Source organism: Reyranella sp. CPCC 100927, assembly GCF_007859315.1.
In the GTDB taxonomy this organism is placed as follows: Bacteria; Pseudomonadota; Alphaproteobacteria; order Reyranellales; family Reyranellaceae; genus Vineibacter.
Window position 1 is genome coordinate 454,017 of record NZ_VOHA01000002.1, and the last position, 57,671, is coordinate 511,687.

The 57,671-nt window shown below is 66.4% G+C and carries 49 protein-coding genes (1 of these 49 only partly in view); 34 read left to right on the plus strand and 15 right to left on the minus strand.

Annotation, left to right across the window (positions count from 1 at the left end):
* Positions 1 to 285: 285 nt before the first annotated feature.
* Positions 286 to 1,608 carry an aspartate aminotransferase family protein gene (locus FQU96_RS08225; protein ID WP_146540381.1) on the minus strand — a complete coding sequence of 441 codons (1,323 nt, stop codon included), beginning with the start codon at positions 1,606 to 1,608 and terminating at the stop codon, positions 286 to 288.
* 142 nt (positions 1,609 to 1,750) lie between these two features.
* On the opposite strand from FQU96_RS08225, the gene FQU96_RS08230 reads away from it, so the two are divergent.
* A complete protein-coding gene (locus FQU96_RS08230) occupies positions 1,751 to 2,254 on the plus strand; it encodes an Lrp/AsnC family transcriptional regulator (protein WP_146540382.1) in 504 nt (167 codons plus the stop codon).
* A 197-nt stretch (positions 2,255 to 2,451) separates the two neighbouring features.
* Here FQU96_RS08230 and mdtI read toward each other — a convergent pair whose 3' ends face one another.
* Positions 2,452 to 2,784, minus strand: coding sequence for a multidrug/spermidine efflux SMR transporter subunit MdtI (gene mdtI / locus FQU96_RS08235; RefSeq protein WP_146540383.1), 333 nt, complete (start codon positions 2,782 to 2,784; stop codon positions 2,452 to 2,454).
* A 10-nt stretch (positions 2,785 to 2,794) separates the two neighbouring features.
* Entirely contained in the window at positions 2,795 to 3,127 is a 333-nt protein-coding gene (locus FQU96_RS08240; RefSeq protein WP_178130387.1) for a multidrug efflux SMR transporter, read from the minus strand.
* 492 nt (positions 3,128 to 3,619) lie between these two features.
* Between FQU96_RS08240 and FQU96_RS08245 the strand changes: the two genes are divergently transcribed.
* The gene (locus tag FQU96_RS08245) at positions 3,620 to 4,585 is read left to right on the plus strand and encodes an SAM-dependent methyltransferase (RefSeq protein WP_146540385.1); all 966 of its coding nucleotides are present in this window, start codon (positions 3,620 to 3,622) and stop codon (positions 4,583 to 4,585) included.
* On the opposite strand, the gene FQU96_RS08250 is transcribed toward FQU96_RS08245, so the two are convergent.
* The 3 genes from FQU96_RS08250 to FQU96_RS08260 all read right to left on the minus strand — a co-directional run bounded on the left by FQU96_RS08250 (position 4,550) and on the right by FQU96_RS08260 (position 6,661).
* Positions 4,550 to 4,813, minus strand: coding sequence for a hypothetical protein (locus FQU96_RS08250; RefSeq protein ID WP_146540386.1), 264 nt, complete (start codon positions 4,811 to 4,813; stop codon positions 4,550 to 4,552). The genes FQU96_RS08245 and FQU96_RS08250 overlap by 36 nt on opposite strands.
* Before the next feature lie 224 nt (positions 4,814 to 5,037).
* Entirely contained in the window at positions 5,038 to 5,286 is a 249-nt protein-coding gene (locus FQU96_RS08255; RefSeq protein WP_146540387.1) for a hypothetical protein, read from the minus strand.
* Positions 5,287 to 5,434: 148 nt separating this feature from the next.
* Positions 5,435 to 6,661, minus strand: coding sequence for an MFS transporter (locus tag FQU96_RS08260; RefSeq protein WP_255467929.1), 1,227 nt, complete (start codon positions 6,659 to 6,661; stop codon positions 5,435 to 5,437).
* A 138-nt stretch (positions 6,662 to 6,799) separates the two neighbouring features.
* On the opposite strand from FQU96_RS08260, the gene FQU96_RS08265 reads away from it, so the two are divergent.
* The 12 genes from FQU96_RS08265 to groL all read left to right on the plus strand — a co-directional run bounded on the left by FQU96_RS08265 (position 6,800) and on the right by groL (position 26,275).
* The gene (locus tag FQU96_RS08265) at positions 6,800 to 7,243 is read left to right on the plus strand and encodes a helix-turn-helix domain-containing protein (RefSeq protein WP_146540389.1); all 444 of its coding nucleotides are present in this window, start codon (positions 6,800 to 6,802) and stop codon (positions 7,241 to 7,243) included.
* Positions 7,244 to 7,321: 78 nt separating this feature from the next.
* The gene (locus tag FQU96_RS08270; protein WP_146540390.1) at positions 7,322 to 8,296 is read left to right on the plus strand and encodes a tripartite tricarboxylate transporter substrate binding protein; all 975 of its coding nucleotides are present in this window, start codon (positions 7,322 to 7,324) and stop codon (positions 8,294 to 8,296) included.
* A 16-nt stretch (positions 8,297 to 8,312) separates the two neighbouring features.
* A complete protein-coding gene (locus tag FQU96_RS08275) occupies positions 8,313 to 9,131 on the plus strand; it encodes an IclR family transcriptional regulator (protein ID WP_146540391.1) in 819 nt (272 codons plus the stop codon).
* Positions 9,132 to 9,194: 63 nt separating this feature from the next.
* On the plus strand, positions 9,195 to 10,175 hold the full coding sequence (locus FQU96_RS08280) for a tripartite tricarboxylate transporter substrate binding protein (RefSeq protein WP_218574649.1): 981 nt from the start codon (positions 9,195 to 9,197) through the stop codon (positions 10,173 to 10,175).
* Positions 10,176 to 10,183: 8 nt separating this feature from the next.
* On the plus strand, positions 10,184 to 11,233 hold the full coding sequence (locus FQU96_RS08285; protein WP_218574650.1) for an aromatic ring-hydroxylating dioxygenase subunit alpha: 1,050 nt from the start codon (positions 10,184 to 10,186) through the stop codon (positions 11,231 to 11,233).
* An 18-nt stretch (positions 11,234 to 11,251) separates the two neighbouring features.
* Complete coding sequence (locus FQU96_RS08290) at positions 11,252 to 12,319, plus strand: aromatic ring-hydroxylating dioxygenase subunit alpha (protein WP_146540392.1); 1,068 nt, start codon at positions 11,252 to 11,254, stop codon at positions 12,317 to 12,319.
* A gap of 82 nt (positions 12,320 to 12,401) precedes the next feature.
* A complete protein-coding gene (locus tag FQU96_RS08295) occupies positions 12,402 to 14,486 on the plus strand; it encodes a hydantoinase/oxoprolinase family protein (RefSeq protein ID WP_146540675.1) in 2,085 nt (694 codons plus the stop codon).
* 498 nt (positions 14,487 to 14,984) lie between these two features.
* On the plus strand, positions 14,985 to 20,768 hold the full coding sequence (locus tag FQU96_RS08300) for a DUF11 domain-containing protein (protein WP_146540393.1): 5,784 nt from the start codon (positions 14,985 to 14,987) through the stop codon (positions 20,766 to 20,768).
* Positions 20,769 to 20,896: 128 nt separating this feature from the next.
* Positions 20,897 to 22,663: a type I secretion system permease/ATPase gene (locus FQU96_RS08305; protein WP_146540394.1), complete on the plus strand. Its 1,767-nt coding sequence runs from the start codon at positions 20,897 to 20,899 to the stop codon at positions 22,661 to 22,663.
* On the plus strand, positions 22,660 to 23,979 hold the full coding sequence (locus FQU96_RS08310) for an HlyD family type I secretion periplasmic adaptor subunit (RefSeq protein WP_146540395.1): 1,320 nt from the start codon (positions 22,660 to 22,662) through the stop codon (positions 23,977 to 23,979). The genes FQU96_RS08305 and FQU96_RS08310 overlap by 4 nt, the downstream gene beginning before the upstream one ends.
* Before the next feature lie 108 nt (positions 23,980 to 24,087).
* Positions 24,088 to 24,501, plus strand: coding sequence for a DoxX family protein (locus FQU96_RS08315; RefSeq protein ID WP_146540396.1), 414 nt, complete (start codon positions 24,088 to 24,090; stop codon positions 24,499 to 24,501).
* Positions 24,502 to 24,649: 148 nt separating this feature from the next.
* A complete protein-coding gene (groL, locus tag FQU96_RS08320; RefSeq protein WP_146540397.1) occupies positions 24,650 to 26,275 on the plus strand; it encodes a chaperonin GroEL in 1,626 nt (541 codons plus the stop codon).
* A gap of 2 nt (positions 26,276 to 26,277) precedes the next feature.
* On the opposite strand, the gene FQU96_RS08325 is transcribed toward groL, so the two are convergent.
* Both FQU96_RS08325 and FQU96_RS08330 read right to left on the minus strand, forming a co-directional pair.
* The gene (locus tag FQU96_RS08325) at positions 26,278 to 26,814 is read right to left on the minus strand and encodes a hypothetical protein (RefSeq protein WP_146540398.1); all 537 of its coding nucleotides are present in this window, start codon (positions 26,812 to 26,814) and stop codon (positions 26,278 to 26,280) included.
* 349 nt (positions 26,815 to 27,163) lie between these two features.
* Positions 27,164 to 27,817: a helix-turn-helix transcriptional regulator gene (locus tag FQU96_RS08330; protein ID WP_146540399.1), complete on the minus strand. Its 654-nt coding sequence runs from the start codon at positions 27,815 to 27,817 to the stop codon at positions 27,164 to 27,166.
* A 184-nt stretch (positions 27,818 to 28,001) separates the two neighbouring features.
* Between FQU96_RS08330 and FQU96_RS08335 the strand changes: the two genes are divergently transcribed.
* From FQU96_RS08335 to FQU96_RS08395, 13 genes are all read left to right on the plus strand, one after another.
* Positions 28,002 to 29,048, plus strand: a complete 1,047-nt coding sequence (locus FQU96_RS08335) for a LysR family transcriptional regulator (protein ID WP_146540400.1) — start codon at positions 28,002 to 28,004, stop codon at positions 29,046 to 29,048.
* Positions 29,049 to 29,149: 101 nt separating this feature from the next.
* The gene (locus FQU96_RS08340) at positions 29,150 to 29,914 is read left to right on the plus strand and encodes a DeoR/GlpR family DNA-binding transcription regulator (RefSeq protein ID WP_146540401.1); all 765 of its coding nucleotides are present in this window, start codon (positions 29,150 to 29,152) and stop codon (positions 29,912 to 29,914) included.
* A 95-nt stretch (positions 29,915 to 30,009) separates the two neighbouring features.
* Positions 30,010 to 30,264, plus strand: coding sequence for a hypothetical protein (locus FQU96_RS08345; RefSeq protein WP_146540402.1), 255 nt, complete (start codon positions 30,010 to 30,012; stop codon positions 30,262 to 30,264).
* A gap of 23 nt (positions 30,265 to 30,287) precedes the next feature.
* Positions 30,288 to 30,851 carry a hypothetical protein gene (locus FQU96_RS08350; protein WP_146540403.1) on the plus strand — a complete coding sequence of 188 codons (564 nt, stop codon included), beginning with the start codon at positions 30,288 to 30,290 and terminating at the stop codon, positions 30,849 to 30,851.
* Positions 30,852 to 30,968: 117 nt separating this feature from the next.
* Entirely contained in the window at positions 30,969 to 32,633 is a 1,665-nt protein-coding gene (locus tag FQU96_RS08355; protein WP_146540404.1) for a hydantoinase B/oxoprolinase family protein, read from the plus strand.
* A gap of 127 nt (positions 32,634 to 32,760) precedes the next feature.
* A complete protein-coding gene (locus FQU96_RS08360) occupies positions 32,761 to 33,762 on the plus strand; it encodes a TRAP transporter substrate-binding protein (protein ID WP_146540405.1) in 1,002 nt (333 codons plus the stop codon).
* Positions 33,762 to 34,343 (plus strand): TRAP transporter small permease subunit, encoded by a 582-nt coding sequence (locus tag FQU96_RS08365; RefSeq protein WP_146540406.1) that lies wholly within the window; start codon positions 33,762 to 33,764, stop codon positions 34,341 to 34,343. The genes FQU96_RS08360 and FQU96_RS08365 overlap by 1 nt, the downstream gene beginning before the upstream one ends.
* Positions 34,344 to 34,416: 73 nt before the next feature.
* A complete protein-coding gene (locus tag FQU96_RS08370; RefSeq protein WP_146540407.1) occupies positions 34,417 to 35,727 on the plus strand; it encodes a TRAP transporter large permease in 1,311 nt (436 codons plus the stop codon).
* A gap of 9 nt (positions 35,728 to 35,736) precedes the next feature.
* Entirely contained in the window at positions 35,737 to 36,918 is a 1,182-nt protein-coding gene (locus FQU96_RS08375; RefSeq protein ID WP_146540408.1) for an FAD-binding oxidoreductase, read from the plus strand.
* 179 nt (positions 36,919 to 37,097) lie between these two features.
* A complete protein-coding gene (speB, locus tag FQU96_RS08380) occupies positions 37,098 to 38,114 on the plus strand; it encodes an agmatinase (RefSeq protein ID WP_146540409.1) in 1,017 nt (338 codons plus the stop codon).
* Positions 38,115 to 38,192: 78 nt separating this feature from the next.
* On the plus strand, positions 38,193 to 39,170 hold the full coding sequence (locus tag FQU96_RS08385; protein WP_146540410.1) for a tripartite tricarboxylate transporter substrate binding protein: 978 nt from the start codon (positions 38,193 to 38,195) through the stop codon (positions 39,168 to 39,170).
* A 251-nt stretch (positions 39,171 to 39,421) separates the two neighbouring features.
* A complete protein-coding gene (gene pxpA, locus FQU96_RS08390) occupies positions 39,422 to 40,177 on the plus strand; it encodes a 5-oxoprolinase subunit PxpA (RefSeq protein WP_146540411.1) in 756 nt (251 codons plus the stop codon).
* Positions 40,178 to 40,235: 58 nt separating this feature from the next.
* Positions 40,236 to 41,630: a M20 family metallopeptidase gene (locus tag FQU96_RS08395; RefSeq protein ID WP_146540412.1), complete on the plus strand. Its 1,395-nt coding sequence runs from the start codon at positions 40,236 to 40,238 to the stop codon at positions 41,628 to 41,630.
* Between the two features lie 52 nt (positions 41,631 to 41,682).
* Here the strand turns inward: FQU96_RS08395 and FQU96_RS08400 are convergent, their stop codons facing one another.
* The gene (locus tag FQU96_RS08400) at positions 41,683 to 43,551 is read right to left on the minus strand and encodes an NAD(P)/FAD-dependent oxidoreductase (protein WP_178130389.1); all 1,869 of its coding nucleotides are present in this window, start codon (positions 43,549 to 43,551) and stop codon (positions 41,683 to 41,685) included.
* Positions 43,552 to 43,723: 172 nt separating this feature from the next.
* Complete coding sequence (locus FQU96_RS08405; RefSeq protein WP_146540414.1) at positions 43,724 to 45,049, minus strand: adenylate/guanylate cyclase domain-containing protein; 1,326 nt, start codon at positions 45,047 to 45,049, stop codon at positions 43,724 to 43,726.
* A 108-nt stretch (positions 45,050 to 45,157) separates the two neighbouring features.
* Here FQU96_RS08405 and FQU96_RS08410 point away from each other — a divergent pair, with 108 nt between their 5' ends.
* Positions 45,158 to 46,654, plus strand: coding sequence for a M81 family metallopeptidase (locus tag FQU96_RS08410; protein WP_146540415.1), 1,497 nt, complete (start codon positions 45,158 to 45,160; stop codon positions 46,652 to 46,654).
* Positions 46,655 to 46,675: 21 nt separating this feature from the next.
* Here the strand turns inward: FQU96_RS08410 and FQU96_RS08415 are convergent, their stop codons facing one another.
* Both FQU96_RS08415 and FQU96_RS08420 read right to left on the minus strand, forming a co-directional pair.
* Positions 46,676 to 47,353, minus strand: coding sequence for a hypothetical protein (locus FQU96_RS08415; RefSeq protein ID WP_146540416.1), 678 nt, complete (start codon positions 47,351 to 47,353; stop codon positions 46,676 to 46,678).
* Positions 47,353 to 48,246: an alpha/beta fold hydrolase gene (locus FQU96_RS08420; RefSeq protein ID WP_146540417.1), complete on the minus strand. Its 894-nt coding sequence runs from the start codon at positions 48,244 to 48,246 to the stop codon at positions 47,353 to 47,355. The genes FQU96_RS08415 and FQU96_RS08420 overlap by 1 nt, the downstream gene beginning before the upstream one ends.
* A gap of 99 nt (positions 48,247 to 48,345) precedes the next feature.
* On the opposite strand from FQU96_RS08420, the gene FQU96_RS08425 reads away from it, so the two are divergent.
* Complete coding sequence (locus FQU96_RS08425; protein ID WP_146540418.1) at positions 48,346 to 49,125, plus strand: IclR family transcriptional regulator C-terminal domain-containing protein; 780 nt, start codon at positions 48,346 to 48,348, stop codon at positions 49,123 to 49,125.
* Between the two features lie 9 nt (positions 49,126 to 49,134).
* Here FQU96_RS08425 and FQU96_RS08430 read toward each other — a convergent pair whose 3' ends face one another.
* Genes FQU96_RS08430 through FQU96_RS08440 form a run of 3 tightly spaced genes read right to left on the minus strand, consistent with a single transcriptional unit; the run spans position 49,135 to position 52,444 of the window.
* Positions 49,135 to 49,932, minus strand: coding sequence for an alpha/beta fold hydrolase (locus FQU96_RS08430; RefSeq protein ID WP_255467902.1), 798 nt, complete (start codon positions 49,930 to 49,932; stop codon positions 49,135 to 49,137).
* A gap of 23 nt (positions 49,933 to 49,955) precedes the next feature.
* Complete coding sequence (locus FQU96_RS08435) at positions 49,956 to 51,611, minus strand: FAD-dependent oxidoreductase (protein WP_218574651.1); 1,656 nt, start codon at positions 51,609 to 51,611, stop codon at positions 49,956 to 49,958.
* A 20-nt stretch (positions 51,612 to 51,631) separates the two neighbouring features.
* Positions 51,632 to 52,444, minus strand: a complete 813-nt coding sequence (locus tag FQU96_RS08440) for a sugar phosphate isomerase/epimerase (protein ID WP_146540419.1) — start codon at positions 52,442 to 52,444, stop codon at positions 51,632 to 51,634.
* A gap of 192 nt (positions 52,445 to 52,636) precedes the next feature.
* On the opposite strand from FQU96_RS08440, the gene FQU96_RS08445 reads away from it, so the two are divergent.
* The 5 genes from FQU96_RS08445 to FQU96_RS08465 form a co-directional block, all read left to right on the plus strand.
* Positions 52,637 to 53,524, plus strand: a complete 888-nt coding sequence (locus FQU96_RS08445; protein WP_146540420.1) for a shikimate dehydrogenase — start codon at positions 52,637 to 52,639, stop codon at positions 53,522 to 53,524.
* Positions 53,524 to 54,504 carry a tripartite tricarboxylate transporter substrate binding protein gene (locus FQU96_RS08450; RefSeq protein ID WP_146540421.1) on the plus strand — a complete coding sequence of 327 codons (981 nt, stop codon included), beginning with the start codon at positions 53,524 to 53,526 and terminating at the stop codon, positions 54,502 to 54,504. The genes FQU96_RS08445 and FQU96_RS08450 overlap by 1 nt, the downstream gene beginning before the upstream one ends.
* Before the next feature lie 207 nt (positions 54,505 to 54,711).
* Positions 54,712 to 56,319: an ABC transporter substrate-binding protein gene (locus tag FQU96_RS08455; RefSeq protein ID WP_218574652.1), complete on the plus strand. Its 1,608-nt coding sequence runs from the start codon at positions 54,712 to 54,714 to the stop codon at positions 56,317 to 56,319.
* Between the two features lie 142 nt (positions 56,320 to 56,461).
* Complete coding sequence (locus FQU96_RS08460) at positions 56,462 to 57,403, plus strand: ABC transporter permease (protein ID WP_146540422.1); 942 nt, start codon at positions 56,462 to 56,464, stop codon at positions 57,401 to 57,403.
* A gap of 12 nt (positions 57,404 to 57,415) precedes the next feature.
* On the plus strand, positions 57,416 to 57,671 hold the 5' end (the start) of the coding sequence (locus FQU96_RS08465; protein ID WP_370461357.1) for an ABC transporter permease. It continues 617 nt past the right edge of the window; 256 of the gene's 873 nt are visible here — the first part of the coding sequence; its start codon is at positions 57,416 to 57,418; its stop codon lies beyond the right edge, outside the window.

A 57,671-nucleotide genomic window follows, 5' to 3' on the forward strand; every position in this document is an offset into this window, starting at 1 on the left:
CTCGTGCAAGATGCGCGCCGCCCGACAGGTCGTGTCGGCTGCGTTGGCAATGATCAGCATGACGGGAATGACGTGTCGGGCCGCAGGGCGCATGGTTGCGCCCCGGCGCCGTCGGCTGTTCTGGCATTTCCCCCGTGCCCGTTTGATGGCCTTGCATCAATAGTGGGCTAAACCGGGCGAGGTCGTCCAGTTCGTTGCAGAACAATAATGGCGATCAAAGGAAGCAGCGCTGGATGCTCATTGGCGTCCAGGGAACGCGGGCGGTCCGCGCTCCGGGACGAAGGCCTACTCCGCAGCGGCGCGGGTGCCTTGGGCCACCACATCGGTGATGGCCTGGTCAAGGATGGCGATGCCGCGGTCGATTTCCGCGGCGCTCACCGTGAGCGGCGGTGCGATGCGCCAGATCGAGGCCATGGAACCCACCGACACGATATTCATCGACAGCCCCAGTTCCATGCAGCGGCTGGTGATGGCGCGCCCGCGCGCCACGTCGGGATTGCGCGCGTGGCGGTCCTTGACCAGTTCGACGCCCTGCAGCAGGCCGAAGCCACGCACGTCGCCGATGATCTCGTGACGGTCCTGCAGGTAGCGCAGGCCGACGGCCAGCCGCTCGCCCATCGCCAGCGCGCGGGCATTGAGCTTGTCTTCGTCCAGCACGTCGAGCACGGCCAGCGCTACCTGCGCCGGCAAGGGATCGGAAACATGCGAGGTCGCATGCATGAAGCCTTTGGCGTGGCAGTCGGCTTCGATCGCATCCGACGTGACCGTGGCGGCCATCGGCAAGCCGCCGCCCAGGGTCTTGGACAGCGTCAGGATATCGGGCTCGACGCCGAAATGCTGGAAGGCGAAGTCGCGGCCGAGGCGGCCGAAAGCCGTCTGCGCCTCGTCGAAGATCAGGAGCATGCCGCGCTTCTCGCAGTGCGCCTTCACGCGCTGCCAGTAGCCGTCGGGCGGCACGATCACGCCGCCCGAGCTCTCCACCGGTTCGGCGATCACGGCGGCGAGCGACCCGGTCGACTGCGCATCGATCATGTCGAAGCCGACATCCAGGCACGTGCCATCGCACGCCTTGCGGCAATGCCGTACCGGGCAGTGGTAGGCGTTGGGCGCCGGCAGCGCCAGCGAACCCGGCATCATCGGGCCGTAGCCCTGGCGCCCGGCGACATAGTTCACCGACTGCGCGCCCGATGTCATGCCGTGCCACGAGCCGGTGAAGCCCACGACCTCGAACCTGCCGCTGTGCAGCTTCGCCATCTTCAGCGCCGCTTCGTTCGACTCGGCGCCGGTGCTGAGGAAGAGCGCCCGCGACAGATGCGGCGGCAGCAGGCTGGCCAGCCGCTGCGAGAGCGCCACGACCGGCGGGCTCAGCATGCCGCTGAACAGATGCAGTGCGCCCTCGCAAGCCTGATGGATCGCTTCGACGATGCGCGGGTGGTTGTGGCCCAAGGTGGCGCACATCTGGCCCGAGGTGAAATCGAGGATCTCTCTGCCCTCGGTATCCCAGATCACGCTGCCGCGTGCCTTGGCGATGAGGCGGGGCACGAACGGCAGGCCGTAGCGGACGAGATGCTCTTCCGGCGGCTCGTTACTGAGGCGCGGTGTCGACATCGGTGGCTCCCTTGCTTCAGTCCGATGCCAAGGCTACAACGATATGAATTGATAGAGATTTCTTTCTTGACGCCAATCCTGACGTTTGGCGTTTCATGATCTCCCTTTTGAGAAATTTTCTTCATAGAAAGCAGGAGATAAATTGCTAAAGCGAAAGCCTGCGGAAATCGTCACTGACGCGCCGCTCGATGCCCTCGACCGCAAGATCCTGCGGTTGCTGCAACGCGACAGCGTGATCGCCAACCAGGCGCTGGCGGATGCCGTCGGGCTGTCGCCGCCGGCCTGCCTCAAGCGCGTTCGCCGCTTGCGCGCCGACGGAGTCATTGCGCGCACGGCGGCCCAGCTGGCGCCGGCGGCGCTGGGCTATCCGCTGCTCACGGTGGTGCGCATCAAGCTCGACCGGCCGCGCGAGAAGGTGATGCGCGACTTCGAGCAGCGCATGCGCGCCCTGCCGCGCGTCGTGCACTGCCTGACAGTGGCCGGCGACATCGACTATGTCATGCTGGTACGCAGCAAGGACGTGGCGCACTATCAGGACTTTGCGCGCCACGTGCTGGCGACCGCGCCGGGCATCCGCGCCTACACCAGCGAGATCGTGCTGAATGTGCCGAAATGGACGACCGAAGTCCCTGTCGACGAGACGTGAGACAAGGTCAATGCCAAGGCGTGAATGGCGCTGGTGACGGGTCGGACCGCGTCGCTCCAGCGACGCCCCACAGGCGAAAGCGAATGCTTTCGCCTGTGCGCGCAGCGCCGCATCATGAGCGCCGCTGGAGCGGCGCGGTCCCAGCCGTCGCCAGCGCCGCCTTCACTGACCGGCCCAACGCCATGGTGAGGCCCGATTCAGCTCAGGTTGAGCACGGTGGCGCCGGCAACGATCAGGGCCACGCCGCACCAGCCCACCAGGCGGATACGCTGGTCGAACAGCAGCCAGCCCAGGGCCGCGGTGGCGAGGATGCCGACGCCACCCCACAACGCGTAGGCCACCGACAGATCCATGCCCTGGATGGCCTGCGCCAGGGTTGCGAACGAGGCCAGTACGCAGGCAAGGCCCAGCAGCCCGATGCGCCGCCGGCGGAAACCGTCCGAGCGCTTCAGCAGCATCGTGCCGGTGAGTTCCAGCACGATCGACGCCGCCAGCCACAGCAGCGCCACGATATCGGGACCCAGCGACATGACATCACCATCATGCCGCGCGCGCTTCGGTGCCGCGCAGCAGCAGGCAGATACCGGCCAGGATCGTGGCCAGGCCCAGCAGCCGCAGCGGCCCGAGCGGCTCGCCGAACGCGAAGTAGCCGATCGCCGCCAGGCCGACGATGCCCAGCCCCTCCCACAGCGCGTAGGCGGCGGCTACCGGAATGGCGCGCAGCGCGACGCTGAACAGCACCAGCGACAGGCTGAGCAATCCCAGGGCGACCAGATAGCCCGTGACGGGATCGTCGGCGGCCATCTTCAGGCTCGAGGTTCCTGTGACCTCGGTCGCAATGGCCGCCAGCAGAACAAGACGATGATAATTCATGGGACACGCGCGTATCCGCACCTGACCGCACAGGGCGGTCACGGCGGCACGTCGACAACAAAGACAAACAGGAGCCGGCGCGACCCGGCAGCACATCGCGGAAGGGCGACCCGCTAACGCTGCGCCGTGACGTCGCGCGCCAGATCGCAGGGATGGCGCTGCAACATTGTGCTGCGGAGAATCCAGATATGAAGGGTCATAGCCAAATGAAGCTATGGATATGGGCCTTGAGTGTCAAGTCGAGGCGGCGTTGTGAAAACGCCTCGGCAGACACAAAACTGACATACGATTTCGCTAGGGCCACCATGCACTTAGCCGCATGATTCTCTATATTTTTCGTCGTCTCCATTTGTTCCGTCGATGGGAACCATACGACAGGTCATTTCTTGTTTCTTTCTGTCGTTACTTCACCACCAGCCATACATCACTTTTCCCGGTTGAACCGCGGCCGATCCTTGCGCATGACACCTGCCCCGTTGCCGCGTGAGGACCATGCCGACCGCCTACCTTGCCGCCGAGGATTTCACGGCACAGCTCCACGAAGAGCTGCGGCGCGCCGGCGCACGGGTAACGGCAACCCATGATCGCCTGCTGCTGGCCGACGGCGAGGCCGTGGCCAGCGCCTGGGCGGCGAATGTCTGGCATGATGTGCGCGAGGTCGCGATCGGATCGATCGGCGATGCCGCCGAGAAGCTGCGCGCCGTGCAGCGCAATTGGGCGATGTATGCGCCCCGGCATCATCGCCGCGCATCGCTGATCCAGGAGCGCCTGCCGCATGTATCGGCCAAGCCTCTGGTGTTCCCCTCTCCGGTACCGACGGCGCCGCTGGGATCATGGACGTTGCTGGCGCCCGACCGGCTGCTGTACGCGGCGCATTGCGCCTCGCCGTTCGCCAACGGCGAACTGGCCTTCGTCGAGGACCGCGACGGTCCGCCGAGCCGCGCCTATCTCAAGCTGTGGGAAGCCTTCACGCGGCTGGGCGCACGCCCACAACCGGATGCGCTGTGCCTTGACCTCGGCGCCACGCCGGGCGGCTGGACATGGGTGATGGCGTCGCTGGGCGCCCGCGTGATCGCTGTCGACAAGGCGCCGCTGGATCCAACGGTGGCCGAGATGCCGGGGGTCACGTGGCGCGGCGAGAGCGCCTTCGCGCTCGATCCGGCATCACTGCCGCGCCTGGACTGGCTGTGCTCCGACGTGATCTGCTATCCGGCGCGCCTGCTGACGCTGGTGCAGCGCTGGCTGGTGGCTGGCACGGTGCGCAACATCGTGTGCACCCTGAAGTTCCAGGGCGAGACCGACCACAATACGGCCGCGGCATTCGCCGCCATTCCCGGCAGCCGCTTGTTCCACGCCCATCACAACAAGCACGAACTCACCTGGGCGCTGCTGAGAAGCGGCGCCGCGCGCGAGCACGAGCCCTCAACGGCGGCTGGGCCTCACCACGGGTCGCAGTAAAGGCAGCTGGCGCACCCGGGGAGGTCGGTAGCTGGTGTCCTGGTAGCGGTAGCTGTCTTTGACGCGATAGCGGCCGCCACCGTAATCACCGCCGCGGTAATAACCGTCGCCGGCATAGCCACCGCCGTAGTAGCCATCGCGGTAGTAGGAGGAGCCTGGACCATGGTCGGATACGCAGGCCGACAGCACAACGGCGGCAGCCATCAAGAGCAGTGCAAGACGGGACATCGTGGCCCCTTCTTAACGGGCCGCCGTCTCCGACAGGAAACGAGGACAACGCGGCATGTGCTATTCAGCGCAGCCGTGTGTCAGTTCTAAGGTCGAATCGGGGAATCTCGGCGGCCGACAGACCCCGGCCGGCTGGTCAAGTGTAAACCGAGCGAAATGCCGCATGGCGCTCCGCTGGGCGCCGCCACCTGTCGGCGCCGGTTAGCCACCGTCGCGACGCCGACCTACGGTCCCGGCGGATTGAGCTGTTGCTGCTCCTGCACGCGGCGCCAGTACCGATCGCCGCGGTCACGGTCGTAGTAACCGCTGCGATAGCGATCCTTCGACCGGTAGCCGTCGCGGTAGCGATAGCCATCACTATAGCCACTGCCGCCGTAGTAGCCATCGCGGTAGTAGGATGAGCGTGGCCGGTCGTTCTGTACGCAGGCGGCGAGTGCCAAGGCTGTGACTGCAAGCAGTGCAAGGCGGGACATCGCGGCCCCCTTCCCACATGCCGGCGCCTGCACCTGCAGGCGCGAAAGACGGCTCCTTTGATGTGGGGGCTTGCCATGGCGCAACCAGGGTCAAATTGGGGAATCTCGGCGGCCCGATGTGGCGATCGTGCGACGGCCGCGGGAAACCTCAGGGGCCGCCGGCCGGCCGCTCCGGCGTGAGATGCCGGGTCAGTGCCCAATACACCAACGCTAGCGCACTGACTGCCGCGCCCAGCACGCACACGCCCGTCCACCCGGCCTCGGCATAAACCATCGTGGCGCCGATCGAGCCGGTGGCGGAGCCGATCGAGTAGAACACCATGTAGCCTGCGGTCAGGCGGCTCTGTGCCTCCGGCCGCACGCGATAGATCAGGCTCTGGTTGGCGACATGCACCGATTGAAGCCCGAAGTCGATCACGATCACGCCGACCGCCAGCACCCACAGCGAATACGGCAGCAGCGCAATGGGCAGCCACGCGACCAGCATGAGCGCCAACCCGATACCTGTCGTGCGCTGTGCCAGTCCCCTGTCCGACTGGCTGCCCGCCCGCGACGCGCCCAGAGCGCCGGCGGCGCCGGCAAGCCCGAACAGCCCGACCTCGGTGTGCGACAGCGACAGCGGCGGCGCGCTCAGCGGCAACACCAGCGGCGTCAGCAGCACCGTGATCGCGGTGAAGATCAGCATCGCCAGGATGGCGCGGATGCGCAGGACCGGCTCCTCGATGAACAGTGTGAACACCGAACCGATCAGGCGCGGATAGGAAATGCGCACGCCGGACCGCGGCTGGCGCGGCAACACCTTCAGCATCAGCGCGACGATCACCAGCGTCGCGATCGCCGAAACGATGTAGACCGAACGCCAGCCGAACAGATCTGACAGCGTACCCGACACGGTCCGCGCCAGCAGGATGCCGATGATGATGCCGCTGGTGACGATGCCGACCGCGCGGCCGCGCTCGCCGGGCCGGGCGAGGATCGCGGCGTAGGCGACCAGTACCTGCGTCACCACGGCAAGCAGGCCGACGGCGGCCATCGCAGCCAGCAACACCGGCGCCGTCGGCGCGAGCGCCACCGCCACCAGGGCCAAGGCCGAAAGCAGCGACTGGCCGACGATCAGGCGGCGGCGATCCCAGAGATCGCCCAGCGGCACGACCAGCAGCAGGCCCACGCCGTAGCCGATCTGGGTGATCGTCATCACGATGCCCACCGTGGCGTGGCTGATGGCGAATTCGTCGGCCATCGTGTCGAGCAGCGGCTGGGCAAAGTAGACATTGGCCACCGCCAGCCCGCAGGCCGCGGAAAACAACAGCGCCACGGCGCGTGACAACGACGACGCGGTCACGCCCGCCTCGGCGGCCGGCCGCGACGCCGACATGGCGCCGGGCGCCGTGCAGCTCTCCACACTCATTCCGCTCTCCTGGTAAAGGGCATGTGGTTTTAATTTGAAACCACATGCCCTTTACCAGGAGAGGTTTTAATTTGCAACCACTCACTGACCGGTGTAGACATCGGCATGGTCAAGAGAACCAGCCATCGCAAAGCGCAGTGCCCGGTGGCGCGTCCGCTGGATGCGATCGGCGACTGGTGGTCGCTGCTGATCGTGCGCGATGCCTTCGACGGCCTGCGCCGGTTCGGCGAATTCCAGAAGAACCTCGGGCTGGCCAAGAACATCCTGGCAGCGCGGCTGCGCAACCTGGTCGCGCACGGCATCCTGCAGACCGTGCCGGCGTCGGACGGCAGCGCCTATCAGGAGTACGTGCTGACCGAGAAAGGACGCGGGCTGTTTCCCCTGCTCGTCGCGTTGCGCCAATGGGGCGAGGATTTCTTCTTCACATCAGACGAGACCCACGTGCAGCTGATCGACCGCAAACGCGGCCAGCCCGTGCGACGGCTGGAATTGCGCGCACAGGACGGTCGGCTGCTGGGCCCCGACGACACCATCGTGAAGACGTCGTAGGGCCGACGGCAGTTCGGCCCGTCTTGTGCCGACGATCGCGGCTTTCTACTCTCGCCGCCTCACGGAGCGGGGGGTGATATGTCCGGGATGTTGCGCGGCGTGCTGTTGGCTTTTCTGATGCTGTTCGCTTCGGCGGCATCGGTGTCCGCGGCGGACTACCCGTCGAAGCCCGTACGCTGGATCGTCGCCTTTCCGCCCGGCGGCGGCACGGACTTCCTCGCCCGAACGGTCGCCGTCAGCCTCAGCAAGAAGCTGGGCCAGCCGGTCGTCATCGAGAACCGCCCCGGCGCCGCGGGCATCATCGGCGCCCAGCAGGCGGCTGTCGCCGCCGCTGACGGCTACACGATCTTCAGCGGCGACAACGGCTCCCTGGTCCTCAACCCGGCGCTGTACGCGAAGCTTCCATACAAGGCCGCGGACTTCGCGCCGGTCGGCATGATGGCGCGGTTCCCGCTGATTCTTGTGACCGCCGCATCCGGCACCTATGCCACCGTGGACGCCGTGGTCGCGGCGGCCAAGGCGGATCCGACGAAAGTCGCCTTCGCATCGCCGGGCGCCGGCAGCCCGCATCACCTGGCGATGGAACTGCTGAAGGTGCGCGCCGGTTTCGAGGCCCAGCACATCGCCTACAAGGGCGGCCCTCCCGCCGTGCAGGATGTGCTCACAGGCCAGGTCCCGATCATGATGGTCGACACCGTGTCGGCGCTGCCGCACCTCCAGAGCGGCAAGCTCAAGGCGCTCGCCGTCGCCGCCGTCGACCGGCTGCCCTATCTGCCGGACGCCCCCACGTTCAAGGAACTGGGCTACGACGGGGTCGATGTCTACGGATGGCAGGGCCTGGTCGTCCCGGCGGCAACGCCGCAAACCATTCGCGACCGGCTGACCCGCGATCTGCAGGCCAGCCTGGCGGACCCGGATGTGCAGCGGGCTTTGACGACGTTGGGCCTGGAGGTCACGCCCAGCGACGGCGCGCACATGTCGGCGGTGCTTGAAGCGGAAACAACGCGCTGGCACGCCTTGATCCGCGAGCGCGGCCTGAAGCTCGAGCAGTAGCGGCATCACGTTCACGATGGCCGCCGGCGACGATCGAGACCGTAGCCGCGCGGCGCGTGGACCACAGCGCGGCGTGGCCGCCGTCGAGGTCGCCGCCACGATCCTCGACGCGTTGCGCACCGCGCCGGCGCCGTTGGGCGTCACGGCCATCGCGCACGCCAGCGGTCTCGCCCCGTCCCGCGTCCACCACTATCTGGTCAGCCTGCTGCGCACCGGCCTGGTCCGCAAGGACGAGACCCGTTACAGCCTCGGACCGTTCGCCATCCGCATGGGCCTCACGGCGGTCGACCGGCTGGACATCCAGCACTTCAGCGCGCCCTTCCTGCACGACCTGAGCGCCCGCACCGAGGAGGCGTCATTCTTCAGCATCTGGTCGTCGCAGGGACCCGTGATCGTGCGATGGCAGCAGGGCAGCCGTCCGCTCACCGTCTACGCCCGCCTCGGCGTCGCCATGCCGCTCATCCGCTCGGCCACCGGGCAGGTCTTCACCGCCTGGGGCCCGCCCTCGCCAGTGGCCGACATCGTCGCGGCGGAACTGCGGCGCTACCCGCCGGATCAACGCCGCACCGAACGCAAGGCCGTGCAACGCCGGACGGAAGAGGCGCGACGCCACGGCTGCGGCATCACCCGCGGCGGCATGCTGCCGGAGGTCAGCGCTGTCGCAGCGCCGGTCTTCGACCACAAGGCCCGGCTGGCGGGTGCCTTGACCGTGCTGGGCCTGCGCCGCAGCTTTGACGCCGCGCCGGATGGTGCCGCCGCACGTGCCGTGCGCACGGTGGCGCGCCAGTTGTCGGCCAAGCTCGGCCACAAGATGAGCCTGATTTACGATCGGTAAATGCACGGTTGTACCGGCTGGCCGCGCCTTCCTAGTGTCGCCTGCTCGCGATGAGGAGGCGACATGGCGGATATCCGGATGCTGCGCGGCGCGCTGGTCGCCGTGCTGGCGCTGCTGGCGTCGATGACCCAGGCACCCGCGGCCGATTACCCCGACAGGTCCCTTCGCTGGGTGGTGGCGTACCCGGCCGGCGGCGGTTCGGATTTCCTGGCGCGCACCGTGGCCGTGCGCCTGAGCGCGCAGCTCGGCCAGCCGATCGTGATCGACAACCGGCCCGGCGCCGCCACCATCATCGGGGCGCAGCAGGCCGCGGTGGCGGCGGGTGACGGCTACACGATCTTCACGGCCGACAACGGTTCGCTGGTCTTCAATCCCGCGCTCTATGCCAAGCTGCCGTACAAGGTGGCGGATTTCGCCCCGATCGGCCTGATGGCGCGCTTCCCGCTGATCCTGGTCAGCACACCGGGGAGCGGTTTCGCGACCGTCCAGGCCATGATCGCGGCGGCCACGGCGGATCCAACGAAAGTCGCCTTCGCATCACCCGGTGCCGGCGGCCCGCACCACCTGGCGATGGAGCTGCTGAAAGCCCGCGCCGGCTTCGAGGCACAACATATCGCCTACAAGGGCGCCGCACCCGCCGTGCAGGACGTGCTCAGCGGGCAGGTGCCCGTGATGATGCTCGATACGGCGACGGCGCTGCCGCATCTCGCCGCCGGCAAGCTGAAGGCGCTCGCGGTGGCCTCCCATGCCCGCCTCCCGCGCCTGCCCGACGTACCGACCTTCAAGGAATTGGGCTACGACAGTGTCGAAGTTCACGCCTGGCAGGGACTGGTCGTTCCCGTCGCCACGCCGCGATCCATCCGCGACCGCCTGACGCGCGAACTCCAGGCGGCGCTGGCCGATGCCGATGTCCGCAAGGCGCTGACGGACTTCGGTCTCGAGATCACACCCGGCGACGGCGAACGCATGGCAGCGTACATCGATGCCGAGACGACGCTGTGGCACGCGCTCATCCGCCAGCGCGGCCTGAAACTCGATCAGTAGGCGCGGCCATGCTCAACATGTTCGTGCGCGACTGCTGGTATGTCGCGGCGTGGAGCCATGAAGTGGCCGGCGACTCATTGCTCGCCCGCACTGTGCTGGGCGAGCCGATCTGCCTCTTTCGCCGGGCCGACGGTACCATCGCCGCGATGGCCGACCGCTGCGCGCATCGGGGCGCCCCGCTCTCGCGCGGCCGGCGCGAAGGCGATGCCATCCGCTGCCTCTATCACGGCATGAAATTCGACGCCGACGGCGTATGCATCGAGGTGCCGGGACAGGATCGCATACCGCCGCGCGCCTGCGTGCGGCGTTACGCGGCGGTCGAGCGCAACAACTGGATCTGGATCTGGATGGGCGATGCTGCCACGGCCGATCCCGCCGCGATTCCCGATACATGGTCCCTGGGCCGGGCCGATTGGCCTTACAGGCCGGGCTATCATCTCTTCGCCGCGCCACACATGCTGATCTGTGACAACCTGCTCGACTTCTCGCACATCGGTTATGTGCACGCGAGCACGCTCGGCGGCACGGAGAGCATCGCCCTGAGCAAGCCCAAGGTGAGTCGCGAAGAGTCGTGGGTGCGCGTTGAGCGCTGGTTGATCGACGACGTGCCCGCCCCGTTCCACACGCGGGTCGCCTCATTCCCGGGGCGGGTCGACCGCTGGCACTTCTACGATTTTCACGTGCCGGGTGTCCTGGTCATGCATTCCGGTGTCCAGGCGACCGGCACCGGCGCGCCGCGTGGCGTGATCAAGGATGCGCTGGAGTTCAGAAGCTGCCAGGCGGTCACGCCGGAAACCGGCACCAGCGCCCACTACTTCTACGCGGTGCCGCGCAATTTCGCCGTCGACGATCAAACGATCACCGACAGCGTCTTCAACGATATCGTCGTGGCTTTCGAGGAGGACCGGGCCATGATCGAGGCACAGGCGCGCAACCTGCGAATGACCCCGGACTGGCCCATGGTTCCCATCGCCGCGGATGCCGCCCTGGCGCAGTTCCGCCGCCTGATGAGCGAGCGCCTGGCGGCGGACAACGCGGTGCAGACGGTGCTCGAGTGACCCTCCGATGAGGACGTCATGACCTATCTTCGCAATACCTGGTATGTCGCCGCATGGGGCGAACAGATCCGCGCCGGGGAACTGGTCACGCGCCGTATCCTCGGCGAGCCGATCGTCATGTTCCGCACCGAGGACGGCGGCATCGCGGCGATGGCGGATGTGTGCGCCCACCGCTTCGCACCGCTGCACGCGGGCAAGCTGCTGCCCGGCGATCGGCTGCAATGTCCCTATCATGGCCTGCAGTACGGACCCGACGGGATCTGCGTGCATAACCCGCACGGTCAGGGCCGCATTCCGGCATCGGCCCGCGTGCGATCATACCCGGCGCTGGAGAAGCACACCCTGGTCTGGATCTGGATGGGCGAAGACGCGCCCGATCCGTCGCGCATCCCGGACTTTTCGGTCCTCGACACGGCAAGCCCCCAGCTGACGTCCAAACGTGACTGGCTGAGGATGGATGTCGATTACCTGCTGATCACGGAGAACCTGCTCGACCTGAGCCACGTGAGCTTTCTGCACGAAGGGATTCTGGGCAACGAGGACACGGTCCCCGCCGCCATCTCGGTCGAGGAGCGCGGCGCCACGCTGTGGGTCAGCCGCGTCATGTCGAACGTCCGTCCGCCGGGTCTGTTCGACCTGATGTTCAAGCGCGACGGTGGTCGCGTCGATCACTGGGCCACGATGCGGTGGGATAGCCCCGGCTGCTTCCTCAACGATGCCGGCGTGACCCCGGTGAACCGCCCCCGCGAAGAAGGGACAGGGATTCTGGGCACGCACTTCCTGACGCCGGAAACCGCGGAGACGACACTCTATCATTTCGCGGCGGTGCGCCAGAACCCGGTCTCCTGGGGCGAGGCGATCGACACCGACATACGGGCACAGATGTCCGAACTGCGACGGCATGCGTTCGAGGACCAGGACAAGGTGATCATCGAGGCGCAGCAGCGGGCGCTTCTCGATCCCGCCGCCCGAACGGACCGTCCGGTCCTGCTGGAGATCGACGCAGGGCCTGTACGGTTCCGGCGCATTCTCGAGAGGATGCTCGCTCAAGAAGCAGCGATGCGAATTGCATCCGCGACCGCGTGAAACTAGGGTGCATCGCTTGTGATGGCGATGCGGCGCGGCGCGTAGTCGAGCCCTGGTGCGGAGGTCTTGCGTGAGTGACGGGATGCGTCTGGCCGTCGATATCGGCGGCACGTTCACCGATGTCGTGCTGGAAATTGGCGATCCCCTTCGTGGCGGCAGGCGATTGACACGCAAGGTGCTGACGACACCGCGAGCGCCGGAAGAAGCCGTGATGGAAGGCACGCGCGCCATTCTGGCTGACGCCGGGCGCGCCTTTGCCGACATCGACGTCTTCGTGCACGGCACGACCCTGGCCACCAACGCGATCATCGAACGCAAGGGCGCCCGGACGGCGCTGATCGCCACCGAGGGCTTCCGCGACACGCTGGAGATCGCCTACGAAAGCCGCTACGACCAGTACGACGTCTTCATCGAGAAGCCCAAGCAGCTGGTACCGCGGGCGCTGCGCTTCACCGTGCCGGAACGCATGGACGTGCAAGGCAACGTGCGCCTGCCGCTGGACGAGGCTGCCGTGCGCGCGCTGGTGCCGATACTGCAGCAGCAGGATGTCGGCGCCGTCGCTGTGGCCTTCCTGCATGCCTATGCCAACTCGGCGCACGAGCGACGCACGCGCGAGATCCTGTTCGAGGCGCTGCCCGGTCTGTCCGTGACACTCTCGTGCGAGGCCTGCCCCGAGGTGCGCGAGTACGATCGCACCTCGACAGCGGTCGCCAACGCCTACATCCAGCCGCTCATGGCAGGCTACCTGGCGCGCCTGCGCGATGGCTTCGCCGCCGAAGGCTTCCGCGGCATGATCTACCTGATGACGTCGGGCGGCGGACTCACGGCGCTGGAGACGGCGCGCAAGTTCCCGATCCGCCTGGTCGAGTCGGGGCCGGCCGGCGGCGCCATCCTGGCCGCCAACACCGCCGCCGAGCGCGGCGAAGACAAGGTGCTGTCGTTCGACATGGGCGGCACCACGGCCAAGATCTGCCTGATCCAGCACTACACGCCCTTCAAGTCGCGCAGCTTCGAGGTCGATCGCGCCGCGCGCTTTCTGAAGGGCAGTGGCCTGCCGCTGCGCATTCCGGTGATCGAGATGGTCGAGATCGGCGCCGGCGGTGGCTCGATCGCGCGCATCGACGAACTCAAGCGCATCGTGGTGGGACCCGAAAGTGCCGGCGCCGAGCCGGGCCCCGCCGCCTATGGCCGCGGCGGCCAACGGCCGACCGTGACCGACGCCGACGTGGTGCTGGGCAAGATCGACCCGACACGCTTCGCCGGCGGCACCATCCACCTCGATGTCGAGCAAGCCCGGAGCGCGCTCGACGTCGCGATCGGCGGTGAGCTGGCGCTGGCCAGTGAAATGGCCGCCTACGGCGTGGGCGAGATCGTTGACGAGAACATGGCCAATGCCGCGCGCGTGCATGCCGTCGAGCGTGGCGCCATCATCGGTGAGCACACCATGATCGCCTTCGGCGGCGCCGCCCCCCTGCACGCCGCACGGCTGGCCGAGAAGCTGGGTCTCAATCGCATCGTGATCCCGCCCAACGCCGGCGTCGGCTCGGCTGTCGGATTTCTGCTGGCGCCGGTCGCCTATGAGCTGATCCACTCGCGCTACATGCGGCTGGATACGTTCGACCCGGCGGCGGCCAATGCGCTGATCGACGAGATGGCGCACGAGGCGCATGCGCTGGTGGCGCCCGGCGCACGCGGCCAGAAAGTGGTCGAAACCCGTGTCGCCTACATGCGCTATGTCGGCCAGGGCCACGAGATCACGGTGCCGCTGCCGTTGCGGCCGCTGCAGGCCGGAGACACCGCCACCTTGCGCAGCGAATTCGAGCGCGCCTACGCCCAGCTGTTCGAGCGCCATATTCCCGACGCCGCCATCGAGGCGCTGAGCTGGTCGGTCACCGTCTCCACCGAGGCGCGCCGGCCGACCGCGATAGCACCGCCGTCGCGGCAGAAGGCGCCGCCGCCCGTGGGTGCCCGCCGCTTCTTCGACGCGCGCCAGTCACATCACGTCGAAGTGCCGGTCTATTGGCGCAACGACCTGGTGCCGGGTGCCACGGTGCCAGGGCCTGCGATCATCGCCGAGGACGAGACATCGACCTTCGTGTCGCAGACCTTCGACGCCTGGCTCGACGCCGCCGGCGGCATCGTGCTGGAGCGCAAACGCGCGGCTTGAGCCGCGCTGTCACACAGGTTTCCGCAAGAGCTCGGGTCGTCTCGACAAATCATCGCTCGTGTTGCAGCGCCGTGTTCTTCCATTTCGTGCCCGAGACAAGACCGCGTGAGCGTGATGGAGCGGGCCTGCGATTTTTTTGCGTGAATGGTCAAACTGTTCAAACGGATAACAGATCTTCCTATTCTTCTAGATTAACCTAATTCATTGAAACGGTTATTCTTTTTTGCAGTGCACGTTGACTCGGCAAGTCTATTTGCATTAATGTGCTTCAATATTTAAATCGTGCCAGCGCGCCCATAACCAAAAACAGAAAACTCAAAAACTGAATACTAGGGGGACACTTTCCCTCCGCCGTAGTGGTCGCGTCAGTTCCCGTCAAATCCCGTAGCCAATGCTCGCCGGCATGCCGCCACGCGAGACAGGATTGCCGTGCCCTGTAGGGTACGTCATCCCGTCACGATCGCGCGCAGCGCCGGCGACGAGCCAAGGGCAGCCGCGATGAGCACACCGGACGAAACCAACCAGACGCAGTATGACTTCTTCTCCTCATCCGACGCTGGAGCCGGAGCAGATGAATCCAGCGCGGTGCCCACGGTCAGCACCGACCTGGCCGACTATTCACCCGGCGCGACCGCGATCATCACGGCCAGCGGCTACGATATCGGCGAGACCATCGACTTCCAGGTCGTGCATGTGGTCGATGCCGGCACCGACGGCGTCTGGGGCACGGGCGACGACATATTGGGCGACAATACCGGCAGCGGTCATGAATCGTGGTCCGTCACCGATGGCGTGCGCCAGGTCGACGCCGGCGCCGATGGCATCGAGGGGACACCTGACGACGTCGTCTCCGGCGATCTCGACGGCGTGGCCAACGGCACGGTCGTCACGACCTGGTACGTCAATCCGGACGACTCGCTGGGCGCGACGTTCAGGCTGACGGCCGACGGCGATGCCGGCAACAGCGCCAGCACCAGCTTCACCGACAATCTCAGCTTGAGCCTGAAGCAATGGGCCAACGGTCCCGCGCCCAGCGGCATGAGCGCCGACGACGGATGGCAGAACGGCAACCTGAACGATACCAAGGCGCACTTCAGCGAAGGCGATTCGGTTCCTTATCGCGCCGTGATCCAGGATCTCAGCGACAACGGGTTCTACACGTTCCGCATCGGCTACGACACGATCGTCAACGGCAAGCACGCGCTCGACTACCTGACGTCCTTCGACCGCTCCTATGGCGGCGCCGGCGAGACGGTGCCCGACCCGCTGCTCGCGGAAAATCAATTCAATCCCGCCACCGTATTCAACCAGGTCCAGACGCTGGCGATCCCGACGGATCCGAATGCAGTCAACCAGATCGCGGGCAATCTCACGTTCTATGGCGGCGTGAACTTCCTGGGATTCGTCACCTGGGGCAATGACGGCAACTGGAACACAGCGGCCGACAATCAACTGGTGACGGCGGGCTCGAACGGCATCTGGGGCGACGGCGAGGACGTGCATGTGGTCGCGGGCGCCGACGGCAAATTCGGTGCCGGCGATGTGACGTTCCAGGGGGCGGCCAACCCCTACATGGTCGAAGTCAAGAACCAGGGCGGCAACACCACCACCACGACCTATCTCGCGCCCTACTTCCAGTATGTCGGCGGCAACAGCGGTTCAATCGACTCACTGGTGGTCGCCTGGGGCGGCCATATCGCGACACAGACCGACTGGGGAGCCGGAAACTCGGCAACCGCCATCTCAGGCTCGCCCTACCACACGTTCAACGGCGGCATCGTCGGCTACACCGACGGGGCGGGCGTGCAGGGCTCGCAGGATGCCCAGCTCAGCGCCGGGGCAGTCTCCAATCCGAATCTGTCCATCACCAAGACAGCGACCGTGCCGGGCGGCACGGCCGACACGGTCGGTGAGCTGATCACCTACAGCATCACGGTGCAGAACACCGGTGACGTGGCGCTGACCAACGTCGCGCTGACGGACCAGGTCGAAGGCGGCACGATCGACACCCTCACGACCCATACCGGCGACACGACCAATCCCGGCGTTCTCGATGTCGGCGAGACGTGGGTCTACACGACGACCTATGCCGTCACGCCGATGGACATCAACAGCAACGGCGGCAGCGACGGCCAGATCCACAACGTCGCCACGGTCGACACGCTGCAGACCGACCCGAAGTCGGCGACGGCGGACGTGCCGGTGGCGCAGACAAAGTCGCTCAGCATCACCAAGACGGCGATGATCACGGGCGACGCCGACGGCAAGGTCGACAGCCCCAGCGACGACGTCACCTACACCATCGCCGTGACGAACACGGGCAACACGGCATTGACCGGCGTGACCCTGACCGACCAGGTTGAAGCGGGCAGCATTGATAGCCTGACCAGCCATACCGATACCGGTGCCGGCACCCACGGCGACAACGTGCTCGATCCGGGCGAAACCTGGACCTACACGACGACATTCGACGTGACCCAGGCGCTGATCGACAGCAACGGCAACGGTGATGGCAAGATTCACAACGTTGCCACGGTCGATACGGATCAGACCACTCCGCAGAGCGCTACCGCGGATGTCGATATCGTTCCGGCCCCGGCGATCGACCTCACCAAGACCAACGCTGGCGTCTCTGACGTCGACGGTAACGGCCAGGATGCCGGCGATCAGATCACCTACACCTACGCCGTCCAGAACACCGGCAACATTACGCTCCTCAACGTATCAGTCAGTGACGACAAGCTCGGCGCCATCACGCTGACCTCAGGCCTCACCGATGCCGACGGTGACGGCTCTGCCGACGATCTCGCCGTCGGCGCCATCGTCACAGGCACGGCCACGGCGACACTGACCCAGGCCCAGCTCGACGCCGGTTCCGTGACAAATCTCGCCACCGCGTCGGGCACCCCACCGACCGGCAGCAATGTCACCGATACCGATACCAACACGGTGCCCGTCACCCAGACGCCCGCGATCGACCTCACCAAGACCAACGGCGGCATCTCCGATCTCGATGCCAACGGCCAGGATGCCGGTGATCAGATCACCTACACCTACGCCGTCCAGAACACCGGCAATGTCACCCTGTTCAATATTGCCGTCAGCGACGATAAGCTCGGCACCATCACGCTGACCTCGGGCCTGACCGACGCCGATGGCGATGGCCAGGTCGACGATCTCGCCGTCGGCGCCACAGCTACGGGCATCGCGACCGCGACACTGGCCCAGGCCCAGATCGATGCCGGCTCCGTCACAAATCTCGCCACCGCGTCGGATACCCCTCCGACCGGCAGCAATGTCACCGATACCGACACCAACACGGTGCCCATCAGCCAGACGCCCGCGATCGATCTCACCAAGACCAACGGCGGCATCTCTGACCTCGACGGCAACGGCCAGGATGCTGGCGACCAGATCACCTACACCTACGCCGTCCAGAACATCGGCAACGTCACTCTGTTCAATGTCGCCGTCAGCGATGACAAGCTTGGTGCCATCACCCTGACCTCGGGTCTGATCGACGCCGACGGCGATGGTTCTGCCGACGACCTCGCCGTCGGCGCCATCGCTACAGGTACCGCAAGCGCGACGCTGACCCAAGGCCAGGTCGACGCTGGCTCGGTCGCAAACCTCGCTACCGCCACGGGTACGCCGCCGACCGGTGCCAACGTCACAGACACCGACACCAACACCGTGCCGGTTACACAGGCCCCGGCAATCGACCTCACCAAGACCAACGGCGGTGTCTCTGACATCGACGCCAACGGCCAGGATGCCGGTGACCAGATCACCTACACCTACGCCGTCCAGAACACCGGCAACGTCACCCTGTTCAATGTCGCCGTCAGCGATGACAAGCTCGGCGCCATCACTTTGACCTCGGGTCTGACCGATGCCGACGGTGATGGCTCTGCCGACGATCTCGCCGTCGGCGCTACCGCTACAGGCACCGCGACCGCGACACTGACCCAAGGCCAAGTCGACGCAGGCGCGGTCACAAACCTCGCCACCGCGTCGGGCACCCCACCGACCGGCAGTAACGTCGCCGACACTGACACCAACACGGTGCCCATCAGCCAGACGCCCGCGATCGATCTCACCAAGACCAACGGCGGCATCTCCGACCTCGACGGCAACGGCCAGGATGCCGGTGATCAGATCACCTACACCTACGCCGTCCAGAACACCGGCAATGTCACCCTGTTCAACGTTGCTGTCAGTGACGACAAGCTCGGCAGCATCACCCTGACCTCAGGCCTGACTGATGCTGATGGCGATGGCCAGGTCGACGACCTTGCCGTCGGCGCCGCGGCTACGGGCACCGCGACCGCCACGCTGACCCAGGCCCAGATCGATGCCGGCTCCGTGACCAATCTCGCCACCGCGTCAGGCACGCCACCGACCGGCAGCAACGTCACGGACACTGACACCAACACGGTGCCCGTCACCCAGACACCGGCAATCGACCTCACCAAGACCAACGGCGGGGTCTCTGATATCGACGCCAACGGCCAGGACGCCGGCGACCAGATCACCTACACCTATGCCGTCCAGAACACCGGCAACGTCACCCTGTTCAACGTTGCCGTCAGCGACGACAAGCTCGGCGCCATCACCCTGACCTCGGGCCTGACCGACGCCGATGGTGATGGCTCTGTTGATGATCTCGCCGTCGGCGCAACCGCCACAGGCACGGCCACTGCGACACTGTCCCAGGGCCAGATCGACGCCGGCTCCGTGACCAATCTCGCCACCGCGTCAGGCACGCCACCAGCCGGCAGCAACGTCACCGACACCGACACCAACACGGTGCCCATTATCCAGGATCCCAAACTCACCATCGAGAAATCCGTCATCAGCATCACCAACCCGAACAATACCGGCGGCGGATCGGTGGTCGATCAAGCCGGTGACGTGGTCGCCTACGCCATCGTGGTGACCAACACAGGCAATGTCACACTCACCAACGTGGCCCTGGCGGATGCGCTGCTGCAGGGCGCCAACGGCACCCTGGGCAGCCCCGCCGGTGATGACGGCAATGCCGTGCTCGATGTCGGCGAAATATGGACCTACACGGGCACGTACACGGTCCAGCAGTCCGACATCGACAATCAGGGTGCCATTGATGGCACGGCCGACAACAACATCCACAATGTCGCGACCGTGGATACTCAGCAGACCGATCCACTGAGCGATTCGGCGGATGTCCCGATTGATCGCACGGTCGACCTGTTCGGCCACAAGTTCGGCGATCTCAACGGCAACGGCACCTGGGACAAGGGCCAGGGCGAAGGCGGCCTCGGCGACTGGACCGTCCAGCTGCACGAGGACACCAACCACAGCGGCCAGCTCGACGCCGGCGACGCCCTGGTGGCGTCGACCACGACAGGTGCCGATGGCGCCTACCTCTTCGACGACGTCGCGGTGGCCGGTCACACCTACTTCCTCACCGAGGTGCTGCAGGATGGCTGGAAACAGACCGCGCCGTCAGGCGGCACCTTCACGGTGCCTGTCGATACGGGTTCGCAAATCTTCGACGCGTTCGATTTCGGCAACCAGATGATCACCGGCCCGGGCGTGCGCACGCCCGGCTTCTGGAGCAACAACGGTGCGCCGTTCTGGGACGCCAAGGCGGACAACGGCAAGCACGCCGGCGATCCGTGCTTCCCCGGTGGCGAGCTGGTCTATCAGGTCGACAGCAACAAGTCCGGCGCGATTGACGGCGCCGACAAGGCCGGCGTGCTGATCGGCGACTACAACAGGAACGGCCTGATCGACGCCGGCGAGGACACGTTCTTCATTGCGCTGGCTGACGCGCAGAAGATCATCAATGCATCCCAGAAGGACCAGCAGGACGGCCGTTGGATGCTCGCCCGTGACGCGGTCGCCAGCTGGCTGAACTACCTGGCCGGCAACCCGATCGGCACCGTCGATCCCAGCGACGGCGCCTATTCGCCGCGCGAAGGACTCAACGACGCCATCGACTGGCTGCAGGTCACGACTGGCGGCAACAACACCACGACCTTCGGCAACTGGCCGGGCGGTGGCGCATCGATCAAACAGAACAGCGCGGCCTGGAACACCGGCCTGGAGACCGAGGCGGCGCGCGCCGGCGTCGAGCCGGGCGGCAACTACATCCACCAGCAGCTCGACGAATACAATAACACCGGCTCGATCGACGGCACGTTCTACGCCTTCGACGGTGACAATTGCGGCGCTGATCAGCACTTCGTGCAGTACGCCACCATGCTGAAGAGCGCGGAGGACCTGCACCTGCTCTGACTCGGCGACGCGACGGCTTCAGAGCCGTCGCGCGCCTCGGCCTGTCGTTCCCGCAGCGGCAGGCCGATTTTTCAAGGTCGACCGGGCGCCTGCCCATTGTCAGGGAGCGCCCATCGGAAGGCGCTAACATGTCCGTACGCCCGCATCGCGATGAACCGACACCCACGATCCTGCAGGCGGCGTTGCGCCGTTGCCGACAGCAATTCGTCGGCGTCGGCCTCTTCAGCCTGGCCGTCAATCTGCTGACGCTGACAACGGCGCTCTACATGATGCAGCTGTTCGATCGCGTGCTGGCGTCGCGCAGCTTGGACACCCTGCTCTACCTCAGCCTGGTGGCGGCGCTGGCGGTTGGGTTCCAAGGGGCACTGGAGGCAGCCCGAACCCTGGTGCTCAGCCGCACCAGCGCCTGGATCGAGCATGTTGTCGGGCCGGAAGTGTTCGAGCGCGGCCTGGAGGCCCGCCTGCGCGGGGGACGCTACGGCATGGAGGGCCTGCGCGACCTCGCCACCTGCCGCGGCTTTCTCAGCAGCCCGGCGATGATGTCGCTTTACGACCTGCCCTGGGTACCGATCTATCTCGCCGTCGCCTTCCTCTTTCACCCGATCATCGGCTGGATCGCAGCGGGGGGCGTCGCCGTCCTCTTCACCCTGACCTTGCTGACCAACCGGCTGTCCGGCGCCCACCTGAAGCGCGCCAACAGCGACGCCATGCATCTCAATCGACATACCGAAGCGGTATCGCGCAATGCTGAGGTCATCGACAGCATGGGCATGGTGCCGGCGATCAAGCGGCATTGGCAGGCCCAGGTGGCGCTGATGGCTGCCGACCAGCAGCGCGCCGCCGACATCACCGGCATCCTGTTGGCCATCAGCAAGTTCATGCGCGTTCTGATCCAGATTGCCTGCCTGGGCGCTGGCGCCTACCTGGCGCTGCAGAACGAGATCACCGGCGGTGCCATGGTGGCCGCCTCGATCATCATGGGCCGGGCACTGGCGCCGGTGGAGCAGGTCATCGGCACCTGGAAACAGTTCACGGCAGCCCGCCAGGGCTACCGGCGGCTGACGCTGCACCTCGGTCTGGCCCGCCTGCGCCCGGCCGGCATCCCCCTGCCCGAACCCGACGGCCGTCTCGCGATCGATCGCGTCACCTATGCCTTCGCGGGCAGCCGCGTCTCCATGATCAAGGGCATCACGTTCACGCTGGAGCCGGGCGAGTCGCTGGCAGTGCTCGGTCCGTCGGCGGCCGGCAAGACGACCCTGGCCCGCCTTCTGGTCGGCGCGATGGAACCCTCCGTCGGCGCGGTGCGGCTTGACGGTGCCAATGTCTTCGCGTGGCCGCACGAGGATCTGGGACGGCACCTCGGCTATCTGCCGCAGGATGTCGAGCTGTTCGACGGGACGGTGCTTGCCAACATCGCCCGGTTCGACGACGCCGAACCGGCTGAAGTCATCGCCGCGGCGCAGCTCGCCGGCTGCCACGACATGATCCTGCGGCTGCCCAACGGCTACGAGACGGAGATCGGCGAGGGCGGTGCGATGCTGTCCGGCGGCCAGCGGCAGCTGGTCGGCCTGGCACGCGCCCTGTTCCGCAATCCCCGGCTGGTGGTCCTCGACGAGCCCAATGCCAACATGGATACCGAAGGCGAAATGGCGCTAATGCACGCCCTGGAAAACCTCAAGGCGCGGCAAGCCACGGTCATCATGATCACGCACCGGCCATCACTGGTGCAATCGGTCGACAAGGTCCTGGTCATGCGCGACGGCACTGCCGAGAGCTTCGGGCCGCGCGACGAGGTCATGAAGCGCCTGATCCAGCCGGTCGCCCGGCCGGCATCGGCGCCCGTCCCGTCGCGGGTCGCGCTGGCGGCGCATCGCGCCGGGCAGGGTGCATCATGAGACCGTCGAAGACCCGCATCATGATCGACGGCCGGCCGTCGACCCGCTTGCCGATGCTGATCGGCACGGGCGCCATCCTGTTGTTTGCCGCCACGTTCGGGGCTTGGAGCTCGGTGGCGCCGCTGGCGTCGGCTGCCCTCGCGCCCGGCGCCATCAAGGCCGAGGGCAGCCGGCGCACCGTGCAGCACCTGGAAGGCGGCATCGTGCGCGAGCTTCTGGTGCGCGACGGCGACCGGGTGGAAGCCGGCCAGGTGCTAGCGCGCCTGGATGACGTCGCCAGCGTTGCTCAGCATGCCGCCCTGAAATCGCAGCGCATCGCGATCAAGGCGCAGCAGGCGCGGCTGGCGGCCGAATTCGCGGGGCTGCGCGAGATCACCTGGCCCGACGAGATCGGGCGGGAGAAGCACGACCCGCGCGTGGCCGACGCCATCGCCGCCCAGACTGCGCTGTTCATCAGCCGCCGTACGGCGTTGGAAAGCCAGCTCAAGGTCCTCGCCGAGCGCATCGAACAGGCCAATGCCACCATCACCAGCGCGCAGGCGCAGATCAAGTCACAGAGCGAGCAGGTCGAACTGCTGCGCAGCGAGATCGCGATCGTGGCCGAGGTGGTGCGGATGGGCCTGGAAAAGAAGGCGCGCCTGCTCAGCCTCCAGCGCCAGGAGGCAGCGCTGGTCGGCAACCGCGGTGATCTGGAAGCGCAGATCGCCCGTGGCGAAGCGAGCATCGCGGAGAACCGCGCCCAGATGAGATCGCTGCGCGACCAGCAGATCAACGATGTCGCCAGCGAGCTGACCGACGTACGCCAGAAGCTGATCGAGGCCCAGGAGAAGGAAAAGCAGGCAGCCGACATCGCCGTGCGGCGCGACATCGTGGCCCCGGTCGGTGGCAGCGTACTCAACTCCCGCTTCTTCACTGTCGGCGGTGTCGTCAAGCCGGGCGACGCCGTGCTCGACATCGTGCCGGCCGACGACCGGCTGGTGGCCGAAGTGCAGGTCTCGCCCGGTGACATCGACGTCGTGCATAGCGGACTTTCCGCGCAAGTCCGCCTGCCCGCCTTCCAGCAGCGCCTGGTACCATTCCTGACTGGCAAGGTCGTCTTCGTGTCGGCTGATGCCGTCGTCGATGATAAGGCGCAAAAATCCTTCTATCGCGCGCATATCGTGCTCAACGACGGTGAGCTGGCGCGGCTGCGCGACGTTCAGCTCACGCCGGGCATGCCCGTGGAAGGCCTGATCCTGGTCGGCGAGCGGACGTTCCTGGAGTATCTCGTACAGCCGCTGCGCGACAGCTTCGCGCGAGCTTTCCGCGAGCAATAGCCCGATCACCCTCGACACGGTGCCGCCGCGCAAAATCGCCGGGCCCGTGTCGGCGCCGCGCCTGGCTGTTCGTCCTTGAGGCATTCCGAGCCTCAAGGAGCATCGACCATGACGACAGCAACGACGCCCCATCGCGGGCAACTCTGGACCGGCCGCGTTCTGAGCGGCCTCGTGGTCCTGTTCATGATCTTCGACGGCGGCATCAAGCTGGTGCCGCTGGGCATCGTGACGGAGACGATGGCGCAACTCGGATACCCGGCCACCGACGCGCTGGCCCGTGGCCTGGGCATCCTCCTGCTGCTGAGCACCTTGCTCTACGTCGTGCCACGGACTTCGGTCCTGGGCGCGATCCTGCTCACCGGCTATCTCGGCGGCGCCATCGCCACCCAGCTGCGGGTCGGCAATCCCGTGTTCAGCCACCTGCTGTTCGGGCTCTATCTGGGCCTGATGGCCTGGGGCGGCCTGTACCTGCGCGATGCCCGGTTGCGCGCTCTCATCCCGCTGCGCCAGGGGCGCGACTGACCGACCTTGCCAAGCCCCGCCATGCCACTAGAGTAACGGCTCGCTGTGTTCCGTCCGCCCGGTTGAGCGGGCGATCAATCTCCCGGCGCGACCTTTGGCGCCACGCTCGAAGCGACATGAACGGATGCTTCCGTAAGGAGAACGAGCCATGGCAGCCAAGGACGTCAAATTCTCCACCGAGGCGCGCGATAAGATGCTGAGAGGCGTCGACATCCTCGCCAACGCGGTGCGGGTCACGCTGGGCCCCAAGGGCCGCAACGTCGTGCTCGACAAGTCGTTCGGCGCGCCGCGCGTCACCAAGGACGGTGTCGCCGTCGCCAAGGAGGTCGAGCTCGAAGACAAGTTCGAGAACATGGGCGCCCAGATGGTGCGTGAGGTGGCGTCGAGGACCAGCGACGCCGCCGGTGACGGCACCACGACGGCGACCGTGCTGGCGCAGGCCATCGTCAGGGAAGGCGCCAAGGCGGTAGCCGCCGGCATGAACCCGATGGATCTCAAGCGCGGCATCGACATGGCGGTGGAGGTCGTGCTCGAGGACCTGAAGAAGAATGCGCGCAAGATCACCCGCAACGATGAGATCGCCCAGGTCGGCACGATCTCGGCCAATGGCGACAAGGAGATCGGCAAGTTCCTGGCCGCGGCCATGCAGAAGGTCGGCAACGAAGGCGTGATCACGGTCGAGGAGGCCAAGAGCCTGGAGACCGAGCTCGAGGTCGTCGAAGGCATGCAGTTCGACCGCGGCTATGTCTCGCCCTACTTCGTCACCAACGCCGACAAGATGCGGGCCGAACTGGAGGACGCCTACATCCTGGTGCACGAGAAGAAGCTGTCGAACCTGCAGGCCATGCTTCCGGTGCTGGAAGCCGTGGTGCAGTCGGGCCGGCCGCTGCTGATCATCGCCGAGGACGTCGAGGGCGAGGCGCTGGCCACCCTGGTGGTCAACAAGCTGCGCGGCGGGCTGAAAGTGGTCGCCGTCAAGGCGCCGGGCTTCGGCGATCGCCGCAAGGCGATGCTGGAGGACATCGCCATCCTGACCGGCGGCACGCACATCTCCGAGGATCTCGGCATCAAGCTGGAGAACGTGACGCTGGACATGCTGGGCCGCGCCAAGCGGCTGGTGGTCGAGAAGGAGAACACCACGATCGTCAACGGCGCCGGCTCCAAGAAGGAGATCGCCTCGCGCGTGCAGCAGATCAAGGCGCAGATCGAGGAAACCACCTCGGACTACGACAAGGAGAAGCTGCAGGAGCGCCTGGCCAAGCTGGCCGGCGGCGTCGCGGTGATCCGCGTCGGCGGCGCCACCGAGATCGAGGTCAAGGAGCGCAAGGACCGCGTCGACGATGCCATGCACGCCACCAAGGCCGCCGTCGAGGAAGGCGTCCTGCCCGGCGGCGGCGTGGCGTTGCTGCGCTCATCCAAGGCGCTCGACAAGCTGCGCGGGCGCAACGACGACCAGAAGACCGGCATCGACATCGTGCGCCGCGCCCTGCAGGCACCGGCGCGGCAGATCGCCGCCAATGCCGGCGAGGACAGCTCGGTCGTCGTCGGCCGCGTGCTCGACAAGAGCGACTATGCCTTCGGCTACAACGCGCAGACCGGCGACTACAGCGACATGTACAAGGAAGGCATCATCGATCCGGCCAAGGTCGTGCGCGCCGCCTTGCAGGGCGCTGCCTCGATCGCCGGTCTGCTGATCACGACGGAAGCCATGGTGGCCGAGCGGCCGGAGAAGAAGGCGCCGCCGATGCCGCCGGGCGCCGGCATGGATTTCTAGGTCTAGCGCCGCACACGCGCCTGCAGTTTCGCCAGCGTCATCCCCTCGTCCCAGGTGAAGACGAAGGGCGCGTCCCTGCGGCTTGCCAGTCCGAAGATGTCACCGGCGATGCTTTCGTGCGGATGGTTGATCGGGTCTCCGCCCAGGTAGAAGAAGGGTTCCCCGCAAGACCATTCATCGCCGCGCTTTTCCGATACCGGATGGGCGGCGGCACCGGGATAGCGGAAGCACAGCATCGAATGCAGGCCCCGGGCGCCAGGGCGCGGCACTTTTTCAAGCTTCCATTCGCCGATGAACAGACGCTTTTCACCGGCGTACCAAAGAAACGCGCGGCCATCAGCGGGCGTGTAGAAGACATACTTGCTGTAATACATCCAGGTCCGATCGACCATCAGCTGCCGCCATTCTTCCAGCGGTCTGTCGGGCGGCACGAACGGTTTCGTCGGTGACGTCCAGCCATGGCCTCGCGACGAGATCGGTGATGCATACCAGCAGCCGCCCAGCGCCAGCGTGGCGATGGCCCATACGACCCGGAACATGGCCTCTTCTCCCCCGCACCCAGCGGCATTACCGATTTTCAAGAGCCGACAGGCCGCTCAGTCTAGATGAACGTCGGAATGCGTGAAGCGGGTAATTGCTCCGTAGCCGGCTGCTTCCATAACGCCAGGGCCGAGCCTGACCAAGGCCACTCCCAAACGGTAGTTTCGTACGGCCGCGCGTCGCGCTACCGACGTAACCCGACGATCTACTGTTCGCGAGGCTTGGCAATGTCACGGCTTCTCAACATCGAAGATGCTGATGGCAGTGTGACGTGCGAAATCGGCAAAACAAAGGCTGCGGTCACGCCATCGGTGGCCGCGGCCTCTTTCAGGGCCTGATGCGCCTGTGTCAGCAGTGCGATACGGCGAAGCTGCGCAGCACCAGGCGGACCAGGTTCGCCTGGCGTCGCGTCCCGGTCTTGTCCAGTGCGCGCTTGAGATACTCGCGGGCGCTCGACACGCCGATCCCCAGCGCCCGCGCTGCCTGCACGAGATCGGCGCCGCGCGACAGCAGCGCCGCAATGGACGCCTCGCGCGGCGTGAGCCCGTAGGCGGCACCCAGGCCGTGCGTGTCGATGCGCACCGGCGCGGCCGGATCGACGACGAACAGCGCCGCGCGCGGCGACTGGTGCGCGCCGTCGTCATCCAGTCCCGCCAGCGGAATGACCGTGACGACCAGCGGCGTCAGGCCCGACGGGCGTTCGAGATACAGGCGGTTTGGCGCCGCATTCTCGGGTGGACGCTCGGCCACCGCCATCCCGGTGACCGGATGGGTCGTGGCGGCGATGGCGGCTTTCAGCGCCCGCGTTTCGGCCGACGACGATGCCGTCACGCCGGCACGGTCGGCCGCCAGTCCGTCATTGTCAGCCACGATCCGCGCCGCACGCCCGTTGATGTAGGTGGGCCGCCCCATCGCATCGAGCAGGATGACACCGACGTCGAGACGATCGAGTACGGCGCCGTAGACGGTGCCAACCGCATCGAAGGCAGTCACAGTCTGCATCATGCATCCCCAGTCCAAGCGCTGTCGGCCGCCCTGCGCGGGCGTGGCACCCCATCATTTCATATACACAGCGGCCTGCTCGCACTTCCACGGATAGCAACATTTTTGCTAAAATTGCCACGCTCGGCCGGTTGCCGGCACGACTCCAATTTTTGCTGATCACGTCGATAAGGAATTCTTTGAGATGCACGGTCTCAACCCGGATCGGCTGCGCGCCCTCATCGCGGTGGTCGAGCTCGGCAGCTTCTCGGCGGCCGCGCGCCAGCTGAACCTGACGCAGCCCGCCGTCAGCCTGCAGATCCGCGAACTCGAGCGGCGGCTGGGTGTTGCGCTGGTCGAGCGCATGGGCACCCGGATCCGCGTGACGGCACCGGGCCAGTCGCTGGTCGAGCATGCACGCCAGATCCTGCGGGAGTGCGATACGGCCGAGGCCGCCATGCGCCGCTACCGCGGTGGCTGGGTGGGCCGCGTCCACATCGGCACGACCGCCTCGGCCCTGATCTATGAGCTGCCGCCGATCCTGCGCCGATTGCGCCACGACCACCCCGACATCGAATTGCTGATCACCAACATGCCGACGCGCGATGCGGTCGAAGACATCATCCAGAACCGCATTGACCTGGGCCTGGTGACGCTGCCGGTCGACGATACCCACCTGCAGGTGACGCCACTGCGCTCCGGGGCATTGCACGCGATCATCCCGGCCGCCACAGCGGATATCCCCGACGTGGTCACGCCCGATTACGCGGCACGGCAGCCGCTGGTGCTGGAACACACGCGGGGTGCCGTCCACGGCCTGGTCATGCGCTGGCTGAGCAAGCAGCTGCCGCTGACGCGCACGCCCATGCACATGGGCACGATTGAAGCGATGAAGGCACTGGTCTCCCTGGGCATGGGCATGTCGATCGTGCCCGACGCCACGATCGCCGATCCCCTGCCCGACGTCGTCGTGCGACCGCTTGACCCGCCGGTCGCCTGCACGCTGGCGCTGATCGAGCATCGCCACAAGCCGGACCATGCGGCACTCGCGACCGTGCGCGACGCGTTGCTTCAGTTGCGCACGGCACCAGCCAGCCACGACACGAAGCGTCCGAACAGGAGCACGGCCGTGGCGCTGCCGCCGGCGACGCCAGGCGTGTCACCGCTGCGGCTGCCGCGAACGCGATCGTCGCCTCCCCCGCCCGGCATGCGGACGGTCACCGGCCTGCGCAAGCCCGGCGCGATGCGATAACCCCACCACCGTGCACCACATTTCTGCTAGAAATCGCAACTTCCGATATAGGGACAGGTGGATGGAGCCACTGGATCCCACCGTGAAAGGGACGGTCCCGCGTGTTGGCCGAACAGCGTCAGAGCGTCATCGTCGCGATGGTCAACCAGCGTGGCTCGCTGTCGATCACCGATCTGCAGCGCAAGCTCAAGGTGTCGCGCGAAACCATCCGGCGCGACCTGGTGCTGCTGGCCGACCGCAACGAGCTGCGCAAGACCCATGGCGGTGCCCTGGCATTGGTGCAGGGCGAGCCCGACCTTGCAGTACGCGAAGGCATCAACGCCGACGCCAAGCACACGATCGGCCATCTCGCCGCCAGCCTGGTGCCCGATGGCGCGTCCGTGATGCTGGGCGCCGGCAGCACGGTGCAGGCGGTGGCCGATGCACTGCTCGACCGGCACAGCCTGACCATCATCACCAACGGCATTGCCGCTTCCAGCCAGTTCGCCGGCCGCAACAAGAATCGCGTCTACGTGCTGGGCGGTGAAGTGCAGACCACCAACAATGCCGCACTGGGCCGCGATGCAACGGCGATGCTGGCGCACTATTTCGCCGATTTCGCCTTCATCGGCGCCGGCGCCATTTCGCCGACCGGCTGGCTGATGGACTACACCCGCGAGGAAGCCGAACTGTACGGCCAGATGCTGCAGTCGGCCCGCACCTCCGTGGTCGTGGCCGACCACAGCAAGTTCAACCGGCACGCACCGGTGCGCGTCACCACTTTCGACAAGATCACGCACCTGGTGACAGACCGGCGACCTGACGCACCGCTGGCCAAGGTTTTCGGCAAGCTGCCGCTGGAGGTGATGGTCGGGGGCAGCCGCTAGGACGCATACCGAGCAAGACTATTCCCAAATGGGAGTAGCGCCTCGGCGGCCGATCAGGATGAATCGCGGCGCCCCAACCGACACGGAAACACCCCATGCGCCGCATCCCCGCCGCCCTGCTGGCGTCCCTCGCGGTCCTGGCACCCGGCAGTGCCCTGGCGATGACCTATGTCTATTGCATCAACGACAAGATCGAAGTCGATCAGCGCACGCTCAACCAGATGAAGAGCGATCGTGGCCATTCGACCATCTGCATCATCGGGCCGAGTTTCGATTTCGGCCCCGATGCCGTGCGCTGGGTCGAGGCGAACCTGAAATCGAAGGTTGGCGGCGCCTGCTCCTGCCGCTGATGCACGCTTCCGAGGCCACGCCCTTGTCCCTGGCACACGTATTCGACGGCCCCTTCGCACCACCGTTCGACGTCGGAACGCTGCTCGATCCGGTGACGCTGGCGGACACCGGCTTTGCCACCATCGCGCCGGATCTGGCGCGCCTGCGAATTGCGCTCGGGATCTCGGTGTTCTCGACCGCGGTATCGCCCGTGATCGAGACGATGCACGATGCCCTGCTCCAGGCCGAGGGGCGCCACGAGACGCTGGCCGGCCTGTCGCTGGGCATCGTGCTGGCGGCCGACGGCCGGTCGCCGGTCTGGATCAAGCAGCACGGCTTCGTGAAGATGTGGCCGGTCCGTCGCCATCCCCGGCACGGCCGGCAACTGCAGGGCATCTACAACACCAGTCTCATGGCGGGCATCGCGTACGGACGGCAGTTCGGCAAACTTGCCGCACGGAATCTGTTTGCCTATCTGCTGGCGCGCATGGATCCCGCCACCCGGCGGATCCACGGCGCCGACTCCCAGGCCTGGAAGGCCCGGCAATGGGAGGACTACTACCGGGCCTGCGCCAGCACGCTGAGGCGCGAGATCGACGGCCGCTAGCCGACATTGCCGACAACCAGGGCTATCGACGCGCCGCTCCCCGCGGCATAGAGTTTGCGTGTCCCGCGGCCGGGTATGATGCGCCGGCGGGGCGCGTCGTCCGTGGGGATCCGTCATATGTCGTCCAACAGCCTGAGCCAGATCGACCTGCAGATCATGTGGAACCGCCTGATCGCGGTGGTCGAAGAGCAGGCGCAAACCCTGATGCGCACCGCCTTCAGCCCGATCGTACGCGAAGCCGGCGACCTGTCGGCCGGCGTCTTCGACCTGCACGGCCGCATGCTGGCACAAGCCGTCACCGGCACGCCGGGCCACGTGAACTCGATGGCCGAGTCGGTGAAGCACTTCATCCGCCATTTTCCGCCCACGACCATGAAGCCGGGCGACATCTACATCACCAACGATCCGTGGATGGGCACCGGCCACACCAACGACTTCGTGCTGACCACGCCCTGCTTCAAGAACGGCCGGCTGGTGGCGCTGTTCTCCTGCACCAGCCACCTGACCGACATCGGCGGCATCGGTTTCGGGCCCGACGCCACCGACGTGTTCATGGAAGGCCTCTACATCCCGATGCTGAAACTCGCCGACCAGGGCCGCATGAACGAGACCCTGATGGCGATGATCCGCGCCAACACCCGCCTACCGGTCGATACCGAGGGCGACGTCTACTCGCTGGCCGGCTGCAATGACATCGGCTGCCGCCGCCTGGTCGAGATGATGGAGGAGTTCGGGCTGGCCGATCTCGACACCCTGTCCGCCTTCATCCTGGAGCGCAGCCGCGAGGCCGTGCTGGGCGAGGTCGCCAAGCTGCCCAAGGGCACCTGGCGCAACGAGATGATGGTCGACGGCTACGACGCGCCCATCAAGCTGGTCGCCACCACGACCGTGAGCGATGCCGGCATCCATGTCGACTATACCGGCACCGATCCGCAGGTGCGGCGCGGCATCAACGTGCCGATCGCCTACACCACCGCCTACACCGTCTTCGGCCTGGGCTGCGTGGTGTCGGCGCGCATTCCCAACAACGCCGGTTCGCTGGCGCCGCTGACCGTATCGGCACCGCCGGGCACCATCCTCAATGCGCAGAAACCGGCGCCGGTGCTGCTGCGCCACGTCATCGGCCAGATGCTGCCCGACGTCGCGTTCGGCTGCCTGCGCCAGGCGATCCCCGATCGCGTGCCGGCCGAGGGCACGTCGTGCCTGTGGAACCTCAACATGCGCGGCGCCGTGGCGGAGGGCGACGGCAACTACGGATTCACGATCACGGTGACCAGCAACGGCGGCACGGGCGCACGCCCACAGGCCGATGGCCTGTCGGCGACGGCCTATCCCTCCGGCGTGCGCGGCACGCCGGTCGAGATCGCCGAATCGATCGCGCCGCTGATCTTCTGGAAGAAGGAGCTGCGCAGCGACAGCGGCGGCGCCGGCGCGCGGCGCGGCGGCCTGGGCCAGACCATCGAGATCAGCTCCAGCATCGATAAGCCCTTCGACCTGCTGGCGGCGTATGACCGCATCGACTACCCGCCGCGCGGCCGCGACGGCGGCCAGAACGGCACGCCGGGCTATGTCGGCCTGAAATCGGGCGCGCCGCTCAAGGGCAAGGGTACCCAGACGGTCCCGGCCGATGACCGCCTGGTGGTGATGACCCCGGGCGGCGGCGGCCTGGGCGATCCGCGCCAGCGCGACCCGCAGCAGGTGACGCACGACGTTGCCGAAGGCCTCGTTTCGGCCGACACGGCGCAACAGACCTACGGCGTGCCGCTGAAGGCGGCGGAGTGATTTTGGACCGCGCGCGTCCACGCGCGCATCGGTGGACACGCACCGGTGCTCGCTCTTCTCTTCGCTGCGAGCGAATGCGGGCGTGGACGCCCGCGGTCCAAAAGAAAGACAAACAGGGAGACGCTAGATGACGAAGACACGCCGTGCCTTTCTCGGCACGATGGGCGGTGCGGCGGCACTGGCCGCCGGCGCCGGCAGCGCACAGGCCCAGGTCAAGTGGGATCTGTCGACGGTATGGCCTGACGGCAACTTCCACACCCAGAACGCCAAGCGCTTTGTCGAGGCGGTGAAGGCCGCGACCGGCGGTGCGGTGGACATTACGGTGAAGGCCGGCGGCCAGCTCGGCTTCAAGGGTCCCGAGCATCTGCGCGCCGTGCGTGACGGACTGGTGCCGATGGCCGACGTGCTGAACATCCAGCAGATCGGCGACGAGCCGATGATGGGTACCGAATCGGTACCGTTCCTGGTCGGCTCGGCGGACGAACTGAAGGTGCTGCACAAGTACCTGCGGCCGGAATACGAAAAGATCGCGGCCAAGAACAACCAGAAGATCATCTACATGGTGCCGTGGCCGACCCAGTACCTGCACCTGAAGGTCAAGGTCGACACGCTCGACGGCTTGAAGAACATCAAGATCCGCGTTCCCGACAAGAATGCACAGGACATGGTGTCGGCGGTCGGCATGGCGCCGGTGCTGATCCCGTGGGGCGAGACCATCCCGGCACTGGCATCGGGCGCCGTTTCCGGCGTTTCGACGTCGTCGGTATCGGGCGTCGACGGCAAGTTCTGGGAATTCCTGAAATACGTCTACCCGACCAACCACACGTGGTCGTGCCAGATCGTGACCGTCAACCTCGACGCCTGGGGCAAGCTGAAGCCCGACCAGCAGAAGGCGATCGAGGAGCTGGGTAAAAAATTGGAACCCGAGTTCTGGGCGGCATCCCTGAAGGCCGACACCGACAGCCTCAAACGGCTGACCGATGGCGGCATGGAGGTCGTCGCAATCCCGGACGCGATGATGAAGGACTTCCGCGCCAGGACGGCGCCACTTCAGCAGGCGTTCATCAAGCGCGTGCCGGCGTCCGAGAAGGTGATCAAGGCCTATCTCGCCGAGATGAAGCGCACCTGATGGCGACAGGAACACGGTTGAACGCGGCGGCGCCGGCGCCGCTGCGGCTGCTGCTGGACGGCATCGACAAGCTGAGCCGGCTGGATGGCTGGCTGGGCGCCGGCTGCCTCATCGCGCTGACCCTGCTGATGCTGGCCGAGGTCATCGTGCGCGCGCTGTCGAATGTCTTCACCTGGGTGCCGGCCGACATCCCGGTGGCCTGGGAATACAGTTCCTACCTGATGGCCGCCTGCTTCACCTTCGGCGCCGCCATGACCTTGCGTGCCGGCGGCCATATCCGCGTGTCGCTGGTATTGGCCCGCCTGTCGCCGGGCGCGCGACGCGTGCTGGAGGGCACCGCCGCGCTGATCGCCACGATCTTTATCGGCTTCATGGCCTACGCCATGGTGCGCTTCACCTGGGGCTCCTACACGCGGGGCCAGACCTCGATCTCCAGCGACACGGCGCTGTGGATTCCACAGGCAGTGATCGCGTTCGGCTTTGTCCTGCTCGCCCTGCAGTTCCTCGCCCGCACCATCCAGGCGGCGCTCGGCCTGAAGCTGGAGGATGAGAGCATGAAAGTGGCATCGGTGGCGGAGTGAAGCACCGCCCGCACGGCACCTGGCCCCTTGGGCCAGTGCGCCACTGGAGTAGCGCGCTTCCAGCGAGGATCTGATGGGTTCTGTCGTCTCAACGATGTTCGCCGTGCTGTTTTCGGCCCTGGCCGGCGGTTTGTGGATTGGACTGGCACTGGGCGCGACGGGCGCGATCCTGCTATTCATCTTCCGTGACATCCCGCTCGACAAGCTGCTGTCGCAATACGCCTGGAACATCCTGACCACGCAGGAACTGCTGGCACTGCCGCTGTTCATCGTGATGGGCGAGATCCTGTTCCGCACACGGCTGTCGCGTTCGCTGTTCGACGGATTGGCGCCGTGGGCCGGTCTGCTGCCGGGCCGGCTGCTGCACGTCAATGTCGTAGGCTGCTCGATCTTTGCCGCAATCTCCGGTTCGTCTGCGGCCACGACCCAGGTCGTGGGCCGCATGGCGCTTACCGAACTGCTCAAGCGCGGCTATTCCAAGGACATCGCGATCGGCAGCCTGGCCGGTGCCGGCACGCTGGGCTTCCTGATCCCGCCCAGCAACATCATGATCATCTACGGCGTGCTAGGCGACGTCTCGATCTTGAAGCTGTTCACCGCCGGTTTCATCCCCGGCATGCTGCTGGCCGGCTGCTTCATGGTCTGGGTGATGATCCATACCGCGATCCGCCGTGACCTTGTGCCGGAGTCCGAGCGTGCCCTGCGCCACGTGTCGATGGCCCAGCGTCTGGCCGCGCTCAAGGATCTGGCGCCGGCGATCTTCCTGATCCTGGCCGTGCTGGGTTCGATGTATGGCGGCATCGCGACGCCATCGGAAGGCGCCGCCGTGGGCGTGCTGGGCGCGCTGATCGTGGCGGCGCTGCAGGGTGGCATGACCCTGCAGGCGCTGCGCGATATCGCCGTGGGTTCGGTGCTGACCTGCTCGATGATCGCCATGATCCTGCTGGGCGCCTCGATCCTGGGCAGCGCTGCCGCCTTCCTCGGCATCCCCAAGGCGATCGCCGACTTTGTCGCGAGCTTCGGGCTGTCGCCCTTCCTGCTGATCGTGGCACTGATCGCCTTCTACCTGGTGTTGGGCTGCTTCCTCGACGGCTTCTCGATGATCGTCATGACCCTGCCGATCGTGATGCCGATCGTGAAGGCGGCCGGCTTCGACGAGGTGTGGTTCGGCATCTTCCTGGTGCTGGTGGTCGAGATGGCGCAGATCACACCCCCGGTCGGCTTCAACCTGTTCGTCATCCAGGGTCTGACCGAGGAAGGGCTCGGCTACATTGCGCGCGTGACATTGCCCTATTTGATCATCATGGTGCTGTTCACCATGATGATCACCGTGTTTCCCGAGATCGCGCTGTGGCTGCCGCAGGCGCTGGCGGGCGGCAAATAGGCGCGAACGATGAGTGATACGTACGATGTTGCCATCGTCGGCGGTGGTGCCGTCGGCAGTTCGATTGCCTATTGGCTGACGCGTGATCCGGCCTGGCGCGGCCGCGTCACGGTGATCGAACGCGATCCGACCTATGCGCGCGCCTCCTCGGCGCTGTCGGCCAGTTCCATCCGCCAGCAGTTCTCGACGCCGCTCAACATCCATCTGTCGCGCTTCGGCATCGGCTTCCTGCGCCAGGTGCGTGACCTGTTGTCGGTCGAGGGCGAGCCGCCGGTCGCGCTGGGCTTGCGCGAACCGGGCTACCTGTTCCTGGCATCGGCCGCCGGTGAAGACATCCTGCGCGACAACCATGCCATCCAACGCCGCGAGGACTGTGCCGTCGAGTTGCTGGACACCGCTGCGCTCAAGGCGCGGTTTCCGTGGATCGATACCGACGGCGTGGTGCTGGCCTCGCATGGCGTCGCCAACGAGGGCTGGTTCGACGGGCCGGCCCTGATGCAGGCCTTCCGCCGCAAGGCCCGATCGCAGGGCGCCGTCTATCTGCACGATGAAGTCGTCGGACTGGACCGCACCGGTCGTCGCATCACGGCGCTGCAACTGGCGTCGGGCAAGACGCTGACGGCCGGCCACGTGGTCAACGCCGCCGGCTGCTGGTCGGCATCGGTGGCGGCGATGGCCGGCGTGTCCCTGCCCGTCGAAGCACGGCGACGCAGCGTCTTCGTCTTCGACTGCCGTGACAAGGTCGAGCCGATGCCGCTGGTGATCGACACGACGGGCGCCTGGTGCCGGCCCGAGGGTCAGTACTTCATCGGCGGCATCTCGCCGCCGGCGGACCAGGACCCGCCGGATCTGCCGCTGGAAGCGAACCATGCCGAATGGGACGAACTGGTCTGGCCGGCGCTGGCGGCGCGCGTGCCGGCGTTTGGCGCCGTCAAGGTGGTGAGCACCTGGGCCGGCTATTACGAGTACAACACCTTCGACCACAACGGCATCGTCGGCCCGCACCCGGAGATCGCCAACCTGCTGTTCGCCACCGGCTTCAGCGGGCATGGCATCCAGCAGTCGCCCGCCGTCGGCCGGGCCGTCGCCGAGTGGCTGACCCAGGGCCGCTACGTGTCGCTGGACCTGGCGCCGTTCGGCTTCGACCGTATCGCCGCCAATCGCCCGATCATCGAACGCAACGTGGTGTGAGGAATATCTCCTGGGAGCGCGGGCCTGCGGCCCGCATCAGGCGAAAACGTTGCTTTCGCCTGACATGAGCGGGCGGGACGCCCGCGCTCCCAGGGTGCTATGGGCAAGGGAAAACGTGCTTTGACGCCTGATTTGCGGCACACTGCCGTCAACGACAACCAACGGTGCGGAGCCCCCTCATGAGCGACCCCCGTTCCTTTCCCAAGCCGCAATCGGGCATGGTGGTGCCGCGCTTTGGCGGCATCGCCACCTTCATGCGTCTGCCCGCCTTCACCGATCCGGCCGAGGTCGACATCGGCCTGGTCGGCGTGCCGTGGGACGGCGGCACCACCAATCGGCCCGGCGCCCGCCACGGTCCCCGCCAGATGCGCGACATGTCGACCCTGATGCGCCGCGTCCACCATGTCAGCAACATCGAACCCTACACGCTGGCGCGCATCGGCGATCTGGGCGACACGCCCGTCAATCCGGCCAGTGTCGACGACAGCCTGACGCGCATCGAGGCGTTCTACGCCAAGCTGCACAAAGCAGGCGTCGTGCCGCTGTCGGCGGGCGGTGACCATCTCGTCACCCTGCCGATCCTGCGCGCCATCGCCCGCAAGCGGCCGCTGGGCATGGTGCATTTCGACGCCCACAGCGACACCTGGGATACCTATTTCGGCGGCTACAAATACACCCACGGCACGCCCTTCCGCCGCGCCATCGAGGAAGGCCTGCTCGATCCCAAGCGCATCGTGCAGATCGGCATCCGCGGCTCGCTCTACGGCAATGCCGACATGGCCTGGGCCTACGACCAGGGCATCCGGGTCATCACCATCGAGGAGTATTTCGACCTCGGCGTCGACAAGGTGATCGAAGAGGCGCGCCGTGTGGTGGGCGACGGCGCCACCTATGTCAGCTTCGACGTTGACGGCCTCGATCCCGTGTTCGCGCCCGGTACCGGCACGCCGGAGGTCGGCGGCTACTCCACGCACGAGGCGCAGCGCATGATCCGCGGCCTGCGCGGACTGGACCTGGTGGGTGCCGACGTGGTTGAGGTCTCGCCGCCGTTCGATCCCAGCGGCAATACCGCACTGGTCGGCGTCACCATGATGTGGGAGCTGATGTGCCTGCTGGCCGAGTGCGTCGCAAAACGGCGGACACAGCCGACAACGAAGCGGCGACGGTTCGCCCGCCGGAATAATCACAACGTTTAAGGTCACGCACCGAAGCGCCGACTGGACACCAGCGCGGCTGCGCTCGCCAATGGCGCCCGCCATGTTGGGGGGAGCGCAATGCGTCGTACGGTCTACGCTTCGATCAAGTTCACTCTTGCCGCCGCTGCGGCGGCCATCGGGTTTGTGGCAGCGAACACAGCGGCCATCGCACAGATCCAGTTCGTGTCGCCATACCCGCCCGGCGGCGTCACCGATATCGTGAGCCGCACTTTGGCTGATGGCATCGGCAAGAGCCTCAACGAGACCGTGATCGTGCTGAACAAGCCGGGCGCGAACGGCATGATCGGTTCGGACTTCGTCGCCAAGTCACGGCCGGACGGCAAGACCTTGCTGCTGGTGGCAGCCGCGCACGCCATCAATCCGAGCATGCATGCCAAGATGGCCTATGATCCCTTCAAGGATCTCGTGGGCGTCTCCCTGATCGGCAAGACCGGTCCGGTGATCTTCGCCTCGGCCAAGGCGCCATTCACGACCCTGCAGGAGCTGGTGGCCTACGCCAAGAAGCACCCCGGCAAGGTGACATATGCATCCTCCGGTGTGGGATCCGGCGCGCACCTCGTGGGTGAACTGTTGTGCCAGACGCTCGGCATCGACATGACCCATGTCGTCTACAAGGGGTCAGAGGCCGCCCTGATCGATCTGTTCAACGGCGACATCTCGCTGTTCATCAACACCATGCAGACCTGGGCACAGCACGGCAGCAGCGGCAAGCTGCGGGCATTGGCGATCGTCAGCGAAAAGCGCTGGCCGCGGGCACCGGACGTCCCCACCGTCCACGAGACCGTCGCGCCGGGCCTGATCGCCGACAGCTTCCTCGGCGTCCTGGCGCCGGCCGGCACGGCCGCTGCTACCGTGGATACCTATTCGAAGACCATCGCCGCGATCGTCGCGCGCCAGGACGTCAGCGAACGGCTGATGGACTTCGGCATCGAGCCGACCGGATCGACACCCGCCGCCTTCGATGCCTTCATCGCGTCCGAGGCCCGGAAATGGGGTGACCTGATCCGCGCCAGGAACATCAAGCCCGACCGCTAGAGCGACTTCCTGGGAGCGCGGGCGTCCCGCCCGCTCAAGCTGAAACCGAGGCTTCCGCCTGGCATGACATGAGCGGGCGAGACGCTCGCGCTCCCAGGATTTCCATCGTCGCTCTCACTGTCATCCCCGCGAAAGCGACGACACCAGCGGCTGATCCGCGCCCACGCCCCTGCCACTCCTGCAATTTACAACAGTCCGTGGACTCGTCAGGATTCGGGCTTCGGACAACCGCGGGCCCCACGAGGACCGACATGACGTTGCTGAATTGCGATATGGGCGAAAGCTACGGAATCTGGCGGCTGGGTGATGACCGCCGGATCATGCCGGCGATCCATGTCGCCAACGTCGCCTGCGGCTTCCACGCGTCCGACTTCAACCACATGCGCGCCACGGTGCGGCTCGCCAAGGCAAACGGCGTGGCGGTGGGTGCCCATCCGTCCTTGCCGGACCGGCAGGGGTTCGGCCGGCGCGAGATGCGGATCGGCCGCGAAGAGCTGGCCAACTGCCTGATCTACCAGATCGGCGCGTTGAAAGGATTTCTCGACGCCGAGGGCATGTCGCTGTTCCACATCAAGCCGCACGGGTCCCTGTACGGCATGGCGGCACGCAATCCCGAGATCGCGCATGCCATCTGCGATGCCGCCGACATCTTCAAGGTGGCGCTGCTGGGCATGATCAACACCGAGCATGAACGCGTCTATGTCGCGCGCGGCCATCGCTTCATCGCCGAATACTATGTCGACCTCGACTATGCCGATGACGGCAGCCTGATCATCACCCAGGAGCATGATCCCGTGGATCCGCAGGAGGCCGTCAACCGCGGCCGGCGGGCGATCCGGGAGGGCCTGACGCGCTCCACCGGTGGCAAGGATATCGCCGTGCGCGCCGACACCATCTGCGTTCATTCCGATACGCCCGGCGCGCACCGGATTGCCGAGACCTTGTACAACACCCTGCTCGCCGACGGGTTGATCGAGCCCCGCCGCGCCACGGCAACGGTATCCTGAACATCCCGGGCGATTTGAGGTAGGGTCGCGGCCAGTGACAGCAGTGGAGCGGACATCCATGACCGGTTCTCGTGACGGCGCCATCGGGCGCATCGAATCGTATTTCGATGACGGCGGGTTCCTCGTCGACTTGCAACGGCGCGTGGCGATTCCCACGACCAGCCAGGAGACCGACTCGATGCCGGCCTTGCGGGCCTATCTCGCCGACGAGATGTCGCCGAGCCTGGCGCGGCTGGGCTATGCCTGCGAGATCATCGACAATCCGCGCCCGGAGTACGGGCCCTTCCTGATCGCGCGCCGTACGGAGGATCCGGCGACGCCCACGGTGCTGACCTACGGGCACGGCGATGTCGTGCGCGGCCAGGACGAGCAGTGGCGCAGCGGCCTGTCGCCGTGGACCATCGTGGTCGAAGACGGGCGCATCTATGGCCGCGGCACGGCCGACAACAAGGGCCAGCACTCGATCAACATCGCGGCGCTGGATGCCGTGCTGCGCGAGCGCGGCAAGCTCGGCTTCAATTCGACGATCCTGATCGAGACCGGCGAGGAAACCGGTTCACCCGGCCTGGCGGAGTTCTGCCGGCAGCACAAGGACAAGCTGAAGGCCGATGCGCTGATCGGCTCGGACGGACCGCGGCTGGAGCCGACGCGCCCGGCGATCTTCGGCGGCACGCGCGGTGCCATGAACTTCACGCTGTCGCTGGACCTGCGCGCCGGCGGCCATCACTCGGGCAACTGGGGCGGCTTGCTGGCCAATCCCGGCCTGATCCTGGCGCACGCCATCGCCTGCATCGCTGATGTCCGCGGCCAGATCCAGGTGCCGGAATGGCGGCCCAAGACCCTGACCAATTCGGTGCGCATGGCGCTCGCCGGCCTCACGATCGACGGCGGCCCCGATGGCCCGCAGATCGACACCGACTGGGGCGAGGAATCGCTGACGCCGCCCGAGCGCGTGTTCGGCTGGAACAGCTTCGAGGTGCTGGCCTTCAAGACCGGCAATCCCGACAAGCCGGTGAACGCCATCCCACCCAGCGCCATCGCCCATTGCCAGCTGCGCTTCGTCGTCGGCACCGATCCCAACGACATCCTGCCGGCGTTGCGCCGTCATCTCGACAAGCACGGCTTCGGCAATGTCGTGGTGGCGCCGGCACGCGAAGTGATCATGAACGCCACGCGGCTGGATCCCGACGATCCGTGGGCCAAGTGGGCCGTGGCGTCGATCGAACGCACGACCGGCCGCAAGCCCGACGTCATCCCCAATCTCGGCGGCTCGCTGCCCAACGAGGTGTTCACCGACATCCTGGGCATGCCCACGGTGTGGGTGCCCCACTCCTACGCCTCATGCAGCCAGCACGCCCCCAACGAGCACCTGCTGGCGCCTGTCGCACGCGAAGCCTTGCGCCTGATGACGGGCCTGTTCTGGGACCTCGGCGAACAGGGACGGCCGCGGTAGGCGATGACCGGGACCGGTCATCGAGGCTGCCGGTAGAGCGGCCACCGCCGGTTCACGCACGGGGCGGCTCGAAGACATAGGGCTCCAGCGACTCCTGGGCGGCCTTGCGCAGCTTGTGCCACTGGTCAGGCCCACCATAGTAGGCGAGGCTGCCAGGCTCGGCCTTGCCCTCGCCGTTATAGTAGGAGAAGCAGTCGCGGAAGGCTGCCGTGCGGATATCGGCGTCACGGCAGTGGGCGGCGTAGGCCATTTCGCTGTCCTTGGTGATATCGACCACGGCCGCGTTGCGTTCGCGCATCGTCTTGAGCATCCACACCACATAGTCGGTGTGGGCCTCAAGACCGCGCGTGAAGTTGAACTGGCCACCGCCGCCCTGCGGCCCCGACATGATGAACAGATTGGGAAAACCCTGGCTGTGCAGGCCAAGGAATGTCCGCACGCCTTCGTCGTGCCACTTCTCGCGCAGAACCCGACCACCACGGCCACGGGTCATGTTGAAGGTCGACGTCGCCATCCATTGAAAGCCGGTGGCGTAGATCAACACGTCCAGCGGATACTCGACACCGTCGTGCACGACACCGCGTTCGTTGATCCGGCCCACACCGCCGGGCGCGGTATCGACCAGAGTGACATGCGGCAGGTTGAACGTCGGCAGGAACTCGTCGTGGAAGGTCGGTCGCTTGCAGCCGTAGGGGTAGTATGGCTTCAGCGCCGCGGCCGTCTTCGGATTCTTGACGATGGCGTCGACGCGCGCGCGGATCTGCTCCATGATACGGAAATTGGTGTTGAGCTGCTTGGCCATCAGCTCTTCCGATGAGAGCTGACGCTCGTGCTTCCTGGTCGGCTTGAAGACGTCGACCCGGCCGGACAGAAAATCATCGTTGGCCTGCAGCGCCGTGCGGCCTGATGAGATCACCGCCAGCCGTTCGCGACGCGCCGTGGCCCAGCCCGGTTCCTTCGACCATTGCGCGATCTCTTCCGGTGTCGTGGCGCGCTGGTCGCGCACGTCGATCGTCGATGGCGTGCGCTGGAACACATGCAGTGTCTTCACGACCTTGGCGATCTCGGGAATCACCTGGACCGCGGTGGCACCGGTGCCGATGATGCCTACGCGCTTTCCTGTCAGGTCGATGTGATAGTTCCAGCGCGAGGTGTGGAAGGACTCGCCTTTGAACGTCTCCATGCCATCGATGCGGGCCAGCTTTGGCGTCGTCAGAATCCCGTTGGCCAACACGACGCAGCGTGCCCGCATGGCATCGCCGCGATCGGTGTGCACCGTCCACCGTCTGGTTGCTTCATCCCATGCCGTCTGTGTCACCGTGGTATGGAACAGGCAGCGATCATAGAAGCCGGACCGCTGGGCCATCATCTGGCAGTATTCGAGGATCTCGAAGCCCGACGCGAACTTCATCGTCGGGTAGTAGTTCATGTCCTCCAGCAGGGGCAGGTAGCTGTAGGCTTCGACATCGCACGCGATGCCGGGATACCGGTTCCAGTACCAGGTGCCGCCGACGTCGCCTCCCTTCTCGCAGAAGCGGACATCATTGAAGCCGGCGTCGCGCAGTTTGTGCCAGAGCAGCAGCCCGCCGAAGCCGGCACCGACGACGAGGATCTCGCAGGAGTCGGTCAGGGCATCGCGCGGTACCGGTGGCGCCGAATAGACGTCATCGAGATAGCGGGCGAACGTGCCCTCCATCGCCATGTAGTCGGCCGCGTCGCGCCGCGCTTCCTTGTAGGCGCGATATTTCGCCTGCTCCTCGGCATCGAAGACGGCGCCGACCGGCGGCTGCGGCAACGACGTGAGCGCGGCGTCCGCGACGGGCGAATAGCCTTTGCCGACAATCCTGTCGGTCGCCTTTGCGGCGCGCGTATTGAAGATCTTCAGTCCCGTCGTCTCACATATCCTGATCGGCTGCGTCATCGCCGGTTCCCGCTGGCTGTGGCCCAAGAGAAAGCTCGCCATCATTTCCCCGCGGCCGCCGCCATGCGTCAATTGCGCCCGCACCCTTCTTTTTCAGACCACCCCCCAGCGCAGCGCACGGCTGTCCTCCCCCATTGCGTGGGGAGAAGGAGACGGATCGCTCGCGATCAGATCAGGCCGCCAGCGCCAGCGGCTCGGCTTGGTAGAGGTGGACGGGGTCTTCCAGGCCGTCAAAGGACGTCGCGCCGAGATCCCGGAACCGCAGGCCGGAGCCGGCGACAAGATCCTTCACGGTGTTGGACGTGAGGATCTGGTTGGCGGCAGCGCGATTGGCGATGCGCGCAGCGACATGCACGGCGATGCCGCCGACATCCCGCTCCATCAGTTCGACCTCGCCGGTATGCAGCCCCGCGCGCACGGTGAGGTCGAGCGACTTCATGCCGCCGACGATGGCCTGGGCACAGCGCACCGCGCGCGCCGGGCCGTCGAACATGGCGAGGAAACCGTCGCCCAGCGTCTTGACTTCCTGGCCGCGAAACCGGCGCAGCTGCGAGCGCACGACGTTGTGGTGCGCCGCCAAGGTCGCGCGCCACGAGATGTCGCCGAGCTGCGAGGCCTTGGCCGTCGAATCGACGATGTCGGTGAAAAGCACGGTCGACAGCACGCGATTGGATTCCAGCGGCTCGCTGGTCACTTCGAGGAAGGCCTTGACCTCGTCGAGCAGTCGGCCGGCTTCACCCACCCAGTAATGGTGATCGACACCCGGCAGCTCGACCAGCTTGGCGCCGGGGATCGTGCGCGCCAGGTAGCGGCCCTCCGAAACATTGATCCGCACGTCGCCGGTGCGATGCAGGATCAGGGTCGGCACGCGAATCGAGGGCAGGATGTGGCGGATGTCGATCTCGACATTCATGCGTCGCAGGGCGATCACCGCGGCAGGGCTGGCGGCCAGCCGCTCGAACTTGGCCCACCACGCGCGCATCTCGGGATCGTTGCCGACGGTGGGCGAGAATTGCGGCAGGCTCGCGCCGGTACCCCAGTTCTGATGGATCGCGGCCTCGAGCGCGGCCCGGGTTTCCGGCGATACGACGGCCGATGGCGCATGGGCGTAGGCGCCGTAGAGAACGAGTGCGCTGACCCGTTCCGGATAGGTCGCGGCAAACATGGCGCACATCGCGCCGCCTTCGGACACGCCGCCCAGCACCGCCCGCTTGGAACCGGCCGCGTCGAGAACGGCGCGGATGTCGTCAATCCGCTCTTCCATGGTCGGCATGCCGACGCTGCGGTCGGACAGGCCGGTGCCGCGCTTGTCGAAGCGAATCAGCCGCGAGAACGATGCCAGGGCATGCAGGGCACGCGCCTGGAGCGGTTCCTCCCAGGCGTGCTCGACATGCGAAACGAAGCCCGGCGCGAACAGGAGGTCAACCGGCCCATCGCCCGTCACCTGGTAGGCGATATGGACGTCGCCGCTCTTGGCGTAGCGTGTTTCCCCGGACATGCTTTGCTCACAAGCAGCGATCAGGCACTGCGATTGGCGGATGTCTTTATCGTTGCCATGACTATACTTCACCCATCCCCTATTCGCGACTGAAAGGTTTGCCAGGACATGGCCCACAGAGTGCTGATCGCGCAGTTCATGCACGAGACCAATACCTTCAGCAAACTACCGACGACATTGGATGACTATCGCCGCACGTGGCTGGTCTACGGCAACGAGCTGGGCGAGCGCTTCCGCGGCACAAAAAGCGAGATCGGCGGGCTGCTCGACGCGGCCGAGACCTATGGCTGGACCTTGGTGCCCGCGCTGGCGGCCAACGCCACGCCATCGGGCAAGCTGACGCCCGAGACCTGGCAAACCATCCGCGACGGCATCGTCGGCGCCGTGCGCAACGCGGGCAAGCTCGACGGTATCTGCCTCGCCTGCCACGGCGCTGCCGTGACCGAGACATCCGACGATCCCGAAGGCGAACTGCTGGAGGCAATCCGGGCCATCGTCGGCCCGGATCTGCCGATCACCATGACCTTGGACCTGCATGCCAACGTCACCGATCGCATGGCACGCCTGGCCAGCGCGTTGATCAGCTACCGTACCTATCCACACATCGACCAGTACGAGCGCTCGCAGCAGGCAGCGGCCCTGGTGCAGTCGATGATGGAGGGCAAAACGAAGGCACAATGCCTGGTTTTGCAGCCGGCCTGCATGGTCGGCGCCGATCACGGCCGCACGACACAGCCGGGCCCCATGCGTGACCTGCTGGCCAAGGCGGACGCCTTCGAGAAGGAGCCTGGCATCAATGTCGTGAGTGTCCAGGCCGGCTTCATGCCGTCGGACATCTCCAATGTCGGCCCGTCGATCGCCGTCAGCTACGATCCGGGCGCCGAGAAACGCGCCCAGGAGATCGCCCGCCAGCTCTGCCAGGAAATCTGGGATCGCCGCGCCGAGGAGACCGTGCACCTGTTGACGGTCGAGGACGCCATCGCCAAGGCCAAGGTTCACGACGCGGCCAAGGGGCCGCTGGTGATCGCCGACGGCACCGACAATCCCGGCGGCGGTGCCTACGGCGATGCGACCCGGGTGCTGAAAGCGCTGATCGACACCGGCATCCAGGGCGCCGCTGTCGGCACCATCTTCGACCCCGCCGCCGTGCAGGCCGCCATCAAGGCCGGCGTCGGCAACACTGTCACGGTCGACCTCGGCGGCCACCATGACCCGGCTTTCGGTGCGCCGCTGACCGTGACCGCATCCGTCCGGCTGCTGTCGAACGGCGCCTTCATCAACGACGGGCCGATGGGCAAAGGTGTCGCACGATCGATGGGTGCGACGGCCGTGCTGCGCATCGGCGGCGTCGACGTGGTCACCATCTCCAACCGGCTGCAGACCACGGATTTGCAGGTGTTCCTCAGCCAGGGGATCGATCCGACCCGCTGCCGGGTGCTGGTGGTCAAGAGCATCCAGCATTTCCGCGCCGCCTACGCGCCGATCGCCGGCGAGGTGGTCGTTGTCGATTCCGGCGCGCTCTGCTCGCCCGACGCCACGCGCTTCGCCTACACCAAGCTGCGCCGCCCCGTCTGGCCGCTGGACGACGTGGCGGCGCCGTTCTGAGGTGAACGCACCACCTGGATCTCAGCGCACATAGGACCAATCCGTCGGACGCAGGACCAGGCCTGTGTGTGCCGTTTCATGCCGGCGCGACTCATGGAGCCAGGCCGCGAATGCCGGGAAGTCGCCCGGTCGGGATTGGACCTGGGTCAAGGTACGCATGTCGGGAAAGGCCCAGAGGACCACCGCCTCGGTGCCGTTGCGCAGGGCGGCCTCATAGGCACCCAACAGGCTGAAGGGGCTGCTGGAGTCAATTGCCCGGCTCATGTCGCCGAGCTGTTGCAGATAAGACGGGGCACCCCCGGGCGACAGGGAGACGATCTGCTGCAGCACGACCGGCGCCCGACGACCGGACGCGATCAAGGCGTCCCGGTTCGGGGTGTAGTCGGCGCCGACGAGCAGGCGATCAAAGCCACCCGTGCGTTCGCCGTACCAGCGCTCAAGGGGTTCGTGAAACAGCGCCGGCGTATTGTCGAAATGCCGCGCGAACCCGTCCCATCCGCCCGGCATTTCCCACAAGGTGACGATCTGCGGCCAGGCGCCGGTGAGGAACACCGGCACCCAGGCGGCGATGCACACGCTGCCGGCCGAACCGCGGGCGTTGCCTTCCGCGCGCACGACCTTGCCCAGTTCGTCGAGGTATCGCGTATGGGCACCGGGCTGCCGCACCGGATCGAGCGTCTCGTGGAAATAAAGGTTCATCACATCGCCTCCGCATGCTGGCGCAGAAAGGGCAGGATGCCGGCTAGCACCGCGTCGGGAACCTCCTCGGCCATCAGATGGCCGGCATCGACCGCCTCTCCGCTCGCCGCGTCCGTCCAGCGTCGCCAGGTTTCGAGCGGTGTTTCGCCCTCGCCGCCGTGGCGCGCCGCCTCCCACAGCACGTGGACGGGACAGGCGAGCTTGCGGCCGGCGGCAACATCAGCCGCATCGATGGCGGCGTCGATCGACGCCGCCGCCCGATAGTCCTCCATCATCGCATGACGCACCTCCGGCCGCCGGAAGCAGCGGCGATATTCCGCCATCGCCGCGGGCGTCAGGAAGCTGCGTTCGCGCGTCATCTTGCGCAGCGTCCAATCCAGGAAGAAATCGGGATCGGCGCCGGCCAGCCGCTCCGGCAGGTCGAAGGGCTGCGCGAACAAGAACCAGTGATAGGCGCCCAGCGCGAACGCCTTGTCGGCCCGCTGCCAGACCTCGTGGGTGGGAATGACGGTCAGCGATACGAACGCGCTCACGTGGCGCGGATGATCCAGTGCCAGGCGATAGCCGACACGCCCGCCGCGATCATGCCCAACGACGGCAAAACGATCGAACCCGAGATGGCGCATGACCGCGACCTGATCGGCCGCCATGGCGCGCTTGGAGAACGGCGTGTGCTGCGCATCCGTCGGCGGCGCCGTGCTGTCGCCGTAGCCACGCAGGTCGGTGGCGACCACGGTGAATATCCGTGACAGTGCGGGCGCCACGCGATGCCACGCGACATGGGTCTGCGGATAGCCGTGCAGCAGCAATAGCGGCGGACCGCTGCCGCCGATCACGCCGTTGATCACCGCATCACCTACCGGTACCTGCAACCGCCTGAACCCGTCAAACATGTCCGCTTCCAAATTTCCAGTGTGCGCACTGCGCTCGAATGTGCGATATTGTCGACATCACAGGTACACCGAGTCAACACGCGTCGGCGGGAGAGCAGCATGGCGAAAAGCGCGGGAATGCGACGCAGCGCTACTTTCGTTTCGGCCTTCGCGCGCGGCCTGCAGCTCATCGCCACCTTCGGCCCCAATGCCCAGCGCATGACGGTGGCCGAGGCCGCGGCCAGGGCTGGCTTCGACAGGGCGGTGACACGCCGATTGCTGCTCACATTGGTGGACCTCGGCTACGCCACGACGGACGGCAAGCAGTTCGAGTTGACGAGCCAGGTGCTGCGGCTGGGGTTTTCCTATCTCGCCGCGATGGGCCTGGACGTCCGCCTGCAACCCCATCTGGACGACCTGTCGCGCGCCATTCAGGAATCGGTCTCGGTGTCGATGCTGGATGGGACGGATGTGGTGTTCGTCGCGCGCTCCGATGCCGCCGGCCGGCAGATCGCCTCCTCCGTGCGGATCGGCACGCGCCTGTCCGCCTTCATCACCGCGTCGGGTCGCATGCTGCTGTCGATGCAACCGGACGAGCAGGTTCTCGCCCTGCTGCGCACAGCGAACATGCGCGCCATGACCCGCCACACGATCGTCGATCGCCGCGAACTGCTGGCGACCGTGCAGAAGGCCCGCAAGGACGGCTATGCCGTCAACGATCAGGAGACCGAGGAGGGACTTCTCGGCGCCGCCGTGCTGCTGCGCAACCGGTCCGGCCGCGCCATTGCATCGCTCAACGCGAACTCCCACATCGCGCGCGTGAAGAAGCATCAGCTGGTCCGCGACATCGTGCCGAAAATGCAGGATTGCGCCAACCGGCTGTCCAGCCTGCTCCTGTGAACAGGGCAACTATGCCAGCAAGCTCAGCAGCGTTTCCGACAAGCGCTGCGGCTGCGTGACCATGACGTCATGGCCCTCGGCCAGTTCGACAAAGCGCCAGCGGGGATCGGCGCGGACGCGTTGCTTGGTCGCATCGAGAACGGCCAGTGCCGGCGCGCTGCAGGAGATGTAGGCCAGCTTCGCGACTGACGCGATCCCGCCCGCCAGTTTGAGTGCCTGCAGGTAGGTGCCGACCGGTTGCGGTGACAGGCGCCGGTTGATCCACTCGGCGTCGGCCGGATCCGACACGCCGAAGGCGCTAGCGGGCAATGGTGGGATGTTCCAGCTTTCGCTGCTGGCGGCGTTCTCGCGGTAGGCCGCCGCGGTCGGGGCGTAGTCGAGCACGGCTTCGCCGTCCTTCGGCACGAAGCCATCGAGAACAACGAGCTGCGTGATCGCCGCCGGTCGACGGTCCGCCGCGCCGCAAACCACGAAGCCGCCGTAGCTGTGCCCGACCAGAACGACGTCGGACAGTTCCTCGGCCTCGATGTGGCCGAGCACGTCCTGGATGTGCGTATCCAGCGTGACGGCGCGCGAGATCAGGTGGCGCCGTTCGCCCAGTCCGGTCAGCGTCGGCGCCGTCACCCGATGGCCGGCCACCTCCAGGAAAGGCCGCAGTCGCGCCCAACACCAGCCGCCATGCCACGCACCGTGCACCAGAACAAAGGTCGCGGGCTTGCTGCGCGCCGCCGCGATCGATGCCACTGCCGCCGCGGCGCCGACCATGCCGATCGTGGCGGACGCACGCAGGATATGCCGTCGATCCATCGCTCCCTCCATCGGAAGACCGGTCAGCGCCCTTCCGGCCGCGGCGGCCGATAGCCGCGACGCGTATAGGGCGTCAGCGCGCCGTAGACCGGCCAACGCAGCGGTACGCCGAGATCGGCCAACGTCGATTGAAAGTCGGCCAGGCGTCCCGCATCGGCGCGCACGCCGCGCGGCGGCAGGTTGTGGCGCAGCGCGACCGCGGCGAGTGCGCCCACGGCCTCGCCGATGCTCCATTCCACGGGATGGACCCGGTAGGCGCCGCTGGTGATGCGCGTCGTGCCGATGTTCTTGCAGGCCGGCAACAGGTTATCGACCCGCACCGGCAGCAGGGCGCCGAGCGGAATCTCGAAGGGATAGGCATCGATATCCACCGTGTCGCGGCCACGGGTGCTGGGATGCAGGTCGATGCGATAGGCCCCGATGCCGACGCTGTCGGGAAACGGTTCCGCCGCCGAGCGGCCCGGCCGCGCCTGCACGCCGATATGCTGCTCCAGGACCGTGAACTCGGCCCGGATGCGACGGCCTTCGCGGTAATAGACCTGCTTGGCCAAACCATCGGCGGTACCCAGCACGTCGCCGCGCAGACGCAAACCGGGATAGCCGATGCCGCCGTCATGCCGCGGCGCCTCGGTCTGCATCCAGTAGAGAAAAGAGAGGCTGAACTGGCGGGCCTCGCGCAATGCCGCCGCCGCATCCTGCGGCGACACGCCGATCGCCGGCCGGCGCCAGTAGTCCATCTGCGGCCAGTTCGCCACCGTGATGTCGCTGGCATACGTGCCGGGCAGGAAATGGCGCCGCCACGCGATGCGGCGCGCATGCCAGAGATCGAAAACATAGGGCTCGTCCGTGTCACCCGCGAAGAGCTGACGCGTCAGCGGTCGATGAGTCACGTGGTCGCTGACCACCCAGCTGAACTGGGCTCCCGGCCAGCCGTCGATCCGCAGGTCGCGATGGAGCGCATAGTCGTCCGGGCGATCGATGGTGTGATCCTCGCCCGGCCGATGATCGAACGCCATGCACCAGGTGAGCGCCTGCTGATCGAACGGATCGGCGACCGCCAGCGCGTGCGGCTCGCCTGTTGTCGCCCGCGCTTCGGCGCCGAACACATGCTCGACTTCGGCCGCGGCCAGCAGGTCGCCGGTCTCGCTGGCATCGACGACGAGATCGGCCGCCACGAAGAGCGTGCTGCCGTCCTCGAGACGCAGGAGCTCCAGGCCCAGCACACGATCGCGGTCAATCACCGCGCGCACGAGCCTGTGACGCCGCAGCACCCGGATCCGGGCACCGCTGACAAAGGGGGCCAGCAGATCATCGATGACGCGAACGGCCACGGTCGGCTCGACGCACAGCGATCCGACGTTGCCCATGCCGGGATTCAATTCGGTAGTGCGATGTGCCTCGCCCGTCAGCGGATAGTGTGCGCGGTAGTAGTCGCGCAGCCGCCGGCGAAAATGGCCGTAGCTGCGCGAGTGCATTCCGGCCTCGATCCACGGGCCTTCGTCGAGAGGAACCCCTTGCGCCGTCAATTGACCGCCCAGCCAGTCCAGTTCTTCGACCAGGATCACGTCGACGCCCAGCGCCGCGGCGGCAAGCGTTGCCGAGACGCCGCCCAGCCCGCCGCCGAACACCAGCACCTGGCAGCGCATTTCCTTGGCGCGGCTCGAATCGTGGATGCTCACATCAGACTCCTTGAAGCCGGTCACGCATGATCCCGGTGGCGCCGCAGCCAGGCGCTGCTGGCGGTGAAGGCAAGCCGTGCGCGCTCCCGCGGCGTGCGCCCGTGATACCGGGCATGCGGTGCCTCGACGCTCAACGGCGTATCGGGCGGCAATGCCTTCAGCAGCGCATCCAGTGGCAGCGCACCTTCACCGGGATACAGGCGACCGCCTCTGGCCTCTGCCCGCAGGCGATCGGCCGCTGGCGGCGTTGCCGGCGCATCGCAGATCTGGGCGTACGACAGCATCGCTGGCGTCATGCCGGCGAGGTCGGCGGGCGTGCCGCCGGACCGGCTTAAATGCAGGGCGTCGACAAGAACGCCGGCATTGGACTGGCCGGCCGTCCGGATCACGCCTGCCGCCTCTTCCAGCGTCCTCACCTTCGAATAGGGGATGAACTCCAGCATCACCCGCAGGCCGAAGGGCGCCGCGGTCTCGCAAAGCCGCGCCACGTTGGTGACCAACCGACCGCCGTCCGGATCATTGCCGACCACCAGCAGCTGGCCAGCCCCCAGACGGGCCGACGCCTCGAAGGCCGGCAGGAAGCCGGTGACGTCGGTGTCGGGCTCCAACCAGAATGTCTCGACATCAAGGACGCTCAGCCCCGATGTCGCCAGGCAGCGCACGGTCTCACGCAACGCGGCTTCGCTGCCGAGAATGGAATCGAACGCATCCAGCGGTGACGGCGCGACCAGCCGCAACCCGACGGATTGAAAACCCGCGTCAGCCGCCGCCGCGATCAACACCGGCGGGGTTGCATCAAGAATCGTCAGATGGGCCAGCGACAGGGAATTCATATCTCACACCACGACGATGGAGCGCGGCGATCATGACGAGGCCGGATTGCCATCGTCAACATGAGAACTGCCTTGTTGTGCGTTTTTATGCATACCTGAGCGCAGAGCGCACATCCATTCTTTTGAAATTTACAAGCGCGCATTGATTGTTCTTGATCGGCGGTCTCAGCAGAGCGCAGGCGGGACCTGATCATGGTGAGTCGCGTCGAGTCACGGCCCGGCAACATGCCGAACGGCGCCACACGCCTTCTGGCCATTGTCGGGGATCCGATCGCGCAGGTGCGCGCGCCAGCCTTCTGGAGCGCGGCTTTCGGGGCACGCGGCATCGATCTGCTGTGCATACCGATCCATGTGCCGCCCGCCGATCTGCTGCCGGCGCTACGCGGGCTTCAGGTGATGCGTAATGTCGACGGCATCATTGTGACGGTGCCGCACAAGACGGCAGCATGCCGCTGCGTCGATCGCCTGTCGGCACGCGCCGCTGCGATCGGCGCGATCAACATGATGCGTCGCGAAGCGGACGATAGCTGGTCCGGCGACATCTTCGACGGCGTCGGGTTTGTCGACGGACTGGCGGCAGCCGGCATCGCACTCGACCAGCGCCGGGTTCTGCTGGTCGGCGCCGGCGGCGCTGGCACCGCCATCGGATTCGCTCTGGCGCATGCCGGGGTGCGGGAGATCCGCGTGTTCGACACCGATGGCGATCGCGCCGTCTCGTTGCGGGACAGGTTGTCCCACGGCGCCGGCCCGCCAATCAGCTGTGTCGACGCGCCCGATCCGTCGGATGTTGATCTCGCCATCAACGCGACACCGCTGGGACTGCGACCTGACGACCGCCTGCCGCTGGACGTCGACCGTCTGACGCCGGCCACCATCGTCGCCGATGTGATCATGAAGCCGCGCCAGACACGGCTGCTGCGTGCTGCAGCCGAGCGCGGCTGCCGCACGCATGATGGTGTCCACATGATGGACCACCAGGCACCGCATGCCGCCGACTTCTTCCGCTTTCCCGGCCATGACTGGAGCGTCGAGACGGTCCGGCGGCTGGTGGAGAACGAACAATCACCGGGAGGACGCTGATGAAAAGAATGGCGATTGCCCTTTTTGCGATCTGGACGATCGCGGCGCATGTGATGGCGCCGCCGTGTCAGGCGGCGGACGGAGATTTTCCATCCCGTCCCATCCGCATCGTGGCGCCGTTTCCACCGGGCGGTCCGCTGGACACGATCAGCCGCGTGCTGGCGCAGCAGCTCACCGTGCAGATGGGCCAGCAGGTGGTGGTCGACAATCGGCCGGGCGCCAGCGGCATCATCGGCGTCGACCACGTCGCCCATGCGCGACCTGACGGCTATACGCTGGTGATGACGGGCAACAGCTTCGCGATTCACGCGACGATGATGAAAAAGCTGCCCTATGACACCATCAGGGATCTCACGCCTGTCGCGCAGGTGGCCACGACGCCCCTGTGGATCGTCGCCAATCCCAGGCTGGGCGTGAACTCCGCCCGCGAGCTGGTCGCGCTGGCCAAGTCCAAGCCCGGGAAACTGACCTATGCCGGCACCATGGGCACGGTCACGCATCTGAGCGTCGAACTGTTCAAGCAGGCTCAGGGCATTGATCTCGTATTCGTGCCCTACAAGGGCTCGGCGCCAGCCATGACCGACCTCATCAGCGGCCAGGTCGACGTCATGTTCGACACGATCCCGTCGTCGCTCGGTTTCGCGCGCAGCGGCGCCCTGAAGCCGCTGGCGATCACCAGTGCCAAGCGCGTCGGCATCGCCAGCGACATTCCGGCGATCACCGAGGAAGGCCTGCCCGACCTGGATGTCGTCGGCTGGTACGGCCTGCTGGCACCGGCCGGGACGGACAAAAAGATCATCGACCGGCTCAACGCGGAAATCGGCAAGGCCCTGGCGCTGCCCAGCGTCAAGGAGCGCCTGGACGCGGCCGGCGCGGAGTCTGCCTACAGCCCCACGGACGCCTTTGCGCGCTTCATCGATAGCGAGATCACCCGCTGGAGGCAGGTGGTCGCCCGGGCCGGCATCCCGCTGATGGACTGAGCTTTGCCCGCGGCGGCACATCAAGTCGCAGCGGGCGAGAGGCTTCCCTGGCCTGACGGCGCGCGCCGGTGATGTCGCACCGCCAGGCATAAGCTGAGCAGAGCGCCGTCAGCTTCGCGTCATATTGCCAAGCGTGCTCCGACGGACCCATACTCCGGTTCAAGTGGACGGCCGCGGCCGAGCCGCATGGATCCGGGGGGTGACACGATGGCAATCGCTTTTGGCGCTCTGCGATGGTTCGCAACGACCGCCTGTTTGATGGTGCCCATGGTCTGGGGCACGCCGGCGTCGCGCGCCGAGGAGAAGGTGCTGCGTGCCGTGATGCACGCCGATGTGCGCGTGATCGATCCGATCTGGACGACGCAGACCATCGCCAACATCCACGGCATGCTGGTCTACGATACGCTGTTCGGCAACGACGCCAACATGCAGCCCAAGCCGCAGATGGTCGACAAGTACGACATCAGCGCCGACAAGCTGGTCTACACCTTCACCCTGCGCGACGGATTGAAGTTCAGCGACGGCTCGCCGGTCACCACCAAGGACGTGATCGCCTCGCTGAAGCGCTGGGGTGCCAAGGACGGCGTCGGCATGCGCCTGTTCTCGTATGTCGACAAGCTCGAGGCGGTTGACGACAAGATCTTCCGCATGACGCTCACCAAGCCCTACGGCATGGTGCTGGAATCGCTGGGCAAGACCAACAGTTCGGTCGCTGCCATCATGCGCGAGAAGGAGGCGCAGACCGACCCGCAGCAGCAGGTCAAGGAGTCGGTCGGTTCCGGCCCCTACATGTTCGCCAAGGACCTCTGGGTGCCCGGTAGCAAAGCGGTCTATCTCAAGAATCCGCACTATGTGCCGCGGCCGGGCAACGAGCCGCCCTCGTCCTTCGCCGGCAGCAAGATCGCCGGCGTCGACCGCGTCGAACTGGTGTGGATCTCCGATTCGCAAACCGCGATGTCGGCGCTGATCAACGGCGAAATCGACTTCTATGAGAACCCCGGCATCGACTTCCTGCCGATCCTCGAGAAGAGCCGCAACGTCAAGCTGATGAAGACCGGCGATCTCGACAGCACGCACGGCATGATCCGGCTCAATCACCTGCACCCGCCGTTCAACAACGAAAAGGCGCGGCAGGCGATGTACTACCTGATCAACCAGGAGGACTTCCTGCGTGCTGTCGTTGGTGATCCGAAGTACTACCGGGTCTGCCACGGCCTCATCACCTGCGGCGCACCGCTGGCCAGCGACGCCGGCAGCCAGTGGTTCAAGGAGTACAATCCCAAGAAGGCGCTGCAGCTCTTGAAGGAGGCCGGCTACAAGGGTGAGCCGATCACCATCCTGGCCGCCACGGATCACAATACCATCACGCCGGCGACGCAGGTCCTGATCCAGGCCATGCGCGATGCCGGCATCAATCTCGATGTCCAGTCGATGGACTGGGGTTCGGTCGTGTCGCGGCGCGCCAAGCGTGAGCCGCCGGCGCAGGGCGGTTGGCATATCTTCGTCACCACGACCGGCGGCGTCGGTTCGGCCAACCCTGTCCTGCATACCTGGCTCGGCGCCGCTTGCGACAAAGGGCTGTTCGGCTGGCCGTGCGATGAGAAGGTCGAGGCGCTGCGCAGCGAGTATGCCTTCGCACAAACCGACGACGAGAAGAAGCGCATCGCACGCGATCTGCAGGCACGCGCGATGGACCAAGTTGTCTACATCCCGTTCGGCCAATGGACGACGCCGCTGGCCTATCGCTCCGACCGCCTGCAGGGCATCGTGCCCAACACCGGCCTGGCGGTGCTGTGGGGCATCACCAAGAAATGACGCAAGCACTTCCCTCCCCCACGCAGTGGGGGAGGTGGCCGAAGGCCGGAGGGGGAGCCCGCGTGGTCTCTGTTACTAAAACCACGTCGGGTCCCCTCCGCCCCTACGGGGCACCTCCCCACTGCGTGGGGAGGACCGTCACATGACCGCCTACATCCTGCGGCGGCTGCTGGCGACCTTGCCGGTGATGGCGGTGGTCGCGGTGTTCGTCTTCTTCCTGCTGCGCATCGCGCCGGGTGATCCGGCAGCGATCATCGCCGGCGAGGACGCGACGGCCGAAGCCATCGAAGCGGTACGTGCCAAGCTGGGGCTCGACCGCCCGGTGCTGGAGCAGTTCGCGTTGTGGCTGTGGCGGCTGGCGCAGGGTGACTTGGGAGTCTCGATCTTTTCCAACCTGCCGGTGACCCGGCTGATCGCGCAGCGGCTGGAACCCACCATGGCGTTGACCCTGTCGACGCTGTTCGTCGCCGTAGCACTGGCAATTCCCGTGGGCGTCATCGCCGCCTGGCAGGTGCGGAAGCTGGCCGACCGGCTGGTCATGATTTTCGCCGTGCTGGGCTTCGCGGTGCCCGGGTTCCTTGCCGCCTATGTGCTGATCTACATCTTCGCGGTGCAGCTGCAGTGGCTGCCGGTGCAGGGCTATCGCCCGATCGCCGAGGGCCTGTGGCCCTTCGTCGAGGGACTGATCCTGCCGTCGATTGCCCTGGGCGTCACCTATATGGCGCTGATCGCGCGCATCACACGCGCCTCGATGCTGGAGGTGCTGTCGCAGGACTACATCCGCACCGCCAACTCCAAGGGGCTGGCCACACGCCGCGTGCTGCTGCTGCACGCGCTGAAGAACGCGGCGGTGCCGATCGTCACCGTGATCGGCATCGGCATTGCGCTGCTGATCTCCGGTGTCGTGATCACCGAGACCGTATTCAACATCCCGGGCCTGGGCCGGCTCACGGTCGATGCCGTGCTCAAGCGCGACTATCCCATCGTGCAGGGCCTGATCCTGGTGTTTGCGGCCGCCAAGGTGCTGGTGAACCTGGTGATCGACATCTCCTACGCCTTCCTCGATCCGCGCATCCGGTACTGAGCCATGGTCGCCATCACCGACGACACCGCCACGCCGCGCGCCGAGCCGCCGGCCTTGGCGCGCTGGCTGACCGCGATCCGGCGCAACCCGACGATCGCCGTCGGCGCGGTGCTGCTGGCCATCCTGGTCTCGCTCGCGATCCTGGCACCGTGGCTGACAACGGACCCGCTGAAGCAGGCGACCATCAACCGGCTGCGGCCGCCGTCAGAGCGCTTCTGGTTCGGGACCGACCAGTTCGGCCGCGACATCTTCGCCCGCACCCTGCACG

Coding starts and splice junctions, on each gene's coding strand:
- FQU96_RS08295 (WP_146540675.1), top strand. CDS start 12,402: ATGCGTCTGGCCGTCGATATCGGCGGCACGTTCACCGATGTCGTGCTG.
- FQU96_RS08305 (WP_146540394.1), top strand. CDS start 20,897: ATGTCCGTACGCCCGCATCGCGATGAACCGACACCCACGATCCTGCAG.
- pxpA (WP_146540411.1), top strand. CDS start 39,422: ATGACGTTGCTGAATTGCGATATGGGCGAAAGCTACGGAATCTGGCGG.
- FQU96_RS08270 (WP_146540390.1), top strand. CDS start 7,322: ATGTCCGGGATGTTGCGCGGCGTGCTGTTGGCTTTTCTGATGCTGTTC.
- FQU96_RS08445 (WP_146540420.1), top strand. CDS start 52,637: ATGGTGAGTCGCGTCGAGTCACGGCCCGGCAACATGCCGAACGGCGCC.
- FQU96_RS08385 (WP_146540410.1), top strand. CDS start 38,193: ATGCGTCGTACGGTCTACGCTTCGATCAAGTTCACTCTTGCCGCCGCT.
- FQU96_RS08450 (WP_146540421.1), top strand. CDS start 53,524: ATGAAAAGAATGGCGATTGCCCTTTTTGCGATCTGGACGATCGCGGCG.
- FQU96_RS08345 (WP_146540402.1), top strand. CDS start 30,010: ATGCGCCGCATCCCCGCCGCCCTGCTGGCGTCCCTCGCGGTCCTGGCA.
- FQU96_RS08395 (WP_146540412.1), top strand. CDS start 40,236: ATGACCGGTTCTCGTGACGGCGCCATCGGGCGCATCGAATCGTATTTC.
- FQU96_RS08365 (WP_146540406.1), top strand. CDS start 33,762: ATGGCGACAGGAACACGGTTGAACGCGGCGGCGCCGGCGCCGCTGCGG.
- FQU96_RS08280 (WP_218574649.1), top strand. CDS start 9,195: ATGGCGGATATCCGGATGCTGCGCGGCGCGCTGGTCGCCGTGCTGGCG.
- FQU96_RS08290 (WP_146540392.1), top strand. CDS start 11,252: ATGACCTATCTTCGCAATACCTGGTATGTCGCCGCATGGGGCGAACAG.
- FQU96_RS08240 (WP_178130387.1), bottom strand. CDS start 3,127: ATGAATTATCATCGTCTTGTTCTGCTGGCGGCCATTGCGACCGAGGTC.
- FQU96_RS08315 (WP_146540396.1), top strand. CDS start 24,088: ATGACGACAGCAACGACGCCCCATCGCGGGCAACTCTGGACCGGCCGC.
- FQU96_RS08400 (WP_178130389.1), bottom strand. CDS start 43,551: ATGACGCAGCCGATCAGGATATGTGAGACGACGGGACTGAAGATCTTC.
- FQU96_RS08325 (WP_146540398.1), bottom strand. CDS start 26,814: ATGTTCCGGGTCGTATGGGCCATCGCCACGCTGGCGCTGGGCGGCTGC.
- FQU96_RS08260 (WP_255467929.1), bottom strand. CDS start 6,661: ATGTCGGCGTCGCGGCCGGCCGCCGAGGCGGGCGTGACCGCGTCGTCG.
- FQU96_RS08420 (WP_146540417.1), bottom strand. CDS start 48,246: ATGTTTGACGGGTTCAGGCGGTTGCAGGTACCGGTAGGTGATGCGGTG.
- FQU96_RS08375 (WP_146540408.1), top strand. CDS start 35,737: ATGAGTGATACGTACGATGTTGCCATCGTCGGCGGTGGTGCCGTCGGC.
- FQU96_RS08430 (WP_255467902.1), bottom strand. CDS start 49,932: ATGGATCGACGGCATATCCTGCGTGCGTCCGCCACGATCGGCATGGTC.
- FQU96_RS08335 (WP_146540400.1), top strand. CDS start 28,002: ATGCACGGTCTCAACCCGGATCGGCTGCGCGCCCTCATCGCGGTGGTC.
- FQU96_RS08265 (WP_146540389.1), top strand. CDS start 6,800: ATGGTCAAGAGAACCAGCCATCGCAAAGCGCAGTGCCCGGTGGCGCGT.
- FQU96_RS08425 (WP_146540418.1), top strand. CDS start 48,346: ATGGCGAAAAGCGCGGGAATGCGACGCAGCGCTACTTTCGTTTCGGCC.
- FQU96_RS08460 (WP_146540422.1), top strand. CDS start 56,462: ATGACCGCCTACATCCTGCGGCGGCTGCTGGCGACCTTGCCGGTGATG.
- FQU96_RS08360 (WP_146540405.1), top strand. CDS start 32,761: ATGACGAAGACACGCCGTGCCTTTCTCGGCACGATGGGCGGTGCGGCG.
- FQU96_RS08355 (WP_146540404.1), top strand. CDS start 30,969: ATGTCGTCCAACAGCCTGAGCCAGATCGACCTGCAGATCATGTGGAAC.
- FQU96_RS08440 (WP_146540419.1), bottom strand. CDS start 52,444: ATGAATTCCCTGTCGCTGGCCCATCTGACGATTCTTGATGCAACCCCG.
- FQU96_RS08405 (WP_146540414.1), bottom strand. CDS start 45,049: ATGTCCGGGGAAACACGCTACGCCAAGAGCGGCGACGTCCATATCGCC.
- FQU96_RS08255 (WP_146540387.1), bottom strand. CDS start 5,286: ATGTCCCGCCTTGCACTGCTTGCAGTCACAGCCTTGGCACTCGCCGCC.
- FQU96_RS08250 (WP_146540386.1), bottom strand. CDS start 4,813: ATGTCCCGTCTTGCACTGCTCTTGATGGCTGCCGCCGTTGTGCTGTCG.
- FQU96_RS08455 (WP_218574652.1), top strand. CDS start 54,712: ATGGCAATCGCTTTTGGCGCTCTGCGATGGTTCGCAACGACCGCCTGT.
- FQU96_RS08330 (WP_146540399.1), bottom strand. CDS start 27,817: ATGCAGACTGTGACTGCCTTCGATGCGGTTGGCACCGTCTACGGCGCC.
- FQU96_RS08225 (WP_146540381.1), bottom strand. CDS start 1,608: ATGTCGACACCGCGCCTCAGTAACGAGCCGCCGGAAGAGCATCTCGTC.
- FQU96_RS08415 (WP_146540416.1), bottom strand. CDS start 47,353: ATGAACCTTTATTTCCACGAGACGCTCGATCCGGTGCGGCAGCCCGGT.
- FQU96_RS08370 (WP_146540407.1), top strand. CDS start 34,417: ATGGGTTCTGTCGTCTCAACGATGTTCGCCGTGCTGTTTTCGGCCCTG.
- FQU96_RS08310 (WP_146540395.1), top strand. CDS start 22,660: ATGAGACCGTCGAAGACCCGCATCATGATCGACGGCCGGCCGTCGACC.
- FQU96_RS08245 (WP_146540385.1), top strand. CDS start 3,620: ATGCCGACCGCCTACCTTGCCGCCGAGGATTTCACGGCACAGCTCCAC.
- FQU96_RS08275 (WP_146540391.1), top strand. CDS start 8,313: ATGGCCGCCGGCGACGATCGAGACCGTAGCCGCGCGGCGCGTGGACCA.
- FQU96_RS08285 (WP_218574650.1), top strand. CDS start 10,184: ATGCTCAACATGTTCGTGCGCGACTGCTGGTATGTCGCGGCGTGGAGC.
- groL (WP_146540397.1), top strand. CDS start 24,650: ATGGCAGCCAAGGACGTCAAATTCTCCACCGAGGCGCGCGATAAGATG.
- FQU96_RS08300 (WP_146540393.1), top strand. CDS start 14,985: ATGAGCACACCGGACGAAACCAACCAGACGCAGTATGACTTCTTCTCC.
- speB (WP_146540409.1), top strand. CDS start 37,098: ATGAGCGACCCCCGTTCCTTTCCCAAGCCGCAATCGGGCATGGTGGTG.
- FQU96_RS08410 (WP_146540415.1), top strand. CDS start 45,158: ATGGCCCACAGAGTGCTGATCGCGCAGTTCATGCACGAGACCAATACC.
- mdtI (WP_146540383.1), bottom strand. CDS start 2,784: ATGTCGCTGGGTCCCGATATCGTGGCGCTGCTGTGGCTGGCGGCGTCG.